The organism is Amycolatopsis sp. NPDC051372 (assembly GCF_040682095.1).
In the GTDB taxonomy this organism is placed as follows: Bacteria; Actinomycetota; Actinomycetes; order Mycobacteriales; family Pseudonocardiaceae; genus Amycolatopsis.
In genome coordinates, this window is record NZ_JBFBAF010000003.1 from 225,445 (window position 1) to 281,870 (window position 56,426).

At 69.3% G+C, this 56,426-nt stretch carries 53 protein-coding genes, 1 tRNA gene and 1 pseudogene (2 of these 55 only partly in view); 26 read left to right on the forward strand and 29 right to left on the reverse strand.

What is annotated here, in order from left to right:
* From AB0M56_RS06725 to AB0M56_RS06740, 4 genes are all read left to right on the forward strand, one after another.
* Positions 1–337 carry the end of a hydroxyacid-oxoacid transhydrogenase gene (locus tag AB0M56_RS06725; RefSeq protein WP_364172007.1) on the forward strand. 944 nt of this gene lie to the left of the window's left edge, so the window shows 337 of its 1,281 coding nt (coding positions 945–1,281); its start codon lies off the left edge, out of view; its stop codon occupies positions 335–337.
* The gene (locus tag AB0M56_RS06730) at positions 331–744 is read left to right on the forward strand and encodes a thioesterase family protein (RefSeq protein WP_364171761.1); all 414 of its coding nucleotides are present in this window, start codon (positions 331–333) and stop codon (positions 742–744) included. Before AB0M56_RS06725 ends, AB0M56_RS06730 begins: the two co-directional genes overlap by 7 nt.
* A gap of 88 nt (positions 745–832) precedes the next feature.
* Positions 833–1,456, forward strand: a complete 624-nt coding sequence (locus tag AB0M56_RS06735; protein WP_364171763.1) for an isochorismatase family cysteine hydrolase — start codon at positions 833–835, stop codon at positions 1,454–1,456.
* Between the two features lie 218 nt (positions 1,457–1,674).
* On the forward strand, positions 1,675–2,889 hold the full coding sequence (locus AB0M56_RS06740; RefSeq protein WP_364171765.1) for a cytochrome P450: 1,215 nt from the start codon (positions 1,675–1,677) through the stop codon (positions 2,887–2,889).
* Here the strand turns inward: AB0M56_RS06740 and AB0M56_RS06745 are convergent, their stop codons facing one another.
* From AB0M56_RS06745 to AB0M56_RS06775, 7 genes are all read right to left on the reverse strand, one after another.
* Positions 2,890–4,140 carry a cytochrome P450 gene (locus tag AB0M56_RS06745; RefSeq protein WP_364171768.1) on the reverse strand — a complete coding sequence of 417 codons (1,251 nt, stop codon included), beginning with the start codon at positions 4,138–4,140 and terminating at the stop codon, positions 2,890–2,892.
* On the reverse strand, positions 4,137–4,667 hold the full coding sequence (locus AB0M56_RS06750) for an ATP/GTP-binding protein (RefSeq protein ID WP_364172009.1): 531 nt from the start codon (positions 4,665–4,667) through the stop codon (positions 4,137–4,139). The genes AB0M56_RS06745 and AB0M56_RS06750 overlap by 4 nt, the downstream gene beginning before the upstream one ends.
* A gap of 52 nt (positions 4,668–4,719) precedes the next feature.
* Positions 4,720–5,079, reverse strand: a complete 360-nt coding sequence (locus AB0M56_RS06755) for a DUF742 domain-containing protein (RefSeq protein ID WP_220245825.1) — start codon at positions 5,077–5,079, stop codon at positions 4,720–4,722.
* Positions 5,076–5,489 (reverse strand): roadblock/LC7 domain-containing protein, encoded by a 414-nt coding sequence (locus AB0M56_RS06760; protein WP_364171770.1) that lies wholly within the window; start codon positions 5,487–5,489, stop codon positions 5,076–5,078. The genes AB0M56_RS06755 and AB0M56_RS06760 overlap by 4 nt, the downstream gene beginning before the upstream one ends.
* Before the next feature lie 67 nt (positions 5,490–5,556).
* A complete protein-coding gene (locus tag AB0M56_RS06765; protein ID WP_364171772.1) occupies positions 5,557–7,008 on the reverse strand; it encodes an ATP-binding protein in 1,452 nt (483 codons plus the stop codon).
* Between the two features lie 534 nt (positions 7,009–7,542).
* On the reverse strand, positions 7,543–8,721 hold the full coding sequence (locus AB0M56_RS06770) for a glycosyltransferase 87 family protein (RefSeq protein ID WP_364171774.1): 1,179 nt from the start codon (positions 8,719–8,721) through the stop codon (positions 7,543–7,545).
* A 149-nt stretch (positions 8,722–8,870) separates the two neighbouring features.
* Complete coding sequence (locus AB0M56_RS06775) at positions 8,871–9,581, reverse strand: LysR substrate-binding domain-containing protein (RefSeq protein ID WP_364171776.1); 711 nt, start codon at positions 9,579–9,581, stop codon at positions 8,871–8,873.
* Between the two features lie 37 nt (positions 9,582–9,618).
* On the opposite strand from AB0M56_RS06775, the gene AB0M56_RS06780 reads away from it, so the two are divergent.
* The 4 genes from AB0M56_RS06780 to AB0M56_RS06795 all read left to right on the forward strand — a co-directional run bounded on the left by AB0M56_RS06780 (position 9,619) and on the right by AB0M56_RS06795 (position 11,694).
* Positions 9,619–9,990, forward strand: a complete 372-nt coding sequence (locus AB0M56_RS06780) for a DUF5997 family protein (protein ID WP_364171778.1) — start codon at positions 9,619–9,621, stop codon at positions 9,988–9,990.
* Positions 9,991–10,116: 126 nt separating this feature from the next.
* Positions 10,117–10,923: a metalloregulator ArsR/SmtB family transcription factor gene (locus AB0M56_RS06785; protein ID WP_364171780.1), complete on the forward strand. Its 807-nt coding sequence runs from the start codon at positions 10,117–10,119 to the stop codon at positions 10,921–10,923.
* Entirely contained in the window at positions 10,920–11,507 is a 588-nt protein-coding gene (locus tag AB0M56_RS06790) for a dihydrofolate reductase family protein (RefSeq protein WP_364171782.1), read from the forward strand. The genes AB0M56_RS06785 and AB0M56_RS06790 overlap by 4 nt, the downstream gene beginning before the upstream one ends.
* Before the next feature lie 111 nt (positions 11,508–11,618).
* Positions 11,619–11,694 (forward strand) — tRNA-Lys (locus tag AB0M56_RS06795).
* A 99-nt stretch (positions 11,695–11,793) separates the two neighbouring features.
* Here AB0M56_RS06795 and AB0M56_RS06800 read toward each other — a convergent pair.
* Together AB0M56_RS06800 and AB0M56_RS06805 are read right to left on the reverse strand one after the other, a co-directional pair.
* The gene (locus tag AB0M56_RS06800) at positions 11,794–12,222 is read right to left on the reverse strand and encodes a contact-dependent growth inhibition system immunity protein (protein WP_364171784.1); all 429 of its coding nucleotides are present in this window, start codon (positions 12,220–12,222) and stop codon (positions 11,794–11,796) included.
* Between the two features lie 400 nt (positions 12,223–12,622).
* Positions 12,623–12,766, reverse strand: coding sequence for a hypothetical protein (locus tag AB0M56_RS06805; RefSeq protein WP_364171785.1), 144 nt, complete (start codon positions 12,764–12,766; stop codon positions 12,623–12,625).
* Here AB0M56_RS06805 and AB0M56_RS06810 point away from each other — a divergent pair.
* Positions 12,708–13,313: pseudogene (locus AB0M56_RS06810) on the forward strand (MFS transporter); the annotation flags it as partial. The gene AB0M56_RS06805 and the pseudogene AB0M56_RS06810 overlap by 59 nt on opposite strands.
* Before the next feature lie 64 nt (positions 13,314–13,377).
* On the forward strand, positions 13,378–13,887 hold the full coding sequence (locus tag AB0M56_RS06815; RefSeq protein WP_364171787.1) for an MFS transporter: 510 nt from the start codon (positions 13,378–13,380) through the stop codon (positions 13,885–13,887).
* A 47-nt stretch (positions 13,888–13,934) separates the two neighbouring features.
* Here AB0M56_RS06815 and AB0M56_RS06820 read toward each other — a convergent pair whose 3' ends face one another.
* From AB0M56_RS06820 to AB0M56_RS06850, 7 genes are all read right to left on the reverse strand, one after another.
* Positions 13,935–14,909 carry a GlxA family transcriptional regulator gene (locus AB0M56_RS06820; protein WP_364171789.1) on the reverse strand — a complete coding sequence of 325 codons (975 nt, stop codon included), beginning with the start codon at positions 14,907–14,909 and terminating at the stop codon, positions 13,935–13,937.
* A complete protein-coding gene (locus AB0M56_RS06825; protein ID WP_364171791.1) occupies positions 14,906–16,339 on the reverse strand; it encodes an MFS transporter in 1,434 nt (477 codons plus the stop codon). The genes AB0M56_RS06820 and AB0M56_RS06825 overlap by 4 nt, the downstream gene beginning before the upstream one ends.
* Positions 16,340–16,515: 176 nt before the next feature.
* Positions 16,516–16,956, reverse strand: a complete 441-nt coding sequence (locus AB0M56_RS06830; RefSeq protein ID WP_364171793.1) for a nitroreductase family deazaflavin-dependent oxidoreductase — start codon at positions 16,954–16,956, stop codon at positions 16,516–16,518.
* A 105-nt stretch (positions 16,957–17,061) separates the two neighbouring features.
* Positions 17,062–17,664 carry a helix-turn-helix domain-containing protein gene (locus AB0M56_RS06835; RefSeq protein WP_364171795.1) on the reverse strand — a complete coding sequence of 201 codons (603 nt, stop codon included), beginning with the start codon at positions 17,662–17,664 and terminating at the stop codon, positions 17,062–17,064.
* A 249-nt stretch (positions 17,665–17,913) separates the two neighbouring features.
* Positions 17,914–18,618: a GAF and ANTAR domain-containing protein gene (locus AB0M56_RS06840; protein WP_364171797.1), complete on the reverse strand. Its 705-nt coding sequence runs from the start codon at positions 18,616–18,618 to the stop codon at positions 17,914–17,916.
* Between the two features lie 115 nt (positions 18,619–18,733).
* Positions 18,734–18,868, reverse strand: coding sequence for a hypothetical protein (locus AB0M56_RS06845; protein ID WP_364171799.1), 135 nt, complete (start codon positions 18,866–18,868; stop codon positions 18,734–18,736).
* Positions 18,869–19,060: 192 nt separating this feature from the next.
* The gene (locus tag AB0M56_RS06850) at positions 19,061–19,729 is read right to left on the reverse strand and encodes a glutamine amidotransferase (protein WP_364172011.1); all 669 of its coding nucleotides are present in this window, start codon (positions 19,727–19,729) and stop codon (positions 19,061–19,063) included.
* A gap of 89 nt (positions 19,730–19,818) precedes the next feature.
* Between AB0M56_RS06850 and AB0M56_RS06855 the strand changes: the two genes are divergently transcribed.
* Positions 19,819–21,150: an amidase gene (locus AB0M56_RS06855; protein ID WP_364171801.1), complete on the forward strand. Its 1,332-nt coding sequence runs from the start codon at positions 19,819–19,821 to the stop codon at positions 21,148–21,150.
* Here the strand turns inward: AB0M56_RS06855 and AB0M56_RS06860 are convergent.
* The 3 genes from AB0M56_RS06860 to AB0M56_RS06870 all read right to left on the reverse strand — a co-directional run bounded on the left by AB0M56_RS06860 (position 21,147) and on the right by AB0M56_RS06870 (position 25,322).
* The gene (locus AB0M56_RS06860) at positions 21,147–22,286 is read right to left on the reverse strand and encodes a DUF916 domain-containing protein (RefSeq protein WP_364171802.1); all 1,140 of its coding nucleotides are present in this window, start codon (positions 22,284–22,286) and stop codon (positions 21,147–21,149) included. The genes AB0M56_RS06855 and AB0M56_RS06860 overlap by 4 nt on opposite strands.
* 89 nt (positions 22,287–22,375) lie before the next feature.
* Complete coding sequence (locus AB0M56_RS06865; protein WP_364171804.1) at positions 22,376–23,989, reverse strand: metallophosphoesterase family protein; 1,614 nt, start codon at positions 23,987–23,989, stop codon at positions 22,376–22,378.
* Between the two features lie 121 nt (positions 23,990–24,110).
* Complete coding sequence (locus AB0M56_RS06870; RefSeq protein ID WP_364171806.1) at positions 24,111–25,322, reverse strand: HupE/UreJ family protein; 1,212 nt, start codon at positions 25,320–25,322, stop codon at positions 24,111–24,113.
* A 181-nt stretch (positions 25,323–25,503) separates the two neighbouring features.
* Here AB0M56_RS06870 and AB0M56_RS06875 point away from each other — a divergent pair, with 181 nt between their 5' ends.
* On the forward strand, positions 25,504–26,157 hold the full coding sequence (locus AB0M56_RS06875) for a hypothetical protein (RefSeq protein WP_364171808.1): 654 nt from the start codon (positions 25,504–25,506) through the stop codon (positions 26,155–26,157).
* Positions 26,158–26,217: 60 nt separating this feature from the next.
* Here the strand turns inward: AB0M56_RS06875 and AB0M56_RS06880 are convergent, their stop codons facing one another.
* Positions 26,218–27,108, reverse strand: a complete 891-nt coding sequence (locus tag AB0M56_RS06880; RefSeq protein ID WP_364171810.1) for an SDR family oxidoreductase — start codon at positions 27,106–27,108, stop codon at positions 26,218–26,220.
* Between the two features lie 48 nt (positions 27,109–27,156).
* A complete protein-coding gene (locus AB0M56_RS06885) occupies positions 27,157–27,903 on the reverse strand; it encodes an SDR family oxidoreductase (RefSeq protein WP_364171812.1) in 747 nt (248 codons plus the stop codon).
* A gap of 320 nt (positions 27,904–28,223) precedes the next feature.
* Here AB0M56_RS06885 and AB0M56_RS06890 point away from each other — a divergent pair, with 320 nt between their 5' ends.
* Positions 28,224–31,571 carry a phosphodiester glycosidase family protein gene (locus tag AB0M56_RS06890; RefSeq protein ID WP_364171814.1) on the forward strand — a complete coding sequence of 1,116 codons (3,348 nt, stop codon included), beginning with the start codon at positions 28,224–28,226 and terminating at the stop codon, positions 31,569–31,571.
* Between the two features lie 53 nt (positions 31,572–31,624).
* Here AB0M56_RS06890 and AB0M56_RS06895 read toward each other — a convergent pair whose 3' ends face one another.
* Positions 31,625–32,005, reverse strand: coding sequence for a DUF427 domain-containing protein (locus tag AB0M56_RS06895; RefSeq protein ID WP_364171816.1), 381 nt, complete (start codon positions 32,003–32,005; stop codon positions 31,625–31,627).
* Positions 32,006–32,094: 89 nt separating this feature from the next.
* Between AB0M56_RS06895 and AB0M56_RS06900 the strand changes: the two genes are divergently transcribed.
* Entirely contained in the window at positions 32,095–32,487 is a 393-nt protein-coding gene (locus AB0M56_RS06900) for a hypothetical protein (RefSeq protein WP_364171818.1), read from the forward strand.
* A gap of 232 nt (positions 32,488–32,719) precedes the next feature.
* Here AB0M56_RS06900 and AB0M56_RS06905 read toward each other — a convergent pair whose 3' ends face one another.
* Entirely contained in the window at positions 32,720–33,091 is a 372-nt protein-coding gene (locus tag AB0M56_RS06905) for a hypothetical protein (RefSeq protein WP_354873318.1), read from the reverse strand.
* Positions 33,092–33,113: 22 nt separating this feature from the next.
* A complete protein-coding gene (locus tag AB0M56_RS06910) occupies positions 33,114–33,479 on the reverse strand; it encodes a hypothetical protein (RefSeq protein WP_364171820.1) in 366 nt (121 codons plus the stop codon).
* A gap of 433 nt (positions 33,480–33,912) precedes the next feature.
* Between AB0M56_RS06910 and lanKC the strand changes: the two genes are divergently transcribed.
* The 8 genes from lanKC (at position 33,913) to AB0M56_RS06950 (ending at position 45,565) form a co-directional block, all read left to right on the forward strand.
* Positions 33,913–36,456 carry a class III lanthionine synthetase LanKC gene (lanKC, locus tag AB0M56_RS06915; RefSeq protein WP_364171822.1) on the forward strand — a complete coding sequence of 848 codons (2,544 nt, stop codon included), beginning with the start codon at positions 33,913–33,915 and terminating at the stop codon, positions 36,454–36,456.
* 32 nt (positions 36,457–36,488) lie between these two features.
* Entirely contained in the window at positions 36,489–36,641 is a 153-nt protein-coding gene (locus tag AB0M56_RS06920; RefSeq protein WP_220245799.1) for a SapB/AmfS family lanthipeptide, read from the forward strand.
* Positions 36,642–37,605: 964 nt separating this feature from the next.
* Positions 37,606–39,237, forward strand: coding sequence for an ABC transporter ATP-binding protein (locus tag AB0M56_RS06925; RefSeq protein WP_364172014.1), 1,632 nt, complete (start codon positions 37,606–37,608; stop codon positions 39,235–39,237).
* A 307-nt stretch (positions 39,238–39,544) separates the two neighbouring features.
* Positions 39,545–41,260: an ABC transporter ATP-binding protein gene (locus AB0M56_RS06930; protein ID WP_364171824.1), complete on the forward strand. Its 1,716-nt coding sequence runs from the start codon at positions 39,545–39,547 to the stop codon at positions 41,258–41,260.
* 418 nt (positions 41,261–41,678) lie between these two features.
* Positions 41,679–44,114 (forward strand): nitrate- and nitrite sensing domain-containing protein, encoded by a 2,436-nt coding sequence (locus tag AB0M56_RS06935; protein ID WP_364171826.1) that lies wholly within the window; start codon positions 41,679–41,681, stop codon positions 44,112–44,114.
* Positions 44,115–44,165: 51 nt separating this feature from the next.
* On the forward strand, positions 44,166–44,591 hold the full coding sequence (locus AB0M56_RS06940; RefSeq protein ID WP_285970952.1) for a roadblock/LC7 domain-containing protein: 426 nt from the start codon (positions 44,166–44,168) through the stop codon (positions 44,589–44,591).
* A gap of 34 nt (positions 44,592–44,625) precedes the next feature.
* The gene (locus tag AB0M56_RS06945) at positions 44,626–44,994 is read left to right on the forward strand and encodes a DUF742 domain-containing protein (RefSeq protein WP_364171828.1); all 369 of its coding nucleotides are present in this window, start codon (positions 44,626–44,628) and stop codon (positions 44,992–44,994) included.
* Positions 44,975–45,565, forward strand: a complete 591-nt coding sequence (locus AB0M56_RS06950) for an ATP/GTP-binding protein (protein WP_364171830.1) — start codon at positions 44,975–44,977, stop codon at positions 45,563–45,565. Before AB0M56_RS06945 ends, AB0M56_RS06950 begins: the two co-directional genes overlap by 20 nt.
* An 85-nt stretch (positions 45,566–45,650) precedes the next feature.
* On the opposite strand, the gene AB0M56_RS06955 is transcribed toward AB0M56_RS06950, so the two are convergent.
* Together AB0M56_RS06955 and AB0M56_RS06960 are read right to left on the reverse strand one after the other, a co-directional pair.
* The gene (locus tag AB0M56_RS06955; protein ID WP_364171832.1) at positions 45,651–47,024 is read right to left on the reverse strand and encodes a tryptophanase; all 1,374 of its coding nucleotides are present in this window, start codon (positions 47,022–47,024) and stop codon (positions 45,651–45,653) included.
* 45 nt (positions 47,025–47,069) lie between these two features.
* Positions 47,070–48,146, reverse strand: coding sequence for a tryptophan dimethylallyltransferase family protein (locus AB0M56_RS06960; protein ID WP_364171834.1), 1,077 nt, complete (start codon positions 48,144–48,146; stop codon positions 47,070–47,072).
* Between the two features lie 354 nt (positions 48,147–48,500).
* Between AB0M56_RS06960 and AB0M56_RS06965 the strand changes: the two genes are divergently transcribed.
* The gene (locus AB0M56_RS06965; protein ID WP_364171836.1) at positions 48,501–49,361 is read left to right on the forward strand and encodes a methyltransferase domain-containing protein; all 861 of its coding nucleotides are present in this window, start codon (positions 48,501–48,503) and stop codon (positions 49,359–49,361) included.
* Between the two features lie 78 nt (positions 49,362–49,439).
* Here the strand turns inward: AB0M56_RS06965 and AB0M56_RS06970 are convergent, their stop codons facing one another.
* The 3 genes from AB0M56_RS06970 to AB0M56_RS06980 all read right to left on the reverse strand — a co-directional run bounded on the left by AB0M56_RS06970 (position 49,440) and on the right by AB0M56_RS06980 (position 53,050).
* Positions 49,440–50,750: an MFS transporter gene (locus tag AB0M56_RS06970; protein ID WP_364171838.1), complete on the reverse strand. Its 1,311-nt coding sequence runs from the start codon at positions 50,748–50,750 to the stop codon at positions 49,440–49,442.
* A 33-nt stretch (positions 50,751–50,783) separates the two neighbouring features.
* The gene (locus tag AB0M56_RS06975) at positions 50,784–52,109 is read right to left on the reverse strand and encodes an MFS transporter (RefSeq protein ID WP_364171840.1); all 1,326 of its coding nucleotides are present in this window, start codon (positions 52,107–52,109) and stop codon (positions 50,784–50,786) included.
* A 170-nt stretch (positions 52,110–52,279) separates the two neighbouring features.
* Positions 52,280–53,050, reverse strand: coding sequence for an IclR family transcriptional regulator (locus AB0M56_RS06980; protein ID WP_364171842.1), 771 nt, complete (start codon positions 53,048–53,050; stop codon positions 52,280–52,282).
* 116 nt (positions 53,051–53,166) lie between these two features.
* On the opposite strand from AB0M56_RS06980, the gene AB0M56_RS06985 reads away from it, so the two are divergent.
* The 3 genes in view from AB0M56_RS06985 to AB0M56_RS06995 are tightly spaced (each overlapping or abutting the next) and all read left to right on the forward strand, a layout consistent with a single transcriptional unit that may run on beyond the window.
* Positions 53,167–53,769 (forward strand): SRPBCC domain-containing protein, encoded by a 603-nt coding sequence (locus AB0M56_RS06985; RefSeq protein WP_364171844.1) that lies wholly within the window; start codon positions 53,167–53,169, stop codon positions 53,767–53,769.
* Positions 53,766–54,650: an FAD binding domain-containing protein gene (locus tag AB0M56_RS06990; protein ID WP_364171846.1), complete on the forward strand. Its 885-nt coding sequence runs from the start codon at positions 53,766–53,768 to the stop codon at positions 54,648–54,650. Before AB0M56_RS06985 ends, AB0M56_RS06990 begins: the two co-directional genes overlap by 4 nt.
* Positions 54,607–56,426, forward strand: the 5' portion of a protein-coding gene (locus AB0M56_RS06995; protein ID WP_364171848.1) for a xanthine dehydrogenase family protein molybdopterin-binding subunit. Its footprint extends 499 nt past the window's final position; 1,820 of the gene's 2,319 nt are visible here — the first part of the coding sequence; it begins with the start codon at positions 54,607–54,609; its stop codon lies beyond the right edge, outside the window. Before AB0M56_RS06990 ends, AB0M56_RS06995 begins: the two co-directional genes overlap by 44 nt.

Consider the following 56,426-nt stretch of genomic DNA (forward strand, 5'->3'; position numbering starts at 1 on the left):
GGTGCCGCACGGGATGGCGGTGTCGCTGACGGCGCCCGAGGCGTTCCGGTTCACGTTCTCCGCCGCGCCGGAGCGGCACCTGCGGGTGGCACGGCTGCTGGCGCCGGACTTCGAGTGGGCCGGGGACTTCGAGGACCACCTGCCGGCGGTGCTGGTGAACCTGATGCGGGAGATCGGGATTCCCGCGGGAATCGGCGCGGTGGGGTACGCGGAGTCCGATGTGGACTCGTTGGTCTCCGGCACGGTGAAGCAGCAGCGGTTGCTGGCGACGGCGCCGCGGGAGGCTTCCGAGGAAGACTTGGCCGGGATCCTGCGGGCTTCGGTGCACCTGTGGTGAGTTACCCGTTCTGGCAGACGGTTCCGTTGCGGTGGAAGGACAACGACATCTACGGCCACGTGAACAACGTGGTGCACTACTCGTTGATGGACACGGTGATCAACACGTGGCTGATCGATCGCGGCGGGCTGGACATCGAAGCCGGCGAGGTGATCGGGCTGTGCGTGGAATCGCGGTGCCAGTACCACGCTTCGGTGTCGTTCCCGGGGTCGTTGCGGGTGGGGCTGCGGGTGGCGCACCTCGGGCGGTCGAGCGTGCGGTACGAGATCGGGATGTACACCGCCGCCGAGGTGCTGGTGGCGGAGGGGCAGTTCGTGCACGTGTTCGTGGACCGGGAGTCGCGGCGGCCGGTCGAGGTGACCGGGAAGCTACGGGAAGCGCTGGCCGAACTGGTCACGGCCGATTGATTTCAGCCAGTGGAAACCCTCCTGGTGACCGCGTGGTCCAGCCGGTAGGTTTCCCGTCTCCCGAAGCGGCTCGACCAAGGTGGCGACTGTGCGATTCGACGAGGAAAAGCTGAACCCCGCCAAGGCGGCCGTCGTGGTGGTGGACGTGCAGAACGACTACTGCCATCCCGACGGCGCGTGCGCCCGGCGTGGCGAGGACGTGAGCGCGGCCAAGGAGATGGTCCCCCGACTGCAAGCGCTGCTGGCCGGCGCGCGAGCGCACGACGTGCCGGTCGTGTTCGTGCAGACGGCACACGAGAAAGCGACCGACTCGGCGGCGTTGACCGCGCGGTCCGGTGGCCGCTCCGGCGTGGTCTGCCGGGCGGGGTCGTGGGGCGCGGAGTCGTTCGAGGTGGCGCCGCTGCCAGGGGAACCCGTCGTGCTGAAGCACCGGTACAGCGGGTTCGTGAACACCCGGCTGGATTCGGTGCTGCGCACGCTGAGGGCCGAGACGCTGGTGATGGCCGGCGTGAGCACGAACGTGTGCGTGGAATCGACCGCGCGGCACGGTTACATGCTCGATTACCACATCGCGTTCATGGGCGACTGCTGCGCGGCTTTCACGCAGGCCGAGCACGACGCCGCACTGGTGAACATCGACGAGTACTTCGGTGCGGTGATGGACGTCGATCAGCTGCTCGGCACGTGGGATTCGATCGCGCCGAGGGGCTGAGCGCGGGCTGGATCGGCACTTCCCGAGGCGGTAATCCCGCTGACCGGAAAAACTCTAGAGAGTGACGCCGGCCCCCCGATCACTACGCGCAGACACCGAACGACGTTCGGCTGGTAATCCATCTGGATCAGTGGTCTGCTCCAATGGCCTTAATTTTCCCCGCACACGCAACGTCCGTCGATAACGTGGTTACTCCACCGCCCGAGCGAGGGAGCTCCATGACCACGGCACGTCACGCGCCGGACATCCTTTCCGCCGAATTCGCAGCCGACCCGTATTCCGCGTACGACATCATGTTGGAAGACGAGCCCATCGTCTGGCATGAAGGCATGCAGAGCTACATCGTTTCCCGCTACGACGACGTCGCCAGAGCGTTTCGGGAGCCGGTGTTCACCACGGACAACTACAGCTGGCAGCTGGAACCCGCGCACGGGCGCACGATCCTGCAGATGAGCGGGCGCGAGCACTCGATCCGGCGGGCGCTGGTGGTGCCGGCGTTCCGCGGCAACGAACTGGAGCAGAAGTTCCGGCCCGTGATCGAGCGTAACTCGCAGCAGCTGATCGACGGCTTCCGCGGCCGCGGCGAAGCCGACCTGGTGCAGGACTACGCGCGCCACTTCCCGATCAATGTGATCGTGGACATGCTTGGTCTGGACCAGAGCGACCACGAGCGGTTCCAGCGCTGGTACACCGCGATCATCGGCTTCCTCGGTAACCTCAGCCAGGACCCGGACGTGGCCGCGGCCGGCGTGCGCACGCGCGAGGAGCTGGCGGAGTACCTGATCCCGATCATCCGGGCCCGCCGCGAAAACCTCGGCGACGACCTGCTTTCCACGCTGTGCTCGGCCGAGGTCGACGGCACGCGGATGAGCGACGAGGACATCAAGGCGTTCTGCAGCCTCCTGCTCGCCGCCGGTGGGGAGACCACCGACAAGGCGATCGCCAGTGTGTTCAAGAACCTGCTGGAAAACCCGGCGCAGCTCGAAGCCGTGCAAGCCGACCACGGGCTGATCCCGAAGGCGTTCGCAGAGACGCTGCGCTACACGCCGCCGGTGCACATGATCATGCGCCAGCCCGCCGAGGACATCGAGATCGCGGGCGAGCGCGTGCCGGCCGGCAGCACCGTGACATGCCTGATCGGTGCGGCCAACCGCGACCCGCGTCGGTTCGAGAACCCGAACGAGTTCGACATCTTCCGCACGGACCTGCCGACGGAGACCGCGTTCTCGGCGGCCGCGAACCACCTGTCGTTCGCGCTGGGCCGCCACTTCTGCGTCGGCGCGCTGCTGGCGAAGACGGAGATCGAGGTCGGCGTGGCTCAGCTGCTCGACGCGATGCCGAACGTGCGGCTCGCCGACAACGCGGACACCCACGAAGCGGGGGTGTTCACGCGTGGGCCGTCGGCGTTGCCGGTGCGGTTCAGCGCCAACTGATCAGCCCCAGCTGGCGGCGTGGCTCGCGACGTAAGTCGGCGTGAACGTGACGGGCAGCGACTCCAGCCCGCGCATCCACATCGACCGCTGCCACTTCAAGGCCTCGTCCGGTACCGAAAGCGACAGGTCGGGCAGCCGGTCGAGCAGCACCTCGACGGTCGTGCGGGCGATGACCTCCGCGACCTCGGGCGCGGGGTGCGGGCAGCCGTGCTCGCCGTGGCCGAACGACATGTGCGCGTGGTTCCCGACGGCGCCGCCGGCGAGGTCGGGGCGCACGTGCGGGTCGGCGTTCGCGGCGGCGAGGCCGAGCACGAGCAGGTCGCCGGTGCGGATGCGGCGGCCGCCGAGCTGCGTGTCTCGCGTGGCGAAGCGGCCGATGAAGTTCTGGGTGGGCGTGTCGTGCCAGAGGACCTCGTTGAGGGCCTCGCCGACACTGCCGCGGCCGCCCGAGAGCGTCATCGCGAAGCGGTCGTCGGTGAGCATCAGCCGGATGGTGTTGCCGATCCAGTTGGCCGTCGGCTGCTGCGCGGCGGCCGTGACCACCAGCAGGTCCTGCACGATCTCGGCGTCGGTGAGCCCCGCGGGGTTGTGGGCCATGTGCGAAGGAACGTCGTGGCCGGGCTGGCGGTGCTTGAGCGCCAGCAGCCGGCCCATGGCCTCCTGCACGCGCCCGTACGCCGGGATCGCGTCGGGGCCGACGTCGAGAGAGATCGCGACGTCGCGCACCAGCGCCGGCGTCTCGGCCTCGGGCATGCCGTACATCTTCGCGATGGCCAGCAAGGGAATATGCATCGCGAACTGCGTGATGAGGTCGGCCTCGCCGGTGCCGGCGAACGTGTCGATCAGCCGATCGGCGATCTGCTCGCAGTGCGCACGCAGGTCGAACTGGTCCACTGCGGACAGTGCGTCGCCGATCGCGCCGGCGCGGCGGCGGTGTTCCAAAGCCTCGGTGAACATCACCGACGGGTTGTGCGCCACGTAGGGCAGCAGCGGCCAGTCGGCCGGCACGTTCTCCCACTGGTTCCAGCGGCGCGTGTCGCGGGCGAACAGCTGGGAATCGCTGGTGACCTGGTGCAGCTCGCGGTAGCCGCAGACCAGCCACGCGGGGACGTCGCCGTCGAGCAACACCGGGGCGACACCGCCGTACTCCTGGCGGATCCGGCCGTAGAGGGTGGCCGGATCCTCCTGGAACTGCGCGCCGTAGAGCTTGACGAAGTCCTCTGTGGACACTTCAGGCCGGTGTTCGGTCACGGCTGGTTCTCCCGGGCGGTGGACAACGAGTAGAGGTGGTCGACGAGCGAGATCAGCACCTGCTTCGACGAGTCGCGGCGGCGCGCGTCGCAGTCGATCAGGGGCACGTCGGGTGAGAGGTCGAGCGCGTCGCGGACCTGGCCGAGATCATGGGCCGGCGGCTCGAAGTTGTTGCGCGCCACGATGAACGGCGTGCCGTGATGCTCGAGCCGGTCGATCGCGTACCACGAGTCGGCCAGGCGCCGGGTGTCGACGAGGACCACCGCGCCGAGCGTGCCGGAGAACAGCCGGTCCCACAGGAACCAGAAACGCTCCTGGCCGGGCGCGCCGAACAAGTACAGCACCATGCGCTCGTCAAGGCTGATGCGGCCGAAGTCGAACGCGACCGTGGTCGTGGTTTTCCCTTGCAGGCCCTGGTCGATGCCGACGCCGGCCTGCGTCATCGTCTCCTCGGTGCTCAGCGGCCGGATCTCGCTGACCGACCGGACCATCGTGGTCTTGCCGACGCCGAAGCCCCCGACGATCACGATCTTCAGCCCGTCGGCTGCCGTGGCGGCCAGCGGAGCGCGATTGGTGCGTTCAGAGATTGCGGAGTCCAACGAGCACCTTCTTGAGGAATTCGGAGTCGGGGATGGACGCGCGCTGCAGCGCCGAAGAGGGGTGACGGGCCGAGACCTTGCCGCTGTCGAGCAGATCCGTGACCAGGATCTTCACGACGCTCACCGGCAGCGAGAGCTCCGAGGAGAGCTCGACGACCGACGTCGGGTGCAGGGCGATCCGCAGAATCCTCACGTGCTCGGACTGCATCCCGGCCGACGGCGCCGACTCGGCGACGATGATCGTGACGAGGTCGAGCTCGAGGTCTTCCGTGCGGCTGCGCCCGCCGGTGAGCGTGTAGAGGCGGTCGGGGTCCTCTTCCTCGACAGCGCGGCGGATCATGCCGTCGGACCGGCCTGCGCGTAGCGCGGAGCGGCGGTCAGGAACGAGCCGATCTGCTCGACCAGCTCGTCCATGTTGTGGCCGATCAGGCCGACGTCGGCGTCTTCGGCCGCGATCACCGCGAGGTGCGCGCCGATGCCGGCCTCGACGATGAACAGGATGCCGCCGTGGAACTCGGTCATCGAGTTGCGAATGCCGCCGCTGCCGTCACCGAACTCGGCCGACGCGCCGTGCGAGAGCGCCTGCACGCCGGCGGCGATCGCGGCCAGCTGGTCGGCCTTGTCGGCGGTGAGGCCGGCGGTGTGGCAGAGCTTGAGGCCGTCCTTCGACAGCACCAGCGCGTGGACGGCTCCCGGCGTGTTGCCGACGAGGTTCTCCAGGAGCCATTCGAGGTTCGAGTTCTGGGTCATCGAGGATCCGGGGGCGGAAAACGCGCGCCCCCTCACTCCAATCTGGGGGTTCCGGTGCGGCAGGGACTCAGTCGTTGTCATCGGCGTCCGCCTGCGACTCGGCCGGACTGGTGGCGACCCTGCGGGTGCGGCTCTGCTGGAAGGCCCCGAACCGGGCGCCGCTGTCGCCGTGGCTGCGGTTGGTGGGCCGCGGGCCGGGGCTCGGCGCCAGCTGGCGCGACGCGGCGAGCGTCTGCCCGCGCGGGCGCTTCGGCAGGCCGCCCGACTCGCTGAGCACCGGTTCCAGCGTGCCGCGTGTGGACTCGCGTTCTTCGGCGCGCACGGCGCTGACCACCGCTTCGCGGCGCGGCTGGGCGTCGGAGAGGGGGTCCGTGAACGGGTCGGTGCGCGGCTGCGTGATCAGGTGGTTGGGGATGCGCAGGACCACGCCGGTGCCGCCGCGCGAGGACGGGCGGAAGAACACGTGCAGCTGGTGCTTGCGGGCGAGCTGGCCGACGACGGCGAGGCCGAGGCGCGTGCCGGAGATCGTGGTGAGGTCGAGCTTTTCGTTCTGCGCCACGGCGATCTCGGCTCGCGTGAGCGCCTGCGGCTTCATGCCGAGGCCACCGTCTTCGATGGTGATCACGGCGCCGTTGTGGAGGTCTTCGACGTAGACGTGGACCTCTTCCGACGGCGCGGAGAACTTGGTGGCGTTGTCCATCAGCTCGGCCAGCGCGTGCATCACGTCTTCGGCGGCGTACCCGGCGATGGCGCTGCCGCTGGTGGAGTGGATGCGCACCCGCGTGTACGCGCCGATGCGGCCCATGGCGCCGCGCAAGATGCTCTCCATGCGGATCGGCTTCGCCCAGCGGCGGCCCGAGCGCGCGCCCGTGAGCACCGCGATGGAGTCGGCGAGGCGGCCGGCCTGGGCGGTGCTGTGGTCGACCTTGAGGACCTCGCCGAGCATGTCCTCGGGGCAGTGGTTCTCCATCTCGCGCAGGTCGGCGAGGATGCTGGTGGACAGCGCCTGCACGCGGCCGGCGGCGTTCGCGCACGCGGCCGTGGCGGCGGCGCGGCGGCGCTCACCCTGGGCGACCTCGTCGATGAACAGGCGCATGATCCGGTTCTGGAACGGGTCTTCCGGCAGCTGCGTGGAGTTGTAGATGTCGGCGGCGCTCGTGCCGTCGCGCAGACGGTTGACCACGGCCGGAAGGGTCTGGTCGACCATCATGGAGAGCTCGAGGTTGACGGCCGTCATCTGGCGGGCCTCGACCTGCGCCCGGTGCTCGGCGTGGCGGGCACGCTCCTCGGCGCCGGTGAGCGCCGACGACCCGCGCGTGGCGAGGTAGACGGCGACGACGAGGGCGACCCAGGTGACGGCCGCGACGACCGCGACGAGCACCCGGCTCTGCTCGGGCACCTCCAACGTCACCCACGCCCACAGCGCACCGGCGACGACCGCCGTCACCGGGACCGCGACCGCGGCCGGGACGGCGCGCCCGCGCTGCTGCGCGTGGCGGGCGGGCAGTTGTTCCGACATGGCTTCAAGTCCTCGCGTCCGGTTGGTGGCAGGCCGTGCGCCGGGTTGGTGGTCTCGCTCGTTGATCTGGCTCGTTGTTCGGGCTCTTCGCTGGTTCACGGCTTTCGGCGAAGCGCGGTTTTCGCTTCCCGCCGGTGGCGCCGCTCCCCCATGTCTGGATGGCGGGACCCGGATATTAGCGCCATCACATCCGGGCTGCGAGCACCAGTGCCCTGGCGGGGTGCTAATAGGGCTCCGCGCCAGGGGTTTGACGAGGGATTTCCGGCGGATCGCCACTCTTCGCGTTTCCCGATGTGACGCTGCGTGTGATCACGGCGCGCCGCGGGGACCTTTCGCGCGGGCGGGCGTTGCGCGCGGCAATTCCCCCGAACAGAGCAGTGCGTTCAGCAACTCAGCCCTAGGGGGCTCGCGGCGGGGTGACCGATTGTTTGGCGTAGTCACTCGACGGGGAGGGAAATTGTTTGGTTTTGCGGTCGCGATTATGAATTCTGTTCGAGGAGTGGGGAAATGCGTCCGGTGGCGCGCGGATGGGCCTCAGCGGGCGGCGAGTACCGGTTCTTCGAGGCGCACCGAGGCCGGTTGCGTGACGACCAGCAGCCAGGTGAGGAAGCCGAGGGCGAGCAGGAGGTAGGAGTCGCCGACGACGTGCTGCCAGGGCGTCCACGCGAGTTCGCGCATGTCGCTGTTCGGCAGGAAGGTGTGAGGCGCGGCGATGAACACGAGCGCGCCGGCGGCGAGGGCCGCGCCTTGGCGGGTGGTACGGACACGGGTGGCCAGGATGACCAGCGCGGGGGCGAGCCAAACCCAGTGGTGCGACCAGGAAATCGGTGACAAGACGAGGACGGCCGTCACGTTGACCACGAAGGCGAGCGGCGGGTCCACTCGGCGCATCACGACCACGGCGGCCGCGATGACGAAGGCGGAGATGCCCAGCCACAGCACGTGGTACGGCAGCGGCGGCAGGTTGAGGCGGTGGAGCGTGCCTTCGATGGTCTGGTTGGTGGCGTAGGGCGAGCCGCTGAGGCCGGCCGCGCCGGTGAGGCCGCCGCCGAAGAAGTACTTCGCGGAGGCGGCAGGGGCGACGAGGAAACCGAGGCCGGTGGCCGCGGCGCCGGCGATCAGGGCGTTGCGGGCGGAGCGGAAGTCCTTGGTGAGCAAGAAAAACAGCAGGAAGCCCGCCGGGGTGACCTTGATGGCGGCCGCGATGCCGACGCCGATGCCGCGGGGCCAGCGCGGGTGGAGCATGAGGATGTCGACGGCGACGAGGGCCATGACCACGAGGTTGATCTGTCCGAAGGAGAGCGTGGAGCGCACGGGCTCGAAGGCCAGCGCGGCGACGGTGAGCGCGGTGGAGGGGAGCGCGGCCCGCCAGGTCGGCTTCAGGCGGCGGACGGTCGCGTAGAGGGTGACCCAGAGGGCGGCGAGGGAGACGAGGTCCATCAGCACGGCCGAGACGGCGAGCGGTGGGAGCGTCATGACCGCGAAGACGACGGCCGCGAACGGTGGGTAGATGAAGGGCAAGGGGAAACCGGAGGTGGTGGCGGGCAACTGGCCGTAGAGGTCGCCGCCGTTTAGGACGGCGTCGGCGCCGAAGCGGTAGACCTGCAGGTCGACGGGTCCGAAGCTGCCGACGATGGCGAGCACTCCTCCGACGATCACCGTCGCGGCCGCGGCGAAGAGCAGTTTTCGCTTGGTCGGTTGTTCTTGCAGCATGTCCCCAGCCACCTCGTGCTCCGGTGTGCTTGATCCGGAGTCCGAGCCTGCTGGGAACGGCGTTTTTGTTGATCACCTGAACGGCCGGGGCGGGCTGGCCGTTCGGCTGGGGTTCGGGGGCGAGGTTCGGCCGAATGGCCGAGGTGGGGTCAGCCGCGGCGGCGGGGTTTGCCGCGTTTGGCGGGATGTTGGGGTTTCTTGGGGCTCTTGGTTTTAGGTTGGGCCTTGGCTTTCGGCTTCGGTTCCGGCGCCTTGCCGCGGGTGCTGTTGACCGTGCGGCCGCGGACGATGCCGATGAACTGTTCCATCAGGTCGGTGGTCTCGTCTTCGAGCCAGGACAGCGCGACCTGGGATTCCGGAACGTCCGCGAGAGGCCGGTAGGTGAGGTCGCGGCGGTGGTGCAACCGAGCGAGCGACTGCGGCACCACGAGCAGCCCGACGCCGGCGGCGACGAGCTCGATCGCGTCGGCGGTCGTGTCCGGCCGGTGTTCGGCGAGTTTGCCGGGCGGGTGGGGCCAGCCGAGGGTGTCGTCGTGGGGGTGGAGGAAGAGCTCGTCGGCGAGGTCCGGGAGCGTGACCTCGTCGGCGGCCGCGACGACGTGGTCCTTCGGCACGACGACCACGGTGGTCTCGATGTAGAGCGGGATCGCGTGCAGCCCGGTGCGGTCGATGGGCAGGCGGAGCAGCGCGGCGTCGACTTCGCGCTCGTGGATCTTCGCGGTGGCTTCGCGCGGGTCGATCGTGCTGAGGACCAGCGGCACTCGCGGCAGGCGCTCTTGCCAGGTGCGGACCCACTTGCCGGGCGTCACGCCCGGGACGTAGCCGAGCGTGAACGAGGGCGGTGCGTCCGGGCCGGTCACGCAGGCCAGGTTACCGACGGTGGTTACCCTGGGCCCCATGACCTCGCGCAAGACCCCTCAGACGATGAAGCCCGCCACCGCCGCGAAGAAGCTCGGCGTGTACCTGGAGGCGACCCCCTCGTCGTTCCAGGAGGGCGCCGTGTCGCGCGACGAGCTCAACACCCTGCAGACCGACCCGCCCGAATGGCTCCGCGACCTGCGGCGCAACGGCCCCCACCCGCGTCCGGTGGTGGCGGCGAAGCTGGGGATCTCCATCGGCGGCCTGTCGCGGGCGGGCTTGACCGAGCCGCTGACGACGGCGGAGATCGAGGAGATCAAGGCCGCGGGGCCGGAGTGGCTGGAGCGAGAGCGGGCCACGCAGGCCGAGGTGCGCCGGGAGGCTGCGAAGGTGAAGGGGTCGGAAGGCTGATCCTGGGCCTGATCGATCTCGGGGCTTCTGCCGGCTGATCCAATTTTCTTGGTTGACTCGCAGGTCAGAGGATTGTTCCCTTATATTCCTTGACAAGAATATTCTGGTCGGGGAATACTTCTCCTCATGAACGAGATCGCAGCGGCGCTGGGTGACGGGGCGCGGTGGCGCATCGTCGAGTTGCTGGCGGGGCGGCCGAGGTCCGTGGGGGAGCTTGCGGAGCTCGCGGGGCTGCGCCAGCCGCAGACGACGAAGCACCTGCAGGCGCTCGCGAAGGTCGGGGTGGTGTCCGTGACGCCGCTCGGGCAGAGGCGGGTGTACGCGATCGACGCCGTGCCGTTGAGAGCGTTCGCGGATCGGCTGGAGATCATCCTCGACAAGGTCGAGGCGCACGCCGGCGACCGGGACGTGCTGGAGCGGTACCAGGCGGCCGTCGAGACCGAGACGGCAGCCGCGGATCGGGAAGGATGGGCGGACGGGCGGGAGTTCTCGTTCGAGCGCCTGGTGCCCGCGCCGCCGGACGTGGTGTGGCGGTACTGGGTGGAGCCGGAGAAGCTGGCCGACTGGTGGGCGCCGCCGGCGTTCTCGGTGGTGGAGGTCGTGCTCGACCCGCACCCGCACGGCGAGGCGGTGGTCGAGTTCCGCGACGCCGAGGCCAGCTACCGGTCCGAGGGCCACGTGCAGGCAGCCACCGAGAACGAGCGGCTCGTGTTCGACCTGGCCGTGCTGGGCGAAGCGTCGTTCACGACCGAGTACGACCTGGAACTCGACGAAGTCGCCGAAGGCACCCACCTGAGGCTCGGGCTGCGCATCACCGACACGACCGTCGAGGCGGCGCCGCACATCGCCGGCATCGCGACCGGCTGGGGCCAGGTCCTCGACAACCTCATGGACACCATCAAGATCGACACCACCAAGGGGGCACAGAAATGACCCGCACGGTTTCCGCCAACATCAGCATCACCCTCGACGGCCGCTACCGCGGCCCGGGCGGCCCCGGCGACCTCGCCGCGATCGTCCCGTACGCCATGACGGAGGTCGCCCGCAACCACCTCGCCCGACTCCACGACGGTGCCACCACGGCCGTCCTCGGCCGCGTCAACGCCGAAGGCTTCCTGGGCTTCTGGCCGACCGTCATCGACAACGAGGACGCCGACCCCCGCGACCGCGGCTACGCGAAGTGGCTGGTGGACACGGAAAAGGTCGTCCTGTCGACCACGCTCACCGAGGCGCCGTGGACCCACGCGCGCATCGCCAACGCCCCCGCGGCCGACGTGATCACCGACCTGAAGGCCAGCGGCGAGGGCGACATTCTGGTCAACAACAGCACCACCGTGATCAAGGCGCTGCTGCAAGCCGACCTCCTGGACCGCCTCTACCTCATGATCACCCCCGAAATCGCGGGCGGCGGCGAGCGCCTCTTCGACGACGGCCTGCCCGCCACGAAGTGGCAGCTGTCCCTGCACGAAACCGGCGACCTCGGCGAGATGGCGATGGTCTACGACCGGGCCCGGTGAGCCCTTGTCCATTGTGGAATCCCCGGCCGGGTCCGGCCCCATCGGCGAGGTGACGAGGATCAAGGCCCACCCTGCTGGTGACACGGCGGGCGCCCGCTAAACTGAGCCCGCGGGCCGCTAGCTCAGTTGGTAGAGCAGGAGACTTTTAATCTTCGGGTCCAGGGTTCGAGCCCCTGGCGGCCCACCACTTTCCGCAGGTCAGAGCCCTGAAACAGGGGACTGGTGATCACCGGGCAAGCCCGCGCAGCCCGGGCGACCGGCTCAGTGCCGCCGCGAGTCGGCAGTGTCACCTGGAGCGGAAGGCGTTGATCTGCTGCCAGACGGTGTCGTGTGGCGCGTCCTGATCGCCGAGGTCGCCAAGTGCCTCGACCGCCTCGATCGCCGCTGCCGCGCGGCGACGTTGGTCGGGGTGCTGCTGCCAGTAAGCCTGCGGGACTTTCAGCACAGCGGTGAGCAGGTCGCCGGGATAGAAGTCACCTTCGGCCAGTGGGTTCTGCTCGAGGTGGGTCAGCGCAACAGGCACCAGTACATCGATGCTCTCCCGCTGGAGCAGCAGCACGCGGAGGTCTTCGGCGTCCATGGCACCCACCGGCTTGGTGCGCAACTCGTAGACCGTCTTGATCAATCGCGTCGCGTCGGCTGGCGGGCTGCCCCAGCGGAGGCCTTCGATCTGCTCGAGGGTGAGCGATTCGTCAACATCAGAACTGGAGCCCATAGCTCCTCGTGTCGGCTGCGACTCGTTGCGGTTGTACTTGAGGCGGCTATCCGCGTAATACCGGCTGCTCACGATAGTCGAGCAAACGGCTTGTCTCACGACAGCATTCGTCGGCTCGTCGCCGGCAAAGGCGAGTGGATACGCTCCGACGCCTCGACCGCCGAGATCGAGGGTGGAACGCCGCGAGTTCTGCCGACGACGGCTCCCAGTGTTTCGGATGGATCGTCGCTGTTGACCGGTGATGTTTGGGCGCGGAGGCTGGATCTTCCGTATTTTGCAGAAACGCAACACCTTGCACCCGACCGCGATTTCGTGGAACAAGAGCCCGTGAACCGGCAAGTCGACCGGGGATAGTCGCTGATTGTCAAGCCTGGCAGCGCCAATGGCCGGCGCGGTAAGATCATTCGGTGCCGAGCGTCGCGAAACAGAAAATGGGTGGGCTGTTCCGGCATCGCGATTTCCGGCATTTTTGGCTGGCCGACGCGATCAGCCAAGTCGGCACCAGGGTGAGTGGCACGGCGATCTCGCTGCTGGTCGTGATCACGCTGCACGCCTCGACGTTCGAGGTTTCGGTGTTGCGGACGCTTCAGACGTTGGCGTACTTGCTCATCGGGCTGCAGGCGGGGGCGTGGTGTGACCGGGTGCGGAACCGGCCGGTGCTGGTGGGTGCTGATCTCGGGCGGGCGGTGACGCTGGGGTCGATTCCGGTGGCCGCGGTGTTCGGGGCGCTGACGATCTGGCAGGTGTACGCGGCGGTTTTCGTGGCGGGCGTGTTGACGGTGTTCTTCGATGTGGCGCACCAGTCGTTTCTGCCGAGGCTGGTGCCGAAAGCGGATCTGATCGAGGGAAACGCGAAGCTGAAGTTCAGCACGTCCGCGGCCGCGTTGGTGGGGCCCGGGTTGGGTGGGCTGCTCGTGCAGTGGCTGGCGGCACCGGTCGCCGTGTTGGTCGACGCAGTCAGTTACCTGTGGTCGGCGGCGTGGTTGAGGACCGTGCGGGTGCGGGAGGTCATCGCCCCTGAGCATCGGGAGGCGACGCTGCGGGCGCAGATCCGGGAGGGGCTGCGGCTGGTGCTGCGCCATCCGGTGTTGCGGGCGATCGCGCTGAACAACATGGTGTCGGCGTTGTTTTCGAGCGCGTACTTGGCTGTTCCTGGTGCGGGTGATCGGGTTGTCCGCGGGGGCGGTGGGGCTGTTGGGGAGCCTCGGTCTGGTGGGGGCGTTGCTGGGGTCAGTGCTGGCCAGGCGGCTGAGCAGCAAGGTTGGCGCGGCTCGGCTTCTCGTGACGGTCGCGGTGGTGGAGGGACTGGCGTACCTGCTGGTGCCCCTGACCGGGCCCGGGTGGCAGCTGGCGTGGTACGTGGTGGCGGGCCTGTTCACGAGCACGTGCGTGATCATCGTGATCGTCTTGCAGGTCAGCTTCCAGCAGACGCTCTGCCCGGATCACCTGCTCGGCCGGATGAACGCCACGATGAACTTCCTCTACTGGGGCGCCACGCCCGTCGGCAGCCTGCTCGCCGGCGTGCTCGCGACCGGCATCGGGTTGCGACCGATGCTGTGGGTGGCGGGCGCAGGGATGCTGCTCGCTGCGGTGCCGCTCCTCGCGTCGCCGCTGCGGAGGATGGTCGACCTGCCCGCGGGTGAGGACCAGCCCGTGAGCCGGTGAGTGATGGCCTCCACGCGATCAGGCAGGGCCGCCTCCAACGATCCAGCTCAGACGCCGGTGCTGTTGAAGCGCTCGCGGAAGGCCGTGGGGGTCACGCCGAACTCGCGGGCGAAGGCGCGGCGCAGCGACGCCGGCGAGCCGAAGCCGACCTGGCGCGCGATGGTGGCGATGGCGTCGTCGCAGGATTCGAGGCGGGATTTGGCGGCTTCGACGCGGACCTGTTCGACGTAGTGGGCCGGGGTGGTGTCGAGCTCGTCGCGAAAGAGACGGTTGAGGTGGCGGACGCTGAGGCCGGCCGTGCGGGCCATGCCGGCCAGCGAGTGGGGCGCCGCGGGGTTGGCGGTGATGGTGTCGAGGAGTTTGCGCAACGGCTCGTGCCGCGGGTGGGTGGTGCTCGTGCGGACGCTGAACTGCGACTGCCCACCAGGGCGCTGCATGAACACGACCATGTCCTTCGCCGCGGCGCGCGCGACGTCGGCGCCGAACTGGCACTCCACCAAGGCGAGCGTCAGGTCGATGCCGGCGCTGACGCCCGCCGACGTCACCACCTTGCCGTCCCAGACGAAAAGCGCGTCGGGCTCGACCGTCGTCGTCGGGAAGCGCGTGGCGAGCTCGCCGGTGAAGCGCCAGTGCGTGGTGGCGCGGCGGCCGTCGAGCAGGCCCGCGGCGCCCAGGAGGAAGGCGCCGGCGCAGATGGACGCGACGCAGCCCGCCCGGGCCGCGAGGTCGCGCACCGCGTCGACCATGGGCGGCTCGAGGACGGTCGACGCCCAGTCCGCGCCACCGGCGACGAGGAGGACGTCGCAGGAGCCGGTGACGTCGGCGATGCGGCCGTCGACCGCGAGGGCGGTGCCGTTGGAAGTCGCCGCGGGGCGGCCGTCGGGTGAGACGACGGTGATGTCGTAGCGCGCGCCGAAGTCGTTGGCGGTGGTGAGAACTTCCAGCGGCCCGGTGAGGTCGAGCAGCCGGACGCCGTCGTAGGCCAGCACCACGACCCGACGCGCACCGTTCGACGGGCTCACCCGCCACCTCCGTTCAGGGTCGGTTTCGATGCTAGCCGCGGCTTCGGCAGGAAGACGGCCGCGACCAGCGTCGTGAAGGCCATCACGCCGGCGGTGACGGCGAAGCTCAGCGCGTAGCCACCGGCGGCGGCGTGGGCGCTGTCGGCCCCGGCCGAAAGCAGCGACCGGGTGTGCGCGTCACCGACGGCGACAAGCGTGGCCAGGCCCAGTGCCATGCCGATCTGCTGCGAGGTGTTGTTGATGCCGCTGGCCGTACCCGCGTCGGCGCCCGTGGTGCCGTCGACGCTGGCGATCATCCCCGAGATCACCGCGAAGCCGGCGCCGAGCGGGAAGAGCAGCATGCCGATGAGGACGTCACGCACGCTGGAACCGCCGACGTCCACGCCCGCGAACATCACGAACGCGGCGGTGAGCAGGAGCAAGCCGAGCACCATGACGGCGCGCTGCCCGATGCGCGGGATGAGGCGGGCCGTGAGCCAGCCGGTGAGCATGAACAGCGGGCCGATCGGCAGGAACGACAACCCGGAGTACAGGGCGTTCAGGCCGGCGACCTGTTGCACGTACAGCGCCATCGTGAAGAACAGCACCCCCATGGCCGCGCTGAACGTCAGCAGCACGAGGTTGCCGATCGCGCGGCGGCGCGACAGCAGGAAACCCAGTGGCACCAACGGGTTGCTCGCCTTGGACTGCCACCAGCCGAACGCCAGGACCAGCACGACACCCACCACCGCGGCCCACCGGCCGGCCGCGGCGAGGAGGCCGTAGACGATCAGTGTCAGACCCACGGTCGCGAGGACGGCGCCCGCGATGTCGGGGCGGCCGCGACGCGGGCTCCGGCTTTCGGACACCAACGCGGGCGCGCACACGAACGCGACCACCGCGATCGGCAGGTTCACGAAAAACACCCAGCGCCACGACAAGTACGTGACCAGCACGCCGCCCAGCACCGCGCCGAGCGCGGCGCCCAAACCGCGCAACACGCCCCACGTCGACAGGGCGCGGGCGCGTTCGGCGGGTTCGGTGAACAGCACCGTGACCAGCGACAACGCGGCGGGCGCCACCAGCGCGCCGCCCACGCCCTGCAGCACGCGGCTGATGACGAGCATCGCGGGCGTCACCGCCACGCCGCCGATCGCCGACGCCACCGCGAACAACGCGAGCCCGGCCAGGAACACGCGGCGCCGCCCGAGCGCGTCGGCGATCCGCCCGCCCAGTAGAATGAGGCCGCCGAACGGGAGCGTGTAGCCGTTGACCACCCAGGAAAGCCCGACGTGGGAGAAGGCGAGGTCGTGCTGGATCGGGGCGAGCGCGACGTTGACGACGGTGGTGTCCAGCAACAACATCAGTTGCGCCACGGCGAGGACGATCAGCCCCCACCACCGCCTCCGGGCGGCAGTGGCGGACGCCGTGCTGGGCAACGCTGAGGACATCGAAGGCACTCCCAAGACACTCCACGGGCCGGCGCTGATCGCCGGCCCGTGAGTTCCAACCGCCGCCGCTGCCCGGGCGATGGTCCAGAACGTGCCGTGCGACGGGCAGTTCCGGCCACCAACGCAAGACGCCGCGGCGAGCCCGGGACGAGGGCTCACCGCGGCGTCGAGGGAGCTCAGGCCTCGATCGGGCTGAGGACGAAGATCGGCATCTTGCGGGTGGTCTTGGTCTGGTAGTCGGCGTAGTCGGGCCACACCTCGACGGCGCGGTCGAACCAGCTGGCGTACTCGGCGTCGTGGACTTCGCGGGCCTCGTAGTCCTTCTTGACGGGGCCGTCCTGGAGCTCGACGTGGGAGTTCGCGACGACGTTGTAGTACCAGACCGGGTTCTTCGGCGCGCCGCCGAGCGAGGCGACCACGGCGTACTCGCCGTCGTGCTCGACGCGCATCAGCGGGGTCTTGCGGAGCTTCCCGGTCTTGGCGCCCACCGAGGTCAGCACGATGACGGGCTTGCCCTGGTTGTCCGTGCCGTCCTGGCCACCGGACTTCTCGATCAGCTCCGCCTGGTCACGGCTGAAGTCGAAGGGGCTCGGCTCGTATTCGCCGGTCAGCGGCATGTCCGCACCTTTCGTGTCGGCAACGGGCCTCGACCTGAGGCCCATAATCGGACTATACCCCGCTTCGACGAGCAGACGTGACGGCGGCAACACCCAAGGCGAAGATCAGCCGCAGACGCGTTCGACCAGGGTTTTCCAGCCGGCCGCGAGTTCCCGCGGCATCGTGGCGGGGGCGGCGCCGTCCGGAGCGCGCAAGTAGAGGAGAAGCGGGCCTTCGAGCGCGGCCGTCAGCTGCAGGGCCAGCGCGCGGATCCCCGGGACGTCGGGGCAGGCCTCGCGCAGCAGCACCTGCACGTGGAACAGCGACGGGCTCGCGGAAACCGGGATCGGCTGCGCCGGGTCGAGCGCCGCGCGGGCCAGCGCCGTGCGTTCGATGAGGAACTCCATGCGCGCGTGGCCGAAGGCAACGAGGCGTTCGACGGCCGGCGCGCCCGGGCCGAGCGGGGGCGGGCCGTTGAGGATCCGCTCCTGAAACGCCGTCTCCTCCACGTCGAGCAGCGCGAGGAAGATGCCCGCGCGCGTGCCGAAGCGGCGGAAGACGGTGCCCTTGCCCAGGCCGGCGCGCTCAGCGAGGCCGTCCATCGTGACCTTGTCGGCGCCGAGCTCGTCGACCATCGCGCGCGCGACCTCGATCAGGTGCGCACGGTTGCGGGCCGCGTCGGCGCGCTCCTCGCGCGGGCCGCCCAGGGGGATCGCAATGGGTTCCACGAGCGGCACGCTACCCGTCGCAGGCCACCGCAGGATGGCCGTCGCGAGATCCCACAGCGCATGCCCGGGCCGCGGCGCGAGAAGATCGCGTTACTGACCGGGGGCAGTTCCGACTACTTCGTGCGCTGCGAGCAGGACCCCAGACAGCAACCCCAAGTGACTCCGAGGAGCGGTTGCGCCTTCTGGCTACTTTGGACAGTCCGGTCGACCGCGTGGCGCCGCTTTCGCCGGCCGCCGCGGCGGAGTGACTCAGCGGTCGGACACCGTCGTCACGAAGCGCGTCGCGATGTCGCGGAGTTTGGTGTTGGTCGTCTGAGATTCGACGACGAGGCGCTGCATCGCTTCGTCCGCGTCGATGCGGTGGATGGCCATGAGCATGCCCTTGGCCTGCTCGATCACGGCGCGGGTCTGCATGGCGTGTTCGAGCTGCTCGGCGCGGGCGCGCGCGTCGCGGTAGCGGTGGTGCGTGCGCAGGCCGAAGGCGACCATCGTGACGTAGACCTTGAGCAGCTGGCCGTCCAGCTCGCGGAAGCCGTGGTCGCCGAAGCCGAAGAGGTTCAGCGCGCCGGAGAGCTCGTCGTCGACGCGCAGGGGGGCCGCGAGGTAGCTGCCGATGCCGAGCTCGGCGGCGACGTCGGTGAACTCTGGCCAGCGACGGTCCGCGGCGGGCAGCGAGAGACGCACGATCTCGCCGGTTTCGGCGGCCTGCAGGCAGGGGCCTTCGCCTGCGGCGTACTGCGCGGCGTCGACCTGTTCGGCGCGGGGATCGGTGGTCGCGGCCGTTTCGCCCTTTCCCGAGCGGATCACGGTCACGCTCGCCATGTCGGCGCCGGGAACAGCGCTCACGGCTTCGGCGCAAATCACCTCGAAGAGAACGGGTTCGAGCCGGTCGTCCTCGAGGGCCCGGGTGAGCCCGCGCATGGCCTCGGCGAGCTCGTCGAGCTCTTCCGACATTTTCGTCTCCTCATCCACTCCGCCTGTCTCCTGTCGTATGCGTGCGGGCGAGCTGGGTGGCGGATTGGGTTGCGTCGAACGCCTCAGGGGGAGAGGGCTGACAATCTCGGCCGGGTCAGTCCCAGCCCGGATCGCAGCGGCCGCGCGCTTCGGCGTCGACCGCTTCGCGCAGAGCCGACCGCAACTGCACGCGCGCGAGGACCCCTCGTACGGCGGTGTCGCACGGCGCCGTGCCGTCCTGGGCGGTCATGCCTCCAACCGTCCTCCTGAAACCGGCCGAGCGCCACCTCGGCAACGCGGTGAACTCGGCGGCGGTCTGCGGGTTGCGCCAAGACTGGGACCGAATCGCTCGAACATCCGCAGTACAGCCCCGTCGCGAACTGGGCGCGCGCGGTGTTCAACCGGGAGCTTCGCCTCTTCACCGACTGACGGGTGTCGGTCATCAGGGCGAACCTCCCGCGGACGCGGAGAGCACTTCCTCGGCTTCGTCGAGCCACGTCGTGAAGACCGTCTGCGCCGCGCGGGTCAGCGTTGGGCCGTGAGTGGCGGCGTCGGCGCGGAGAGTGCGGGGGTCGACGCCGGCGGTGGTGAGTTCGAAGGTGTGGCCGATGAGCCAAGGTTCGAGGCGCGTGTGGTCGGCTTCGAGGTGGAACTGGAGGGCGAGGGTGCCCGGAGCGGGGCTGAAAGCCTGGTGGGGAAACCCCGGGGTTTCGGCCAGGGTCGTCGAACCGGCGGGGATGGCGAACTGGTCGCCGTGCCAGTGGAGGACGGGGACACCGTCCAAAGGGGACAGCACCGAGTCGCGGCCCGCGGGTGTCAAGCCCAGCGGGGAGTAGCCGATTTCCTTCTTGCCGGTCGGCGTGACGTCGGCGCCGAGGGCGGCGGCGATGAGCTGGGCACCGAGGCAGATGCCCAGAGTGGGGCGGCCAGTCGAGAGCCGCGTGGCGAGCGAGGCGAGTTCGTCCGGCAGGAACGGGTACAACGCGGTGTCGTCGACGCCGATGGGGCCGCCGAGCACGACCACGACCTCCGGGGCGGACAGCACGTCCGGCGTGATCGGGTCGACGCCGGCTTCGAGGTAGTCGACGGTGTAGCCGCGGGCGAGCAGCAGCGGCGACTGTTGACGAGTCCCTCTGTTACCTGCCCGCCGAAGAAGCCCTCCGCCGGTTCAAGGATCGCACCCTCGCGCCCAGCGAGCTCATGGCCGCCGTGATCGACCGCTGCGAAGAGGTCAACCCGCACGTCAACGCCATCACCAACCGCTTCTACGACCAAGCCCGGCAGCAGGCGGCCGACGCCGACCAGCGCTACCGCGACGGAAGCGCGCGCCCGCTCGAAGGAATTCCCTTCGCCGTCAAGGAACTGCACCCCGTGAAGGGCGTGACGACTTCGTGGGGCTCCAAGATCTTCGAAGGCGTCGAGGCCGACCACACACTGCCGGCCATGCAGCGCATGTTCGACGCCGGCGCCATCATGCACATCCGCACCACCACGCCGGAGTTCGCCCACTGCGGCCACTGCCACAGCCCGCTCTACGGCATCACCCGCAACCCATGGAACCTCGACTTCAGCAGTGGCGGTTCGTCGGGCGGGTCGTCCGTCGCCGTCGCAACCGGCATGGCCGTGCTGGCCGGGGGTGACGACGGTGGTGGCTCGCTGCGCATGCCCGCGTCGTCGTGCGGGATCGTCGGGTACAAGGCGCCGTTCGGGCGCAACCCCTCGGCGCTGCTGGACACGATGTTCGAGGCCATCGTGCACGTCGGCGTGCTCGGCCGGACGGTCGGCGACGTGGCGCTCGCGCAGAACGTGGTCTCCGGCCAGCACCCGGACGACATCACGACGCTGCGCGAGCGCGTGACGATTCCCGCTGGTCCCGGCTCCGTGGACGGCCTGCGGATCGCGTACTCGCCGGACCTGGGTTACGTCGAGGTCGACACCGAGGTGGCGCGGCTGACCGAGGTCGCCGTCGCGAAGCTGGCCGACGCCGGCGCGATCGTCGAAGAGGTGGACCTCGGCTGGAACGAGAGCACCTACGACGCCTGGGTCACGCACTGGCAGGGACTGTTCGCGACCATCGCCGGGGAGCACATCTCGCAGTGGCAGTACAAAATGGACCCGTTCGTGCGCCACCTCATCCTGCAGGGCCGGCAGCTCGACCACGTGCGGGTGAAGAAGACCGAGCTCGTCCGCACGGAAATGTGGACGAAGCTGTCGGCCGTCTTCGCGAACTATGACCTGATGGCCTGCCCGACGCAGGCCGTGCCCGCGCTGGCGGCGAACCACCAGAACGACGACGAGTCCTTCACCGTCAACGGAAAACCGGTCGACGCGTACCTCGCGTGGGCGCTGACCTACCCGTTCAACCTGCTGGGCCAGCTCCCGGTGCTCACCGTGCCGTCGGGCATCAGCGAATCGGGCGTGCCGACGGGGCTGCAGATCGTCGGCAAGCCGTATCACGACGAGGCGGTGTTCTCTGCGGCCAAGGCGTTCGAGGCCGTCGCGCCGTGGGCGCAGCGGCACCCGAACCTTTAGGACACAGCGGTTTCGGGCACAGTGGTTTCGGACTGAGCGGTTTCGGACTGAGTGGTCTCGGACTCGGCTTTCTCGGATTCCGTGCTGTCAGGCGTCACAGTTTCGGGTGTTTCAGAGGGGAGCTCAACCGGGCTCCCCTCTTCGCCCGCCCGGCGCTTGCGCAGCCGCCGAACCACGAAAACAACAACGAGCACCAGCAAAACCAGCACGACCAGCAACGTCCACGGAACCGCCCAGCCACCGGCCGAGCCCGTCACCACGTCGCGCGGAGCGACGGAGCCGGACGCATCCGTGAGCAGCGGCGTGATCGACACGTCGGCGGCCACGCGCACCCCCGGAACCACACCGTGGACCGGTACCGAAACGTGCCACGTCTCCCCCGGCAGCAGCTGCGGCGAGTCCGGGATCGCGGCGGCCGGGATGGTCCAGGCGCCGAACAAGCTGGAAACCGAAGCGCTCTGCCGAGCGGCGGTGATCGCGTTACCCGTGTTGTGCAAGGTGTAGGACAGCGTGGCGTCACCCGTGCCGAACGGGTTCGCCGTGCCCGAGTAGTCGACATGCGCGTCCTCGACGGACAGCGCGGGCGTCAGGTCACCGCCCACCCGCAGGCGGATGCGGATGCCGAGCCGACGCTCGACGGTGCCCTGCTGCACCGACGTGACGATGCCGCCCAGGAAGTCGCCGGCTTTGGTGCCGGCGGGAACGGCGACGGTGAAGGGCACGTCGGCCGATTCGCCGGGCCCCAGCTTCAGGTGGTCGCTCGCCGCGCGCGCCCACGCGCCGACGCCGACCGACTTCTTGTCGCGAGCGAGGAGGTCGACCTGCCCGTCGGGCCGGGTGAACGCGTCCGCCGTGTACACGGCCAGCTCCAGCGGCGCCGTGCCGTTGTTGACGACCTTGAGGCCGTCGTGCACCTGCTCTCCCGCCTCGGCGGTGTAGCTGTAGTTGACGCGGTCGGCACCGAACTCGTTGTCCGCGGTGCTGACCGCCCAGGGCACAGTGCCCTGAGAAGCAGTGCCCTGAGAACCAGTGTCCTGGGCAGCAGTGTCCTGAGCAGCGGCGGGCATCGCCGTGGTGGCGGCGAACCCGGCGGCGAGCAGCACGGCGGCGAGCGCGCGGGTGAGCGTGGAACGCATGTGCAGTCCTCGGGCAGGTGGGCAGAACGGAAGGGGCGGCAGGGGCGGGTGCCGGCGAGCACCCGCCCCTGCCTGGTGGATCAGGCGAGTCAGCTCAACGCGGTGAGCGTGGAGCCGAGCTTGCCGAGGGTCTGGCTCAGCCAGCACGGACCGTCGTGGTCGTCGTGACCGTGACCGTCGTCGCCGTGGCCGCCGTTGCCGCTGCCACCGCCGTTGTGGCCGTCGTTGCCGTGGCCGTTGTCAGCCTTGGTGTGGATGACGACCTGGTCGACAAAGGAACCGACCTTGCCCGCGGGCGAAGCGCCCTCGTCCGGGCCGCACCACTTGACGTTGCCGCGCTCGACGGCCGCGTTCGGAGCGGCACAGGTACCGCTGCGGACTTGCTGAACCTCGAGCTTGTCGTCCCGCACCTGGACCTTCACGTACGTGCGCACGTGCTCCTGGTTCTCGACCGAGTTGGCCCAGTGGTTGTCCGGGTTCAGCGGGTCGGCGCCGTAGTTCGGGTCCTTCGTGGTGTCCGGGTCGGTGAGGTCGTAGTACTTCGACCCCGACGCGGAGTTCGCCGTCACGTAGACGACGCCGCCCGGGCCCTGCTGGACCTGCGTGGCGCCCGGCTGCTCGGCCGGGTTGGCCTTCTTGCCGTTCTTGATCACGTAGCTGCGCGAGTAGCTGTGGTCGTGACCCTGCAGAACCAGGTCGACACCCAGGTTGGAGAACGCCGTCGGGAAGTCCTGGCGGCGCAGCTGGTTGTCACCGTCGTTGGCGTGATCCGCCGGCGAGTAGATCGCGTGGTGGTACACGAGCACCGTGTACTTGGCCTCGCCGCCGTGCTTCTTGATCACGTCGGTGACGTAGGCGATGTGCGCCTCGTCCGCGTTGTTGGCGTAGGCGTTGCTGTTCAGGTCGATGAACAGCACACCCTTGTAGGTGTACCAGTAGTCGCCACCGGAGTTCGTGTTCTGCGAGCCGTTGTAGAACGGCGTCGAACGGTCGGTGTTCGGCGTCCAGAAGTGCTGCTCGTAGGCCTTGCCGCCGACGTCGTGGTTGCCGATGGTGGCGGCCCACGGGTACTGGCGCAGCTTGTCCGAGCCGAGGAACGCGTCCCAGTCCGCCTCGACGTTGGCGGACTCGACCTGGTCACCACCCGACACGAGGAGCTCGGCCTTCGGGTTGGCGGCCAGCGACACGTTCAGGGTGTCGGCCCAGCCGGCGCCGTCCTTCGCGACGTCACCCGACGAACCGATCTGCGGGTCACCGTAGAACAGGAAGTCGAAGTCACCCTTGAAGGACTGCGTCTTGAAGGAGTACGTCGGCGACCAGCCGTCACCGTTGCCGATGCGGTAGGAGTACGCCGTGTTCTGCTGCAGGCCGTCGAGCGTGGCGTGCGCGTTGAACCCGCCGTTGACCGCGTTGCTGCCGACGACCGCCGCGAACTCCTTGGCGTTGGTGGGGAACTTGCCGTGGTTGAGCCAGTTGGTCGGCACCAGTTCGACCGTCTGGTCGGCATTGGTCGCGGTATACCACGACAGCACGCGCTGCGATTCCTTGGCGCCGACACCGAGGACGATGGTGTTCGCCTTGGCCGGCGGGGTCGGCGTCCACGTCGCGGCAGTCGCCGAACCGTTGCCGAACGCCAGCATGAGGCTCACGCCCACCGTCGCGATGCCGAAGGCGAGGTTCCGCCCGGATCTGGAAGGTTTCATCGGATGTACTTTCCCTTTCGGGTAAATGGGTCGGGAAGACCGATTGATAGCGTTTCCGCCCATGGTGTGCGTTAGGTGAACTTCGCCGGAAGGGCGGGTGGCCCGCCCAGGAATTACGTGGTCAGCCCGCCGCGATGCGCTCGACGAACCACGTGAGACCCATCACGGAGACGCCCGCCGCGATGACCCCGGTCATCCATTGTGGAGCGAAGTTCGCGCGGCGGCGGATCAGCACGAGGAGCGGGAAAACGATCGCGATGATCGCCAGCTGCACCGTCTCGATGCCGACGTTGAACACGAGCAGCGACCACAGAAGTGTCCAAGACCACGCGGTGTCGATGCCCAGGGCCGAAGCGAACCCGAGGCCGTGGCAGAGGCCGAAGCAGAACACCACGGCGAGCCTGATCCACCCGGTGCGGTCGAGGCTGAAGTGGCCTTCGCCGGTGAGGTCGTCCTCGATGCCGTTGACCTTGCGCCGCCACAGCCGCCACAGCGGCCAGGCCGCGACCACCGCGATCGACAGGGCGATGAGGGGCTCGATGATCGCGGCCGGCACCGTCACCAGCCCCAGCGCGGCCAGCACGAACGTGACGGAGTGGGCCAGCGTGAACGTGGTCGCCGCCAGCACGATCTCGCGCAGGCGCCGGGAGCCGGCGATGAGCGCGAGCAGGAAGAGGATGTGGTCGAGACCAGTGAGCAGGTGTTCCGCGCCGAGCCGGAAGAACTCCCAGAACCGCTCGCCGAACGACTGCTGCGTGGAGAACGACGGCTGGTGCGCGTCGAGCGCGGCGCTGCCCGAGGTCAGGTCGAGGTCATAGGTGACGACCGTCTTGGTGTCGCGGACGTAACCCTCGGCATCAGGGAACAGCGCGCTGCGCACCTCGTGGGCATCGGCGCTGCCGCAGCGGTAGTCGAGGTCCAGCAGCGCGTAGGGGACGCCTTCCCGCTGCTCCATGCGGAAACCGCCGTCTTTCGTTGGCGCGCAGGGACTTTCCGTGGTCACGTGGAAGCGTTCCGTCACGTACTTGATCACGGCGGCCGAATGGTCTTCGAGCGCTTTCGCCTGCGCGGCGGAATCGTGTGCGTCGAACGCAGCAGTGCCCTGCTTGAACAGCGGGTCGTCGTGCTCCGCGTCAGCGACGGAGACGACCAGTAGGTCGTACTCGAGGCCGAGCTCCGCACGCACTTGTCCTGACCCAGGCGACGTGACGTCGGCGTAGACGACCGACGAGAACCCGTGCGCGGACGCGGTCGAGGTGCCGAGAATAACCGCCAGCGCGGCGAACGCGAAAACTGTTGCCAGGCGGGTGAAACGTCTGAGGGGGCGGGGCATGGACTTCCTCTTTCCGGTTGCTCGCCCGCACTTTGCTGGGCGCAAGCGAACAACCGGAGGAGCGCGGGCGAACAAGCAGCGACCGGATTCCGACGGAAGAATGCGACGCACCGGAAACCGGTGGCGATCAGGTAGGAAGGAGACCGATCCACGCACCACTGCCCTGAAAGGACGATCCGGCTTGCGTTCACGATTCGTGGTCGTCGGTGCACTCACGGCAGTGCTCCTGAGCGGGTGCGGCGCCACCGACGATTGGTCGGGACCACACCCCGCGCCCACCGCCGTCGGCGTGCTCGGCCAGGGGTTCACCAGCACGCCACCGACTCCGGAAGCGACGATCACCCCGCGGCCGGGTTCGTGGGACGCCGTGCACCCGGCGCCGGGCTACCGCGTGGTGCTCCTGACCGCCGGCGACGGCCCGCAGACGAAAACCCTGGTCGGCGCGGTCAAGGACTGGGCTGAGCAAGAGCAGGTGAGCCTCAAGGTCGTCACGGCCGACGATCCCGTCCGCCACACCGACAGCATCGTCGAGGCGATGGACCTCGCGCCGGACCTCGTCATCACGGCCGGCAGCGAACTCGTCGACGCGATCACCGTGGTCACCGCCAGCCACCTCGACCGGCAGTTCCTCGTGCTCGGCGCGGAAATCGCGGAACCGACCGCCAACGTCACCGCCGCCAACTGGCCGGGCGCCACCTTCCGCGGCGCCGGTCTCACCACCGCCACGGGCGACGACCCGGGGTCGTTCACCCCGGCCCGGGCGGCGGCGGCTGTGCGGGCGGGTGTGGCCAGCGTCCTGAGCGGACTGACGGGAATCGTCATCCGGCTGAAGTAGGTACAGCAAAGGGAGGGAAGCCGGGGCTTCCCTCCCTTGTGCACGGTCCCCTCCGGACGGTCACTTCCGGATCGTGAGCAGATCCGCCAGGTCGATGCGCTCGTAGAACTCGCGGTGGATGCGGTCGGCGACCGCCGAGACCTCGGCCGAACCGTCGTCGGACGGGTCGATGATCACGCGGTAGGGCCGTTCGCCGCGGGGCAGGGCGACGATGCGGGCGATCTCGGCGGCTACCGAGGAGACGTCGGCGTCGGCCGGTTCCAGGGCGGCGAGCTTGCCCGAGACCTGCTCCATCAAGCCGGCGTACTTGGTCTCGTAGTCGGCGACCACGACGTCGTCGGCCGGGCGGCCCGAGTGCGCGAAGTGGTTGGTGCCCGAGGTGAACGCGCCGGGGACCACGATCGACGTCTCGATGCCCCACCGGGTCAGCTCGGTCGAGTAGCTGACGGCGAGGGCATCCATCCCGGCCTTGGCGGCGAAGTACGGCGCGAGGTACGGCGGGGTGCCGCCCTTGACGCTGGAGCTGGAGACCCACACGACCAGGCCCTCGCCGCGGCGGCGCATGCCGGGCAGCACGGCGCGGTTCACGCGCTGGGTGCTGAGCACGTTCACGTCGTAGAGCTGGGCGAGCTGTTCCGGCGTGAATGCCTCGGCCGGGCCGGTGACCATGTGGCCGGCGTTGTGGATCAGCACGTCGATCGTGCCCCTGTCGGCCTCGATCTGCGCGACAGCCGCGTCGATGGAGTCCTGCGAGTTCACGTCCAGCTCGATGGCACGCAGGTCGACATCGTGCTCCTTCGAGTAGTCAGCGACGGCCTGGACCTGCGGGGCGTTGCGACCGGTCGTCTCGCGCATGCCGGCGTAGACGGTGTGGCCCTGGTCGGACAGCGCGCGGGCGGTGAGGGCGCCGAAGCCGCTGGAAGCACCGGTGATGACGATGGTCTGGGACATGGGAGTTCTCCTTCGAAGCAGCAGGCGGGGACGGAGGGAGAGGCCGGCTCAGATGGCTCCGCCGTTGGTGTAGATGACCTGGCCGTTGACCCAGCGGGCCGGACCGGCGAGGAAGGCGACGGCTTCGGCCACGTCCTCGGGCACGGCGAGGCGCTCGAGCGGCGGAACCTTGGCGAGCCGGTCGATGACCTCCTGCGGCTTGCCTTCGAGGAACAGCGCGGTGGCGGTGGGACCGGGGGCCACGGCGTTCACGGTGATGTCGCGGCCGCGCAGCTCACGGGCCAGGATCAGGGTGATCGCGTCGACCGCACCCTTGGAAGCGGCGTAGGCGGTGTAGTCGGTGAGCGCCAGCTTGGTGACCGAGGTCGAGAAGTTGACCAGCGCGCCACCGGGGCGCAGGCGGCGGGCGGCCTGCTGGTCGACCACGAAGGTGCCGCGGATGTTGATGCGGTGCATGCGGTCGAGGTCGGCGAGCTTGAGCTCGGTGAGCGGCGACAGGAGCATGATGCCCGCGGTGTGCACGACCACGTCGACGCCGCCGTAACGCTGCTCCGCGGTGTCGAACAGGGCCGCGACCTGGAACTCGTCAGCCACGTCGGCCTGCGCCGTGCTGGCCACCCCGCCCGCGGCGGTGATCGCGGCGACGACCTCTTCGGCGCGCTCCGGGTTGCCCGAGTAGTGCACCAGTACCTTCATGCCGTCCTTGGCCAGGCGCTCGGCCACGACCCGGCCGATCCCGCCCGAACCGCCGGTGACGATGGCGACGCGGTCCTGGGTGTTCTTCGTGCTGGTCATCTCTGCCTCCGTATCGGTGTTCCGCTCTGTCGATATCGACGCTACAGCCTAACTCGTATCCGCGCTAGAGTATTCCCGTATCAACGATATGACCTGGGTAACACGGGTACGGATCGTCGTTACTTGCGCTATCCGGCCCGATGTGGCACAACGCACGCGGCGTTTCGTCCGGATCGGACCCGCCCGTTCCCTGCCGCACTCCTGCGCGCCGACGACGGGACATCTTGTTTTCACGGGGCGGTGCTGGGGTGACGTGCGCACATCCCCGTGCACCGGAACGAGGAGCTGTCTTGAAACGCAGTCGAAGAAGCAGCGCGGTGGTGGCCGCTCTGCTCGCGGGAAGCGTGGTCACCTTCGGGGCCACCGGAACAGCGGAGGCCTCGGCACCCAAGCCGTGGCTGCCGGCCACTCCCGCGAACTGGAGCCTCGTCGTCGACCGGACGAAGACGACGCCGGTGACCGTCACGCGCGGCGTGACCCAGTACTCCGAGACCTATGACACCGTCGGCGGCCGCCAGCACACCCAGGTGCTCGACGTGAACCTCGGTGACCCGAACGTACGCCTCGGCGTGGTCGAAGCCGGTGACGTGATCACCAACCCGGCCGACGAGACCGTCAGCTCGATGGCCGCCCGCACCCACGCGGTGGCCGGCGTCAACGGCGACTTCTTCGAGATCAACGCCAGCGGCCGCCCACTCGGCGGCGTGATCACGAACGGCAAGCTGCTCAAGAGCCCGCGCCCGAACTTCAACGCGCAGCTCGGTGTGCGCGCCGACGGCACGATGGTGCTCGGTCCGCAGACGTTCTCCGGTTCGGTCAAGGACGGTGCCGCGAGCACTCCCCTGACCTCTGTCAACGTTGTCAACGACGTCGCGTCCGGCGGCATCACCGAGATCACCCCCGACCTCGGCGGCGCGACAGCCCTCCCGGCAAGCACGCTCGTGCTCGGGCACGAGACGCAGGCGGGCACGTTCGTCGCCGACTCCGTGCAGACGGGCGTGACCGCGGCGCCGGCCCTGACGAAGGGCCAGCTCGGCCTCCTCGGCGGCGGCGCGGGCGGCACGTGGCTGGCGAGCACCGTCCACAGTGGAGACTCGGTCTCGGTGACGGCCGACACCGGCGGCCTCAAGCAGCTGCTGTCCGGCTCCACCATGCTGGTCAAGGACGGCGCGGTCTACAACGACCCCACCGGCAACCCGCCGGGCGGCGTCAACCCCGAGACCGTCGTCGGCGTGAGCAAGGACGGCAAGCACACGATCATCGCCACGCTCGACGGGCGCCTCGGCGCCAGCGCGGCGCTGGGCGTCACGCCCGCGCAGGTCGCGGGCTACATGGTGGCCCACGGCGCGTACAACGCCGTGCTCTTCGACGGCGGCGGCTCCACCGAGATGGCCGCCCGCAAGCCGGGTGACCCCGCTGTTTCGGTGATGAACAGCCCGTCGGACGGCCACGAGCGGCCCGTCGCCAACGGCCTGTTCCTCTACTCGACCGAGCAGGCCCCCGGCTTCGCGCGCACGATGGTCGTGAACGGCGGTAAGGGCGTCGACACGGTGCCCGGCGCGACCGTGCCGGTTCCCGCGTTCGGCCTCGACTCGCTCGGCAACCCCGCGCGCGAGAAGGCTTCCGTGCAGGTTGTGCCCTCGACGCTCGGTTCGTGGAAGGACGGCCAGTTCACCGCGGGCCACGCGGGCACCGGCGTGCTGATCGCCCGCGCGGGCATCGCGGTCTCCGTGCAGCCGCTGCGGGTCGTCGACCGGCTCGGGTCGCTGCAGATCTCCCCGACCGACCCGGACCTGAACAACGGTGGCACACAGACGTTCACCCTGTCCGGCTCGACGTCGACGGGCACCGCGGTCGCCATCCCCGCCGCCGCGGCTTCGTGGTCGGTGAGCGACGCGTCGCTCGGCAGCGTCGACAAGTCCGGTGTGTTCACAGCGGACGCGGTGAACTCGGGCCTGGAGAAGGTGACGGCGAAGGTCGGCGGCACCACGGCGACCGCGACCGTGGCCATCGGCAGCGTGTCGCAGGAGCTCAACGACTTCAGCGATCCGGCCGCGTGGAGCCTGCGCAACACCACAGGCCAGCCGGCCACGATGGTCGCCGCGCCGGGCGTGGTCCCGCCGGGATCGACGGCTTCGGCCTCGACACAGCTGACGTACACGATGCCCGCGGGCTCCGGCGTGAAGCAGCTCGTGCTGTCGCCGAAGTCCACGATCACGGCCGGCGCCAACACCAGCGGTCAGAACCCGACCGGCATCGGCGTGTGGGTGAAGGGCGACGGCACCGGCATCCAGCTGGCCGAGTCGTACATCGGCATCGACGGCGCCACCACCACGCTGTACCCGACCACGGTGACGTGGCAGGACTGGCGCCTGGCCATCGCGACGCTGCCGCCGGGCCTGAACTTCCCGCTGCGGATCAGCTTCGTCGACTTCCTCACGATCAACCCGAGCCAGACGACGTCGGGCACGCTGAACGTGAGCGGTCTGCAGGCGCTGTACTCGCCGCGCCCGCTGGTCACGCCGCCGTACCAGGCGATTCCGCAGAACCCGTCGTGGCTGAAGTTCTCGGAGAACGCCGCGGACTTCTCGCGTTCGGGCTCGACGATGCTGCTCGGCGACGACGCGCACATGGTGGCGAGCGACCCGGGTTCGGCGTCTTCGAACGTCATGGACACCATCAAGGGCCGGCTGCCGACGTTGCCTTCGCAGGCACGGCCGTCTTCGGTGCAGGCGCTGGGTGACATGTCGGACGACGGCGCGGTCGCCGACCTGCAGTACGCGCAGCAGAAGATCGCCGCGCTGGGCGTGCCGTACCACGACGTGGTGGGCAACCACGAGATCAGCCAGGGCGTGCTGCCGGAGAACGGCAACTTCGCCCAGGTTTTCGGCGCCACGCACTACCAGTACAAGGCCGGCGACGCGCAGGTGATCGTCACCGACAACGCGCACGGCAGCCTGCAGTCGTCGGACGCGTTCCAGTCACCCGCCGAGGCGCAGTACCCGTGGCTGGTCAAGCAGCTCACGGACGCCTCGTCGCAGACCGTGCTGGTGACCACGCACATGCCGGCGTACGACCCGCACCCGGTGGCCAACAGCCAGTTCAGCGACCGGTGGGAAGCCCGCATGTACGTGCGGCTGGTGCAGCGCTACCAGCAGACGCACCCGGACAAGCACGTGGTGATGCTCTACGGCCACGCCCGCGGGTTCGCCGACCAGGTCATCGACCCGCTGGGCAACCCGACGTCGCCGGCCGCCGGGGGCATCCCGCAGCTGACGATCGCGGACCTCGGCATGCCCGCGTACGCGCCTTCGGACGAGGGCGGCATCTACCACTTCGTGCTGCTGCACACCGCTCGTGGTGACGTGCAGTTCTCGGTGGAGCCGGTGCTGTCGTCGATCGCGGTGACGGTGCCCGCCGCTTCGCTACGGGTGGGTGTGTCCGCGGTGGCTACGGCCACGGGCGCCGAGGTCGGCGGGGACAACCTCCCCGCGGCCACGATGCCGATCGCCGATCCGGCTTCGCACGTGTGGTCGTCGAGCGACTCTCGTGTTGCTTCGGTGGACGCTGTGACTGGGAAGGTCACGGCGCGTCGACCGGGCACCATGACGATCTCGGTGACCAGCGGTGGCGTGACGGGTTCGGCGCAGCTGACCGTCACCCGCTGATTCCTCTTGCCGGGCGCGCTCCGTTTCCGGGGCGCGCCCGGCTTTTTCGTCGGTCAGGCGGCCAGTTCCTCGATCGAGACGCGGTCTGCGTAGAACGCGAGGTGGCCCTTGATCGGGGACACCGCGTCGTAGGGCTCCTCGTACGTCCAGACGGCGTTGTCGCCCACGGAGCCGGCCGGGGTCAGGGAGTAGTACGACGCGTTGCCCTTGTACGGGCAGTACGTGTGGTGCTCGGTGCGCGCGAGGGCGGCGAAGTCCACGTCCTCACGCGGGATGTACTGCACCGCCGGGTAGGTGGACTCGCGCAGCACCTGCGCCCGGGTCGTGTCGGCGATGACCGTGTCGCCCAGCTTCACGAGCACGCGGGCCGGGTTGACCTCGACCGTGATCGGGTGGTCGGGGCCGGGGATCTTCTGCTGCGTTGCCTGGGACATGGGTCTCCTCGTTCCGCTGCGGGTTCTCTTCGGTGACAACCACGAAGCGGCGCGGACCCTTCCCGGTCGCCTGGTCGAGCTTCGATTCCGTGGCCGGATCCAGCCTCGCTGAACTGGGCAGACGGCCGATCCTGCTGGCCTTCGCACAGGAGAGCGGCCTGATCCGCACGACGCCCGGTGGCACGCACCTGGTCGTCGAAGACCTGCAGCCGATCGACTTCGGCACCAGCGGCACCCTGCGCGACGAGGTCTTGACGCCCGGCTACCTATGGAAGTTCCAGCGGCGCGAGTGGGGCTACTGCGAAATGACGCTGACGGTCAACGCCGGCCGCGAAGCCGAACTCACCCTCACCAAGGCCGCCGCCGTGCGCGCCCTGTTCGCCGAGAACTCCAGCCGCCACCCGGCCACGCGCGAGGGCTGGCGGGAGATGCTCCACGAGCTGAAGACCCGCGTTCCGAAGACCCGCCACATCGGCGAGTGAGGTCACGGAAGCCGACGGGCGTCGCGGCCGACGCGAGCGGCATCGAACACGTGCGCAGACGCATGTTCGCTCGTTTCTGCGGCGGATCTCACCGCGGGTTCCGGTGGGGACGGAGACCCTGATCATCAGGGGATTTGTCCGGATGCCGGAACCGACGAAAGCAGCCGAGGGGATACCTGTTTTCCGCGGGATCGACGGCTACGTGCAGTTCTGCGTGGTGTTTCGAGGCAGCTCAGGCCGAGACGCGTTTGGGGGCCGTCCGCCACAGCCAGTACAGGCCGACCAGCGGCAGCACGAGCGGGATGAAGACGTAACCCTGGCCGTAGACCGACCACACCGTGGCGTCGGGGAAGGCCTGGCGGTCGAAGATGCTGAGGGTGCCGATCGTCAGCACCCCGAGGAACTCGACGCTGCACGCCACGAGCGCGACCCGCCACCAGCGTTCGCCGCCTTTGGCGAGGGCGAAGGTCGCGAGGAGGTAGACGACGGCGGCGAAGGCCGAGAGTACGTAGGCCAGCGGCGCTTCGTGGAACTTCGTGCCGATCTGGACGCCGGCGCGCGAGGTCGCGGCCAGCGCGAAGATCGCGTACACCGCGACCAGCACCCGGCCCGGGCCCGTGGCCGTCTTACGCGCTTGCTCCACTCCACACCTCGTTCAGTCGCAGCACCATCACCGGGATGGCCAGGCAGGCGATGCCGAGCACGACCGTGCTCGACCGGCTCCGCTCGGCCAGCGCCCACGCCGCGCCGACCGGCAGCACGACCAGGCAGCCGATCAGGTAGGCCAGGAACGTGGCGAGACTGCCGGGCTTCTCACCACTCGCGAGCAGCACGATGCCGACCACGAGCTGGGCGACGAGCAGCACCTCGACCACGCCGAGCGCGACGAGCAGCGGGGTGTCCGGCAGGCGCTTGCGCGCGGCCTGCGCGAAGCTCCACAGCGCGACCAGCAGTGCGCACACCGCCACCGCCACCGCGAAACCGAGAATCACCCGTTCCTCCTTCTGCCGCGCTCGCCACAACGTACCCGCTGGCGTTTCCGGGGCTGTTCGCCGAGGGCCGCCGACGTGGCCGGCGCCACGACCGTCGGTCTCCTGTGGACTGAGCCGTCCCGCAGCTCCACGCGACCGTCGATATCGGCCGCCGGAATCCGTTGATGGCATTCTGCCAATTTCGCGGTACAGTTTATGCCGCACTTCGCCGGACCTGCATGAACAATGCGAGCCGCCGGGTGTTACACCACGACCGAGTGGTGGAGTAATCCGTGAAATCACACAGGGTCCCCGGTATCGGACTCCGGCGGCACTTCTGTCTACCCTGATCAGCCCAGCCGAACCCCCGGGTTGGCGGATTGGCCTGTGCACCTCCGGCGTGCGGGAATATTCCTCGTCAGGGAGTGCGGAAGTACGCGGAGGGTGCGGTTTCATGGACATGCGGTATGAAGCGTTCTGCTTCGCGGATCCGCTGTTCTTCGACGAACAACGCGAAACCGGAGCGGCCGCCGACGACTTCGCCGCCGGGCTGCCGGCGCCGGGACCGATGTGGACGGTGGGCACCCGCGGCATCTGGCGCGTGCTGCATCCGCAGAGCGTTGACCTGCCAGAACAGGGCTGGAAGGTCCACGTTTCGGCCGGAATGGACAATGCGGACCGCGTGCTGGCGACGGTGCACGAGTACTGCGTGGACCGTCGTGTGGCGTTCAAGCACCTGCGGTCCCGGACCATCCTGCTGGCGCGGAATTCCAAATACGCACCTCGCGACGGAAGCGGCAAGTTGATCACGATTTATCCGCTCGACGAGTGCGAACTGGCACGGGTTCTTCAAGATCTTTCCGAGCGGCTGAGTGGCGAACACGGTGCTTATGTGCTCAGCGACCTTCGGTACGAATCCGGACCGTTATACGTACGTTATGGCGGATTCGCCGAACAATGGGCGGAACACGACGGCACACGAGTGCTCGCGATCCGCAAACCCGACGGTACACCTGTGCCCGACCGGCGTGAGCCCGTTTTCTCGGTACCCGATTGGGTGAAGATTCCGGCGTGTCTGGACGCGAGCCTCGCGGCGCGCAAAGGCAGCGATCCGGGGCAGTTCCCCTACCGCGTGACGAGCTCCCTGCACTTCTCCAACGGCGGCGGCGTGTACGTCGCCGAGCGCAAGGCGGACGGGGCGGAGGTCGTGCTCAAGGAGGCCCGGCCCCACGCCGGGCTGGACCGCGAGCTGGTCGACGCCGTCGAACGGTTGGAGCGCGAACACGAGATGCTGCAGCGGCTGGCGGACGTTCCCGGCGTTCCGGACGTGTACGAGCGCTTCACCGTGTGGGAGCACCACTACCTGGCGATGCAGCGGATGCCGGGGACGTCGCTGGGCAGCTGGCTCGCGCTGCACTACCCGCTCACGCGCCGCGACAGCACCGAGGCCGACCTGCTGGCGTACCGCGACCGGGCGCTTCGGGTGCTCGCACAGGTGGAGCGGATCGTCGCCGACCTGCACGAACGCGGGGTGGTGTTCGGCGACCTGCACGCGCTGAACGTGCTGGTGGCCGACGACGACACGGTGTCGCTGATCGACTTCGAGATGGCGTTCGACGTCGCTTCGGGCTCGCGGCCGGCATTGGGGGCGCCCGGATTCCGCGCGCCGGCCGACCGGCACGGGTTCGACATCGACCGGTACGCGCTGGCGATGCTGCGGCTGTGGCTGTTCCTGCCGTTGGCGACGCTGCTGGAGCTGGCGCCGGCGAAGCTGCGGGGTGCGGCGGAGTTCGCGCAGCGGCGGTTCGGGCTGGCCGACGGGTACGCGGACGAGCTGGTGCGGGTGCTGGGCGACGACCGGGCCGGGGGTCTTACCGAGCTCGACGAGCAGCGGCCCGACTGGACGCTGGTGCGCAAGCAGATCGTGGAGGGTGTGCTGGCTTCGGCCACCCCGTCGCGACTGGACCGGTTGTTCCCGGGCGACATCGAGCAGTTCCGGGTGGGCGGCGCGTGTTTCGGCTTCGGCGCGGCGGGCGTGCTGTGGGCGCTCGACGTGGCCGGAGCCGGGCGGTTCCCGGAGCACGAGCAGTGGCTGCTCGACGCCGTGCGCCGCGAACCGCCCGCGCGGCCTGGGTTCTTCGACGGCAGCCACGGGATCGCGTACGTGCTCGAGCACTTCGGCCACCGCGACGCGGCTTCTGCGGTGCTGGCCGCGTCACGCACGCTGGTGGACCAGACCACTGACCACGCCTTCGAGGGCGGGCTCGCCGGGATTGCCTTGACCCAGCTGCACTTCGCGACTTCGCGCGGCGACAACGAGTACGGGCGGCAGGCGCTGGCCACCGCCGTGCGGCTCGCCGAGACGTTGGAGACAGCCGCGCCGCCGGGGAAGTTCGCGCGGGCGGGGCTGTTGAGCGGGTGGTCGGGGCCGGCGTTGCTGTTCATCCGGCTGTACGAGCGGACCGGTGAGCCCGCGTGGCTGTCGTTCGCGGACCAAGCGCTGCGCCGCGACCTCGAAGAATGCGCCACGGCGGACGACGGCTCCCTGCAGGTCCGCGACGGCGAGCGTCGGACGCTGCCGTATGCGGGGATCGGCAGCGCCGGGATCTTGATGGTGCTGGAGCAGCTGGCGCGGGTTTCACCTTCCGCTTTGGCGTGTTCGAGCCTGCCCGCGCTGCGCGAGGCGTGCCGCGGCGAGTTCGTGATCCAGCCCGGCCTGCTGCACGGGCGCGCGGGTCTCATGGCGGCGCTGTCGTTCACCGCTTCGCCTTCTGACCGCATTCGCTCGGCCATCGACCTGCACCTGGCACGCCTCGCCTGGCACGCCGTCCCGTTTCGCGGCGGCCTGGCCTTCCCAGGCAACCAGCTGCTGCGGCTGTCGACCGATGTCACCACCGGGAGCGCGGGCGTGCTGCTCGCGCTGTCGGCCCTGCTGGACGGCTCGGAGGTGCTGCCTTTCCTGGGCGCCACGCCGTCCCCCCACACCTCCGGCCACTGATGGCCGGCGGAAGAACACGAGAAGGGATCACCATGGAACTGGTTCTCGACCTGCAGGCCCTGGAAGCCCCCGAAGCCCTCGAAGGCCACGGCGGCGGCCACGGCCATGGCCACGGGGCGCCGAGCAACCTGAGCCTGCTGGCGTCGTGCGCGCACAGCACGCTCAGCCTGCTGACCTGCCACTGAGTTAGCTGACCTACTGACCCTTCGATCCTTTCGACCTTCTGACGGTCTTTCGGCGGTTGGGTGCTCTCGGGTGCTTCGGTGTTCTGGCGTGCTTTGGTGCTCTCGGGTGCATTGGTGATCGCGGGCGTTGGTGCTCCCGGGTGCCTCTCGGTGCTCTCGGGTGCCTCTCGGTGCTCCCGGGTGCCTTGGTGCTCCCGAGTGCCTCGGTGCTCCCGAGTGCCTCGGTGCTCTCGGGTGCCTTGCGTCGGGCGTCACGGAATGGGTGCGGGAGCGGCGCAGGCCAAGTGCGCCGCTCCCGCCTCACCATTCTGCCCCGGTGCCGCGGGTTGGTCACCGGGTTCGCTGGGTTCTGCCGCGCGACGGGCGGCAGGTTGGGCTGGTTGGTCGGACTCGTTGGACTCGTTGGACGAGGAGTGAGATGCCCGGGTACGGAGCACCTTCCGACGGCCCCGTCGACGCGGTGCCCACCACCGGCCCCGTCGGCGCACCCCGCCCCGATTCGGCAAGCGCGGGTCCCGAGTGGCAAGTTGCCACAACACCCGCCGCCTTGCCACAACCCACGGCACATCGCCGCCCGACGCCCACCCCATCACCGGCAAGCGCCCCCTCGAAACGGCAACTTGCCACACCGCACGACGACCTGCCACAACCGACGGCAAGCCGCGGCCGAGCGGCACGGATGCGGCCGGCATCCGCCGGGGCCGAGCGGCAAGTTGCCGAACCATCGGCAAGCGAGGCGCCGGCGGCATCCCCGCAAGCGGCAAGCAGCCGCGCACAACGGCAGGCTTCCAAACCGAACGGCGACTTGCCACAACCGACCGCACGACATAACCGAAAGGCACGAACGCAGCCAGCATCCGCCGGAGCCGTACGACAAGCTGCCAACCCGCCCTCCGACCTGCCACAGCCAGCGGCAAGCAGCGGGCGAAAGGCAAGGAAAACGGCAGCGCCCGGGGATCGGCTCCTGAGGGAAGTCGCAAGGAGAGACCCCTGGCGGGTAGGGGTCCTCGCCGTGGTCGGGCTCGTCGCGGTGGGGGCGAGTTTGTTGTTGCCCGGGGCGTTGGCGGCAGCCACCGATGCCGTGATCAGCGGCAGAGGCGCGGCGAAACAGGTCGCCTGGCTGGTCGTCGTCGGTGGGGCCGAGATCGTGGCCGACGTGGTCGGCGGGGTGGTCGTCGTCAGGGTCACCAGTGGTGCCGGCGCGTGGCTGCGGCGCAGGATGATCGACCGGCTGCTGGCCCAGAAGACGAAAACCCCCTTCGCCGAAGGGGATGCGGTGAGCCGGATGGCCGGGGACGCCGTGGGGGCGGGCAGCATCGTGCCGGTCGTGGTGCAGCTGGTGTCCGCGGCGGTGATCTCCGTCGGGGCCATCGTGCTGCTCGCGGTCCTCGACTGGCGGCTCGCGCTCGTGTTCCTCGGCAGCATCCCCGTTGCGCTCCTCCTCGCCAGGTCGCACCTCCAGAACACCGCCGACGACGTGCTCACCTACCAGCGCGTCTCCGGCGAGCTCGCGGCGCGGCTGCTCGACGCCAACACCGGCCTGGCCACGATCGCCGCGTCCGGCACCGCGGATCGGGAAGCCGAGCGTGTGCTGAAACCGTTGCCGCGCCTGAGTCTTGCCGGGCGCGGGATGTGGCGAACGCAGGCGAAGATGGTGTGGCGCGCCGCGTTGCTGTTGCCGGCCGTGGAGCTGGCGGCGCTCACCGCGGCGGGGTTCGGGGTGCTCGGACACCGGCTGACGGTCGGCGACGTGCTCGCCGCCCTCGGTTACGTCGCGCTCGGCATGGGGCTCGTGACGCAAATCCCGTTGCTCACCACCGTTTCGCGGGCCCGCGGCTGCGCCCAGCGCGTCGCCGAGGTGCTCGACGTCCCCATCCCCGAACGCGGCAAGCTCGGCCTCCTGCCCGGCAACGGGACGCTCACCCTCCACAACGCCACCGTCCAAGGCGCCCTGCACCCCACGACGCTCGCTTTCCCAGGCGGCACATTCACCGCCATAGTGGGGAAATCCGGCTCCGGAAAGTCCACTGTGGTCAGTCTTCTCGGCGGCCTCACCTCCCCCGACGCCGGCCAAGCTCACCTCGACGGCCGCGACCTCACCACCCTGCGCCCCGAGGAACTCCGCGCCGTGGCCGGCTACGGCTTCGCCCGGCCGCACCTGCTCGGCACCACCGTCGCCGACGCCGTGGGCTACGGCAGCTGGGCCGGCGACACCGCCGTCCGCGCGGCCTGCCGCACCGCCCGCATCCACGACGTCATCACCCGCCTCCCCCGCGGCTACCACACGCCGCTCGCCGAAACCCCGCTGTCGGGCGGCGAGGCCGCGCGCGTGGGCCTCGCGCGGGCCATCGTGCACAACCCGCGCGTGCTCCTCCTCGACGACGCCACCGCGAGCCTCGACACCGTCACCGAACAGTCCGTCCTCGCCGACGTCGGCGCGAGAACCCTGGTGGTCGTCACGCACCGCGCCGCCCTCGCCTCCCGCGCCGACGCCGTCGTCTGGCTCGAGGACGGCCACGTCAGAGCCGTCGCCCCGCACGCCGCCCTGTGGCAGGACCCGCGGTACCGCGCCGTGTTCACGGAGGAGGCGGGATGACCAGCAACCTGCACCGCACGACGGCCGCTCGCCAACTCCACGCCGTTTCGTCGCTCGAGGCTGAACCCGCGGGGCCGGCGCAGCCTCATGAACCGAGTCAACCGGCAACGCGAAGGTGCATCCGAGCACTGCGCGAAGGCGGCGGGACGAGCGGCAACGATCTCCACCGCACAACACTCCCTCACCAACTCCGCACCACCCCACCACCGGCGGCGGAACCGCCAACCCCAAGCACGCACCCCCACCGCACGAATCCAGCCGACCGCCGACACGACGACGCCTCCGCGTACTTCACGGAGGACGCGGGATGAGCGTCAGTCACCTCTACCGCGCGACCCTCCTGCGGCAATGGCGCGGCGGGCTGGTCCTCCTGGCGTGCTCCGCGCTGGAAGGGGCACCGGCGTTCTTCTCCGGGCGGTTGGTCGAGCTGGCCATCGACCGGGGGTTCGCGGTGGGGGCACCGAAGGCCGGGATCGGCTACCTCGCGTTGTTCGGGGTGGCGGCGCTGGCCGGGGCGTTCGGGTCGCGGTTGGTGTGGCGGCAGCTCGGGCAGGTGGTGGAGCCGCTGCGGGACGCGCTGGTGACGGCCGTGGTGCGCGGCGTGCTGCACGATCCCAACCCACCGCGGAACGCGGCCGACGCGAGTGGCGTCGCGAGGATCACGCAGCACGTGGAGGTGGTGCGGGACGCCACGGCGGGACTGCTCGTGCAGGCGCGCGCGATGGTCGTGACGACGGCGGCGGCCATCGCGGGGCTGGTGACTGTCGCGGGGCAGCTCGTCCTCCCGGTGGCGGTGCCCGTGGCGATCGCGATCGCGGCGTTCGCGGCGCTGTTGCCGTCGCTCGCACGCAGGCAGCGGGCGCTCGTGCTGGCCGACGAGCGGGCCGCCGAGACCACCGGCGCCGTGCTCGGCGGGATGCGGGACGTCGTGGCGTGCGGGGCCGAGCCCGGGGCGGCGTTGGCGGTGTACGACGCCGTCGAGAAGCAGGCCGAAGCCGCCGTGAGAGTCGCACATTCCGGGGCGGCGAGGTCGTTGGTGATCTCGCTCGGAGCCTTTGTTCCGTTGATCGCGAGCTTGGCGGTCGCGCCCGGGTTGGTGACGACGGGCGAGCTCACGGCGGGAGCGGCACTGGGCGCATTGGTCTACCTGGCGACCACGATGCAGCCGGCGCTGCGAGGGCTGGCCGCCACGGCGGGCACCGTCGTACTCAGGCTGATCGTTGCGCTCAAGCGGCTGGCCGAGACCGCCGAGGTGCCGCCGGCGAAACGGAAAACCGAAGAAGCCCACAGCACCGACCTGAGAGTCCGCGGCCTCACCTTCCGCTGGGGCGCCGCACCCGAACCCGTCGTGCGTGGACTGGACCTCGACCTGCGCGCGGGCGACCACCTCGCCGTCGTCGGCCCGAGCGGGATCGGCAAGTCGACACTCGCGGGCCTGATCACGGGACTGCTCACGCCCCAGGCCGGCCAGGTGCTGCTCGGCGGGGTGCCCGTGGCCGAAGCGGCCAACCGGCACGAGCTGATCGCGCTCATCCCCCAGCAGGCCTACGTCTTCGCGGGCACATTGCGTGACAACCTCGGCCTGTTCGCTCCCACCGCGTCGGACGAGCACCTCCGCGCCGCCGCCCAAGCCGTCGGCGCCGAAGAACTGCTCGCCCGCCTCGGCGGCCTCGACGCCGAGCTCGGCCACGAAGCCGAAGGCCTCTCCGGCGGAGAGGCCCAGCTCATCGCCCTCGCCCGCGTCCACGCGAGCGCGGCACGCATCGTCATCCTCGACGAAGCGACGTCCACTTTGGACCCCGCCGCCGAGGCCCGCGCCGAGCGTGCCTTCACCGACCGCGGCGGCACGCTGGTCGTGATCGCGCACCGCCTGTCGGCCGCCGTGCGAGCGCGCCACGTGCTCGTGCTCGACGGGCGCGAGACTCTGCTCGGCAGCCACGCCGAGCTGCTGGTCCACTCAAGGCGATACGCAGCGCTGATGCAGGCGTGGCTTCCGGCCGAACCAATCCGGACAGGACACTGACCGGCCTGGCCCGCCGAACATTCGGACACAACCCCCTCGCCTGTCGACAAATCAATTCGGCGACTACCCGGCCAGTGGGATTCCCCACCTTCCCCCGGATTTCGCATTCACCCATTCAGCTCAGCACACGTCCAAGAGGCCGCCTGCCGGGGTCATCACCACGAGAAATGCCGGTAATCGGCTCCTCACGCGCCGTGATGGGTCACGTTGGGCCACTCATCGGCAGGTCGAGCGCCCGATCAGTGGCACCACGATGGCCCGGTTCATGGTAAAAAACGGACCCTGATCTGTTCCGTGGTGAAACGAAGGGTGAGTCGAGGACTCGTGACGACGGCCGCCCCGGTCCTACCGTCGGGTCCGCTTCCCCTGCCGGCTTCCGGCTTTTCGCCGACTGTGACTCAGGAGTTCGTGAATCGTCGTGGAGAACAAAGATGAGTCCGACAAGGCGTACGACAAGTCGATCCGGAAAAGGCTGACCAGGACCGTTCTCATCCCGAGCATCACGCTGCTGGTGCTGGTGGCCGCGGTCTCGTCGTACTTTTTCATCAACGGCCTGTACGTGCGCCTCGTTGCTGTCTCGGTGCGTGAGGTGTCGATCCCTGCGATCCAGGCGCTGTCGTCACTGCAGCAGGAGCGCCAGGTCGCGCTGCAGTTCCTCGACACCCCCAACGCGGGGAACGGCGCGCTGCAGCAGCTGCAGAAGAGCAACGACGAGAAGCTCAAGGGCATGCAGGACGCCTTCGCGTCCACCATCTCGAGCGCGCCCGCCGAGATCGCCGACAAGGTCACCGCGCTGAAGACCCAGCTCGACCAGCTGCCGGTGCTGCGTTCGCAGATCAACTTCCGCACCATCGGCCGGGCGCAGGTGAACACCTACTTCAACGGCGTGCTCGACACGGCGTCGACGCTGTTCGACACCCAGGCCCGCATCGTGCCCGACGCGACGGCCGTGCAGGGCGCGATCTCCGCGACCTCGCTGTTCCGCGCGACCGACCTGATGTCGCGCGAGACGTCGCTGGTGACCAGCGCGCTCGCGAGCGGCACCTTCGCACCCGACGACTTCGTGCAGTTCACGCAGCTGACGGGCTTCTACCGCACACAGGTCGGCCAGATCGCGCCGTTCCTCGAACCCGCGGTGCGCAACGACTACCAGGCCCTCGTGACGAGCCCGGGCTGGAAACAGCTCACGGACGCGGAGAGCGCGCTGGTGAAGCACGGCCCGTGGACGCCGGAGGACCGGGGCACGGTGCCCGTCTCGGCGGCGGACTGGCAGACCCTCACCGGCCAGGTCTCGAACAGCCTCACCCAGCTGACGATCGCCCAGGGCGACGAGGTGTCCGCCGCCGCCATCGAGTCCGGCGACTCGCAGCTGCGCAACGCGATCATCGGCAGTATCGCGGCCCTGATCGCCTCGCTGGTCGCGATCATCATCGCCGTGCGCGTGTCCCGCTCGCTGGTCGACCGCACCCTGGTGACGCGCCTCGAGCGCCTGCGCACCGACTCGCTCGACCTCGCCCGCAACCGTCTCCCCGGCATCGTCGATCGGCTCAAGAACGGTGAGGCCGTGGACGTCGGAGCCGAGCTGCCGCAGCTCGACCACGGCCGGGACGAGATCGGCCAGGTGGCCGAGGCCTTCAACGCCGCCCAGCTGACCGCCGTCAACGCGGCCGCGAGCGAGGCGAAAGCCCGAAGCGGTGTGCACAACGTGTTCCTCGGCATCGCGCACCGCAACCAGGTGCTCGTGCACCGGCAGCTGCAGATCCTCGACGAGATGGAAAGCCGCGAAGAGAACTCGACGCAGCTGGCGTCTCTGTTCCAGCTCGACCACCTCGCCGCCCGCGCGCGCCGCACCACCGAGAACCTGATCATCCTCGGCGGCAAGCAGCCGGGCCGGCGCTGGCGCAAGCCGGTGTCGCTCATGGAAGTGCTGCGCGCGGCGGTCTCCGAGACCGAGCAGTACTCGCGGGTGCAGGTGGAGCAGGTGCCCGACGTGTCGATCGTCGGCTCGGCCGTGGCCGACGCCATCCACCTGATCGCCGAGCTCGTGGACAACGCCACGTCGTTCTCCCCGCCCGGCTCGCCGGTCGAGGTGACCAGCCGCATGGTCGCGCGCGGCGTCGTCGTCGACGTGTCCGACCAGGGCCTCGGCATGAAGGAAGCGGTGCGCGACTGGGCCAACGCGATGATGGCCGACGCCCCCGAGTTCGACGCGATGGCACTGCGGGCCGACTCCAGCCTCGGCCTGTTCGTGGTCGCGCGCCTCGCTTCGCGGCTCGACATCACCGTCACGTTCGACCCGTCCCGGTACGGCGGCACGCGCGCCACCGTGCTGATCCCGTCCCAACACCTGGCCGGCAACGAGTCGGCCGACGCCGTCGGCAACGCCGAGTTCCGGCCCGAAGCCCCGCGCGATCAAGCCGGGGTGCTGGAGCCGGTGGGCGGTGCCGCACGTCCGGCACTGGAGAGCTCACCGCGTGTCATGGAATCCACCCACTCGTTCACCGGCCAGATCCCGATGAGGCGAGACGCCAAGCCGAGGCCGTACCCGGCTCGCGCGTACACCCCGAGCGAGCAACCGGAGCCCCTGCAGTCACAACCGCCGGCTCCGGTCCACGTACCGGTGGCCGCGGCTGCGGAACCGGCCCGCAAGCCCGATCAGAGCCTGCTGGTCGGCGACGACCGACCCCGGCTGCCCCGGCGGCAGCCGCAGCAGAACCTCGTCGAACAGCTGCAGCAGGACGACCCGGGTGACCAGGACGTCGACGTCGCGGGCACCGGCGAAGCCACAGCCCGCACGCTGCTGGCGTTCCACAAGGGCACCCGCCGCGCCCGTGGCGGCACCGACGATGCCTAGTCCGCGACAGCACACAGGAAAGTCCACACAGGAAAGTCAAGGTCTCTCCGCATGAACGAGTACGGGAACTCCAAACCCGACCTCAACTGGCTCCTCGACGATGTCGTCCACCGCGTCGTCGGCGCGCAGAACGCCATCGTGCTGTCCGCCGATGGGTTGCTGCTCGGCAAGTCGAGCGGCATGAGCAAGGACGACTCCGACCAGTTGTCGGCGATCGCGTCCAGCCTGCAGAGCCTCGCCAAGGGGGTGAGCCGGCAGTTCAACCGGGGTCCCGTGCTGCAGAACATGATCGAGATGGAGGGCGGGTACCTCTTCGTGTCGGCGGCCGGCCAGGGCGCGTGCCTCGCGGTGCTGGCCGGCGCCGATGTGGACGTGGAGATGATCGCCTACGAGATGAACCGGCTGGTCAAGCGCGTCGGCGACTACCTCGCCTCGGCGCCGCGGGAAGCCGCCACCATGCTCAGGGAGGCCACGTGACCGCCGCCGACGTACTTCTTCCCGCGGAGGCGGAATGATCGACGACAACTGGTACGACGAGGCCGCCGGCCCGCTGGTGCGGCCCTACACGATCACCAGCGGCCGCACTCCGTCCGAAGGCGCGCAGCTCGACGTGTCCACGCAGGTGATGACCCTGCAGTCGGAACAGGAGCCGGCCGGTCTCGGTCCGGAGCACCTGGCGATCATCCGGCTGTGCCGGCGGCCGCTGTCGGTCGCGGAGATCGCCGTGTACGTGAAGCTGCCCCTCGGTGTCGTCCGGGTGCTGTGCGGCGACCTGATCGAACGCGGCCTCGTCATCACGCGGTCCCCGTCCCACCAGCCGGCCCAGGCGCCGGACCACGAAACTCTCCAGGCGGTTCTCGATGGCCTCATCAAGCTCTGACGGCAAGGGCGTCGACTCTGTCCCGACGCCGGTCAAGATCATCATCGCCGGCGGGTTCGGCGCCGGGAAGACCACCATGGTCGGCTCGGTCAGCGAAATCCCGCCGCTGTCCACCGAGGAGGTGCTGACCGAGGCGAGCCACGGCGTCGACGACCTGTCCGGCGTGGAGCGCAAGAAGACCACCACGGTCGCACTCGACTTCGGCCGGATCACGATCTCGCCGCGCCACGTGCTGTACCTCTTCGGCACGCCCGGCCAGGAACGCTTCTGGTTCATGTGGGACGACCTCGCGCGCGGCGCGATCGGGACCATCGTGCTCGCGGACACGCGCCGCCTGGAGACGAGCTTCGCGGCCGTCGATTTCTTCGAGCGCCGGCGGATCCCGTTCATCGTGGCGGTGAACTGCTTCGACAACGCCCCGCGCTACACCGCCGACGAGATCCGCGAAGCGCTGGTCGTGCCCGATCGCGTGCCGATCGTCATGTGTGACGCGCGGCAGCGGGACTCGAGCAAGATCGCGTTGATCCGCCTCGTGAAGCACGCGATGACGGTGGTTCCGCAACCTGCGTGAACACCGGCTTCGTGAAACAACGGCTTGTGTGAAACCCAGTGGAGGGTCGCTCCCGACCGGAACCGACCCTCCACTGTGGACGGATTCAGACGACGGGTGCCATCGTCAGGTTGAAGTGCCGCAGGATCTTCGGCGCCTCGACGATCCGGTAGCCCGGCACGCTTTCCGGGTTCTTCGCGATGTCGCCCAGGATCTCGGCGACGTAGTCGTAGTGGCCCCGGGAATAGGTCCGGCGCGGCAGCGCCAAGCGGACGAGCTCGAACGGCGCCGGCGTCACCAGCTCGTTGTTCTCGTCGAGCTCGCCGATGTAGAGCGAACCCAGTTCCGCACAACGGATCCCGCCCGCCAGGTACAGCTCGCACGCCAGCGAGTGGCCGGGGAACCGGCTCGCCGGCAGGTGCGGCAGCAGGCGGCCGGCGTTGAGGTACAGCGCGTGGATGCCCGGCGGCTGCACGATGTCCACGCCCGACTCGTTCGCGAGCTGCGCCAGCCGCGCGGCCTCGGCCGCCCGGGCCTCCAGGTAGTGCGGGTCGAGCACCTCCCGCAGGCCCTGGGCGAGGCGGTCGAGATCGTGGGCGCCGAGGCCGCCGTAGGTGCGGAACCCTTCGGTCGCGATGAGGAGCGCCTCGCAGCGCTGCGCGAGCTCGGGATCGCGCAGACCGATGAACGCGCCCATCGGCGAGATGCCGTCCTTCTTGAGGCTGGCCACGCAGCCGTCGACGAGGCCGAACGCCTCCTCGGCCACCTCGCGCGGCGTCTTGCCCGCGTAGCCCTCCTCGCGCTGCACCACGAGCCAGGCGTTCTCCGCGAACCGCGCGGCGTCGAGGAAGATCGGCACGCCGTGCGCGCGGGCCAGGCGGCTCGCGGCGGTCAGGTTCGCCATCGACACGGGCTGGCCACCACCGCCGTTGTTGGTGATCGTGACGAGCACCATGCCGACGCGACCGGCGTCGGGGCCAGTCAGCAGCTGTTCCAGGACGTCGAGGTTGATGTTGCCCTTGAACGGTTCCAGGCTGTCGAGGTCGCCGAACTCCGCGCACGGCAGATCACGGGCCTCGGCGCCGAGCAGCTCGACGTTGGCGCGCGTGGTGTCGAAGTGGGTGTTGCTCACCGAGATCTTGCCCGGCCCCAGCACGTTCGTGAACAGCACGCGCTCGGCCGCGCGACCCTGGTGCACCGGCAGGAGGTGGGGGTAGTGCGTGAGCTCGCTCAACGCCTCGCGGAAGCGGAAGAACGACTCGGAGCCTGCGTAGGAGCGATCCGCGGCCGCGGCCGCGGCCTCCTGCCTCGCGGAGACCGCGCCGGTTCCCGAGTCCGTGAGCAGGTCGATCGAGACCATGTTGGCCGGCAGGTTGAACGCGTTGTAGCCGGCCGCGGCGAGCGCGCGCTCACGCTCGGCGCGGGTGGTGACCGGGATTTCCGCGACAACCTGGGCGCGGTAGGGCGGGAAGGTCCGCATCAGGTATTTCCTCCACTGTCTGGTGTCGGTGAAAAACTACCGCAGTCACGAGACCGGTCCGAGGACCGGTCTCTTTCGCGCAGGCAGAACCTGATAAGCCTCAGACGACAGGTACACGGTGATTCCCGAGCCGAATTCCCCCATTCTCAGAGAGACGTGTGCGATCAGCCCGACCCCGTCCCGCAGTGGGCGCTGCGAAACCGCTGCCAGGGCTTTGTCCAGTTTTGTCCCGTCGAAGCCGTACTGCGCGAGAACGGCGTGCGCACGGGCGCGGGCCACTTCATCGTCGGGCACATAGCTGCGAATGGGAAGATAGACGCTGTAGTTGGCCGGCCGGGCCCCCGATCCCTCCACGAAAGAATAGCTGGAGACCAACGGCCGGGCTTCGAACGGACCTTTCCCGCCGCCCAGCACGGCGAGGAACTCGCGGATCAGCAGCGGGTCGGTACCGGCCACCAGTTCCGACGCGAACTCGGCGTCGGCCGAATCCGCGGCCTCGTGCGACACGTACACCTTCACCCGCGCGAGAGGATCGTCGTCGAGGTCGAGCGCGAAGAAGGAGAAGTTGTCCCGCTCGCCGCGGCGCAGCGCGTGCTCGATCATGGGATCGAACGCCTCGTCGATGTTCAGCCGGCGCAACCCCTCGCTGACCAGCGAATCGGCCATCGCCGGACCGCTGATCTGCGGGTTCAGGTAGACCTTGATCTTCGGCGCGCGGCCCGGCCGGAAGATCAGCGAGTACCACAGCGTGAACGGCCCCTGCCGCTCCTCGTGCGGCAGGAACAGGTCGGCCACGGCGTCGAGCCGGTCGGTGACCAGGCCGTACTCGCCGGCCACCTCGTCGAGGAACTCGCGGGGGCTCCTCGACCCGACGGTCTCGCCGAGCACCCGCACCACGCATTCACCCGTGGTGTCGAAGGCGAGCGAGAATTCGATGGGAGTTGTGTCGTCCGCCACGTTCGAGGGGAATTCAGGTGGGGTCGCCAGGCTTTTTTCTCCCTGCGGGCCCAGCAGTCCACGCAATAAGCCCAGGTGACGGCCGTCCGCGCCGTCGAATCCGACTACTTCGCAAAGCCGCTCGAGTTGTCCGCTGAGGTGGGTGTACATCGACAAATCAGCCATCGACACACTCGCTCCGACCATGACGCCGTATTCACCATTCATTCGTGCGTTCGGCTCAACGCTGCCACCCCCGTTTGGTGGACAGACAAGTGAACCGTCGAACAGATTAGACGGAGGAATACTGCACCCGCTACCTCTGACGGGGCGATCCGGACACGAAAAGCAGTGTCTGAGTGTGCCCGTGGGATCAAGGAGTTCACCTGAACAACGCCTCGACACGAAGCCGTACTGCGGGTACGCGGGCGCGCACACGCGAGTCGGCGTCCGGCGCGCAGCCCGGTTGGCGGCTGGACGCGTTCCGGGGCCGATGCCATCATCATCCGCGCCATCAGGCAGGTCCGAAGGGGTGCAGAAGTGACTTCAGTGACAAACACTGGCGGAGTCGAAGAAACCGTGCGGGGCTATTACAACGCAGCCATCGACGCCTATGCCGTGATGATGCCCCAGGACGCCTGGCATCACGGAGACGAGCGCGCTCACAACGCGGGACTGTCCTCGGAAGAAGCCGCGCTGGACATGCAGCGCCAGCTGGTCGCCGCGACCGGGATCACCGCCGGCGATCTCGTGCTCGACTTCGGCTCCGGGGTCGGCGGCGCCGTGGTCAACATGGCGGAGATGTCGGGCGCTCGGTTCGTCGGCATCTCGAACAACGACGCGCTGACGGCGAAAGCCCAGCGGCTGGCCGCGGCACGCGGCTTGGCGGACCAGGCTTTCTTCCACTCGGTCGGAGACACCGAGTACCAGACGCTCGGGGCGTGGCCGGACGCCGCGTTCGCGGCCATCACCTACCAGGAGTCGGTGGTCCACCTGCCGGACAAACAGGCCTTCTTCAACGCCGCGTTCCGGGTGCTGCGCCCGGGCGGCACCTTGGCCGCCGTGGACTGGATCCAGCGCCCGTGGGGCGAACACCGCAGCCCCGAGCAGATCGAGGCGGTCATGGCCGAGGTCAACCGCGGGTTCTGCATCCCGTACCACGCCACCGTCGAGCAGTACCGCGACATGCTGGTCTCCGCCGGGTTCGACGTGCGCGAAGCGGTCGATCTCTTCCCGTCCGGCCCTTGCTGGGGCTCGACGCCCGAGGAGGAGCGGGACAAGTGGCTCACCTACGAAGGTGACCGCAACGATCTCTTCCACGACTCGAAAATCGCGCTCGACGCGGCCCGGGCCGCCGGTGTGTTCTCCGTGGCCAAGCTGGTCGCGACCAAGCCGGTCTAGCGTCCATCCCTTGCAGGACAGCGTTTTGCCCGGTCCGCCGAGTGACGACGGACCGGGCAAGGCACCACAGCTGAAGACCTATTCGACGGCTTCGATCCGCCGCCCGGTCGAGTCGGGCGCGGCCAGCGCGAGCGCCGCCGCCGCGACCGGGCCGACGATGCCGAACGCCAGCGCGAGCGGCACCGTGCCGGCGATCGACAGCGCGATGAGCGGGAACAGCCCCGCGCCCAGTCCGCGGCCGGCGTAGTAGCTGAGGTTCGAGCCGGTGGAGCGCACGCGCGTGGGGAAGAACTCGGCCATCCACACGCCGAGCACGCCGAAGCCGCTGGCGCCCGCGGCGCACAACATCAGCGCCCAGAACGTCGGCGCGCCCCAGAAGTTCGCCCCGATCTTCGCGTTGTGGCCCACCACGAGGATGAGGAACCAGGCGAAGCCGATGACGCCGAACGCGCCGGCGACGGACATGGCCCACTTGCGCTTGATCTTGTCGGACAGCGCGCCGGCCATCGGATAGGTGACCGCCGTGACGATGAGGTTGAGCAGCACGATCAGGCTGGCCGTGCCGAGCGGCACCTTCTCCACCTTGATCAGGAACGTCGACAGGTACGAGATCATCGAGTTCGTGGTGAGGAACAGAGCCGTCGCGATGCCCATGAACAGGATGGTGCCGCCGGCGTAGCCATTGCGGAACAGGTCCAGGATCGGCACCTTGGTGCGCCGCTTGTCCTCGGGCACGCGGCCCTCGCGCAGCTCCCGCTGGTAGGTCCGCCACTGCTCCGACTCCGGCAGCATGATCGCCGACAGCACACCGATCAGCAGCGTCACGGCACCGATGATGATGTAGCCCGCGCGCCAGCCCGACGCGGTGCCGAACTGGACGATGCAGAAGTAGATGACGCCTTCGGTCACGATCTGCCCGACGATGTACATCGACTGGATCGAGCCGCCCATCAGGCCGCGCTTGCTGGTCTTCCACGCCTCGGCGAACATCGAGTACGACAGGCCGAAGAGCCCGCCCATGCCGATGCCGGCGAGCAGCCGCGTGAGCAGGAACAGCGCGTAGTTGGGCGCGAGCCCGCCGAGCAGCGCGGCGATGCCGAACACGACGACCGAACCGGTGTAGGTCCAGCGGCGGCCGTAGAGGTCGCCGAGCCAGCCGACGAGGATGCCGCCGGCGATCGAGGCGAAGCCCTGCAGCGTCGCCACCTGCACGATTTGGATGGTGCTCACGTGCAGGCTTTCCGACAGGTACGCGAGCGGATAGCCGACGAGGTTCAGCTCCGCGCCGTCGAACAGGGTGCCCAGGAAGGCGAAGATCAGGATGCGTGCGGTGGCCGGGCGTAAGCCGGTGCCACCGCCGGTCGGCGCGTTGATGCGAACGGTCGACATTCGGGGGCCTTTCACGGGGGAGGGGTCAGGCGATCAGTCAGGAAGCTGCTGGCCGCGGGTTTCGGGGCAGAACGGGGCAACGACGAGGCCGAGGATGTAGATGAGCCCGACGACGGTGGCGGCCACGCCGTAACCGCCGAGCTGGGAGATGATCGCTCCCGCGGTGAGCGGGCCGAGGAAGGCGATGAAGCGCGCGGCGTTGAAGACGAACGCGGCGCCGGTCGCGCGCAGGTGCGTCGGGTAGAACTCCGGCAGCCACACCGGCATCCAGGTGTACTGGCCGAGAGTGAAGAAGCCGTTGATCACCAGCACGACCACGATCAGGCCGAGGCTGTGCGTCCACAGGAACAGCACGGGTGTGAGGACCAGTGACGCACCGAAGAACAGCAGTACCGCGGGTTTTCGGCCGAAGCGGTCGGCGATGAAGCCGAACGAGATGTACCCGGCGATGGCGCCCGCGTTGTAGATCATCCCGGCCGCACTGGCCCACGACTGCCCCGAAGCTCCGTTCTGGGCAGCGACTGAAGCGACGTACGCGGGCACCCAGGTGGAGATGCCCCACCAGCCGAGCGTGGTGACCAGTGACATGAGCGACCCGAGGATGGTCAGCTTGCGCAGCTTGGGGTCGATCATGATCTGGCGCAACGTGAGCCGCGTGAACGACTGCTCGTGTTCGGTGAGCTGCTGGCCCTTGCGTTCCTTGAGCTCCTTGCGCCGCTTGTGCGCGCTCTTCCAGTTCTCGGACTCCGGCACGGACTTGCGCAGCCACAGCGCGAACAGGGCCGGCAGAACCCCGATGAGGAACATGTAGCGCCACGAGTCCGCACCCAGCGGCGAGATGAAGAGCCAGCAGGCCGACGCGATGAAGAAGCCCAGCCCGAGACCGCACTGCATGAGCCCGGCGGCCTTGGCCCGGGCGTGGGCCGGCCAGGTCTCCGCGACCAGCGACGTACCCGTGCCCCACTCCGAACCGAGCGCGAAGCCGGTGATGAAGCGCAGGACCAGGAACGACGTCCACGACCACGACACCGCGGTGAGGCCCGTGAACGCGGCGTACAGGACCATCGACGTCAGCAGCGCCCGGCGCCGGCCGAAGTAGTCGGCGAAGACGCCGCCGAGGATGCCGCCGAAGCCCCAGCCCAGGAGCGTCACGGCGATCGTGGCACCGGTCAGGAAGGCGACCTGGCTCGCGGGCGCGCCGGGGTCGAGCCGCTTGAGCACCACCGCCGCGGTGAGGATCAGGGCGTAGGTCTCGAAGCCGTCGAACAGCCAACCGAGGTTGGCTGCGATCAGTGACCGCCACTGGGTGCGGGTCAGAGTCTTGGTCCACGAGGTGGGTTTGACGGCGACGTCGCTCATGGCCATCTCCTTTCCGGGCCGCCATGGGCCGGATCGAGATTCGAAGGGCGGGACAGGTTGTCCTCTATCGAGGACATTGAGTCCCGCATGCGGCACATTAAGCGAGCCAGTCGACGGCGGTCAAGAAACGCGTGACCAGGCAAGATCGGACTAGATCCGCAAATGCGGAACTATTCGGCGATTTTCACCGCACCTCCGGTTCGATCGGTGATCCTGAGCCCGCATTCGCGGATCAGTGCACCATGTTGATCCACAGTGGACTCGTTCAGCTCCGAGGAGAACGCGAGCGTGCAGACGACCATCGACACGCGCCGCTGAGCGTCGAACACCGGCGCCGCCAACCCGGACTGACCGAGGTCGAACTCCCTGATGCTGACGCTGTAGCCCCGCTCACGCGTGGCCGCCAGCTCCTCACGCAGCGCCGCACGCGTGGTGATGGTTTCGGCCGTGAAGCCCTCCAGCCCGTAACGCTCCGCGAGCCGCTCGACGTTCGCCGGGTCCTCCCACGCGTAGAACGCGCGCATGATCGCGGGCGCGGAGAACGGGAAGGTGTCGCCGATGCCGACAGTGATCCGCACCCCCTTGCCGCGGTCACCCTTCGCCAGCACCGAGTAGTCGGCAGCACCGTGGCGCTGCACCGCGAAGACGATGAACCCCGTGCGCTGGCTCAGCGAATCGAGCTCCTGCTGCACGATGTCGGTCATCCAGTCCTCGGACACGCGAGCCATCGACAGCAGCCGCGGCCCCAGCGACCAGCCACCGCGGTCGCCGCGCGACGTGGTCCAGCCGGCCCGCTGCAGCGTGCCGAGGATGTTGTACGCCGTGCTGCGGTTGAGCCCGAGCTCCTCGATGAGCGCTCCGGAAGACACCGGCTCCGGCCAATCGCGGGCAATCCGCTCCAGGAGCCGCACCGCGTTCAGCACCGCCGGAACGTCGCTCATGATCCGTCACCCCTCGCCATTCTGCCTCAGCGCACGGTAGCCGAGCCCTTTCCGGACTCGCCAGGACCGTGTTAACGTCCTGTGGAGCAGACACTTAGTCCTCTATGGTGGTCATTATGAAGCTTGGATCCTCCTTTGTCGTCCCCGCGGACCACAAACGCGTTTTCGCCCATTTCCTCGACCCGGACACGATGCGGGTCGCCATCCCCGGCGCCGCGGAGCTCGTCCGTTCGGACAGCACGCACTACCGCGGCAAGCTGGTCAACGAGATCGCGCACGTGAAGTTCAGCGCCGGGTTCTCCGCCGAGATCACGGAGCTGACCGAGCCCGAGGAGGTCAAGGCCCTCCTGAAGGGCGAGGACCACAAGCTCGGCAGCTCGATCAAGATCGACGCGCGGCTCGGCGTCCAGCCCGACGGTGAGTCTTCATCCAAAGTGGAATACAGCCTCGACGTCGCGATCTGGGGCAAGATCGGGCGCATGGGCGAGTCGATCGTCCGGCGCCGCTCGCAGGAGGTGGAGCGGGAGTTCGTGTCCGCGTTCGCCGAGATCTGCGCCGCGGGCCCGCCCGGGCCGGACAACCCCGGGCTTGCGACCGTGATCGCCAAACGGGAAGGCCCGAAGAAGCGGGTCTCCGAGACGCCCGCCGGTGACGCCGCGCCCGCCAAGGAATCCTGGTGGCGCCGCCTGCTCGCGAAGCTGTTCGGCGGGAAGAAATGACCGCCTACCACTACCCCACCACGCTCGACGAGACCTGCGCGCTCCTCGACGACGGTGAGGACACGATGGTCTACGGCGGCGGCACAGCCGTGCAGATCCTGCTCAAGCAGGGTGTGCTGTTCGCCACTGACCTGGTCGACATCGGCGGCGTGACGGGCCTGGACGAGATCTCCGAGACGTCGAAGGGGCTGCGGGTCGGCCCGCTGGTCACGTTGCGGCGCATGGAAACCAGCCCGATCGTCCGCCGCGTCGCCCCGCTCGCGGCCGAGGTCTACAGCCGCGTGGCCAACCCGCGCGTGCGCAACACGGCGAGCGTCGGCGGCAACATCGCCCACGGCGATTACCGGCTCGACCCGCCGACGGCGTTGATGGTGCTCGACGCCACAGTGGAGCTCACCTCGCGGCGCGGTTCGCGCAAGGTGCCGGCGCGCGAGTTCTTCGTCGACTTCCAGCAGACCGCGCTGGAGCACGGCGAGCTCGTGTCGGCGATCGAGATCCCCAGCCAGCCCGAGTCCGCGGGCGCGCACTTCGCGAAGCTCTCCAGCCTCGCGGCCAACGACTGGCCCGCGGCTTCGGCCGCCGCGCTCGTCGTGGAGCGCTCGCGCGGCAAGCGCGACGTCCGGCTCGGCCTCGGCGCATTGAGCCACGTGCCGGTGTTCCTGCAGTTCGAAGCGTCGGCCGACACGTCCGTGGACGACGTCGTCGGCGCCGCGAAGGAAGCCGCGACACCCCTGCTCGACCCGATTCCCGACGTGCGCGGTAGTTCCGACTACAAGCGGCGCCTCGGCCTCGTGGCCGTCGAAGAAGCTATCCGCAACTCCTGGAAGGAGGGCAACGATGACCACCGTCGAGTCTCGATCTTCGGTCGCCGCCGTCGGTGAGCGCTGGGCGCGCGTCGACGGCCGGGCCAAGGTCCGCGGTGAGCTGCGATACGCGGCTGACCAGCCGGTGCGGCCGTGCCTCGATGTCGCCGTGCACCGCAGCACCCGCCCGCACGCGAAGATCACCGCCATCGACACGAGCCGCGCGCTCGCGGCCGAAGGCGTGGTCGCCGTGGTGACCGGCGCCGACCTGTATGCGGAGTTCGGCGACCGGCTCATGACCGGCCCGGCGTTCTCCGACCAGCCGTGCCTCGCCTACGGCAAGGTGCGCTACGTCGGCGAGCCGATCGCCGCGGTGATCGCCCACGGCGTCAAGCAGGCGCGCGAGGCGGCCGAGCTGATCGAGGTCTCCTACGACGAGCTCGAGCCGGTGCACGACGTCGACAAGGCCGTGCTGGGCGCGCCGTTCGTGCACGACGAGCTGCGGCCTTCGATCGTCTTCGGCGACCTGAAGCACCTGCGCGGCAAGCGCGACACGAACGTGAACTACGAGTACAACCTGCGCAAGGGCGACCCGTCGAGCGTCAGCGGCACCACGGTGTCCTACGACTTCTGGTGCCCGCCGACGCACCACGTGCCGATCGAGCTGCCGTATGCGGCCGCCTGGTGTGAGGGCGAGCGGCTGGAGCTGCTGGCCACCACTCAGACGCCGTCGTACGTGCGACAGTCGCTGGCCGACCTGCTGGACCTGCCGCTGAACCGCGTCCGCGTGCGCACCGCGCCGCTGGGCGGGAGCTTCGGCGCGAAGATGTACGACCGGCTGGAACCGCTGGTAGCGGCGCTGGCGTGGACGCAGAAGATGGCCGTGAAGATCACGGCCACCCGCGAAGAGGCGTTCCTGCTCACCACGCGCCATGGCTGCGCGGTGGCGGGCAGCATGACCGCGGACGAGAACGGCATGATCGTGGCGTCCACTTCGGACGTCCGCTACGACACCGGCGCCTACGCCGACGTCGGCCCGCGCATCACGGCCAAGTCGGGTCTGGTGGCGCCGGGGCCGTACAAGATCGAAAACGTGCGCGTGCAGTCGCGGTGCGTGTACACGAACAAGCCGTCGGCCGGCCCGTTCCGCGGGTTCGGCGTGCCGCAGGTCACGTGGGCGCACGAGTCGCTGGCCGACGAGCTCGCGCGGCAGCTCGGCGAGGACCCGGTGGAGTTCCGCCGCCGCAACATGCTGCGCGAAGGCGACATCGCGCCGGTCGGCACGCCGATGCACAGCGCCGACTTCCTCGGCAGCCTCGACGCCGTGACCGAGGCGATCGAATGGGGCACGCCGTTCGTGAAGCAGGAGGGCACGCTGGTGCGCGGCCGCGGCGTCGCGGTCGGTGTGAAGGCCGTGCTCACGCCGACGATCTCCAACGCCGTGGTGCAGCTCAACCAGGACGGTTCGGCGTCGCTGCTGATCAGCACCATCGACATGGGTCAGGGCAGCGACACGATCATGGCGCAGATCGCCGCCGAGGTGCTGTGCCTCGGCGAGGGCGACGTACGCGTGATCCAGGCAGACACCGACGTGACGCCCTACGACACGATCACCGCCGGCAGCCGCTCGACCTACCACACCGGCAACGCCGTGCGCCTGGCCGCGGAGAACATGCGCGACAAGCTCGTGGAGCTGGCGGCGGAGCGCTTCGGCGTGGCGGCGACGGACATCAAGCTCACGTCCGACGGTCTCGTCAGCGCGCAGACGCAGGAGACCGTGTCCGTGTCGGAGCTGCTGCACGGGCACTTCGGGGCGCGCGGCACGACGCTGACGGCGGAGGCCAGCTTCACCAC

What these genes read in the sequence shown, in the direction of transcription:
- AB0M56_RS06740 (WP_364171765.1), top strand. Translation starts at nt 1,675, where the DNA reads ATGACCACGGCACGTCACGCGCCGGACATCCTTTCCGCCGAATTCGCA.
- AB0M56_RS06755 (WP_220245825.1), bottom strand. Translation starts at nt 5,079, where the DNA reads ATGATCCGCCGCGCTGTCGAGGAAGAGGACCCCGACCGCCTCTACACG.
- AB0M56_RS06760 (WP_364171770.1), bottom strand. Translation starts at nt 5,489, where the DNA reads ATGACCCAGAACTCGAACCTCGAATGGCTCCTGGAGAACCTCGTCGGC.
- AB0M56_RS06765 (WP_364171772.1), bottom strand. Translation starts at nt 7,008, where the DNA reads ATGTCGGAACAACTGCCCGCCCGCCACGCGCAGCAGCGCGGGCGCGCC.
- AB0M56_RS06770 (WP_364171774.1), bottom strand. Translation starts at nt 8,721, where the DNA reads ATGCTGCAAGAACAACCGACCAAGCGAAAACTGCTCTTCGCCGCGGCC.
- AB0M56_RS06780 (WP_364171778.1), top strand. Translation starts at nt 9,619, where the DNA reads ATGACCTCGCGCAAGACCCCTCAGACGATGAAGCCCGCCACCGCCGCG.
- AB0M56_RS06785 (WP_364171780.1), top strand. Translation starts at nt 10,117, where the DNA reads ATGAACGAGATCGCAGCGGCGCTGGGTGACGGGGCGCGGTGGCGCATC.
- AB0M56_RS06790 (WP_364171782.1), top strand. Translation starts at nt 10,920, where the DNA reads ATGACCCGCACGGTTTCCGCCAACATCAGCATCACCCTCGACGGCCGC.
- AB0M56_RS06800 (WP_364171784.1), bottom strand. Translation starts at nt 12,222, where the DNA reads ATGGGCTCCAGTTCTGATGTTGACGAATCGCTCACCCTCGAGCAGATC.
- AB0M56_RS06825 (WP_364171791.1), bottom strand. Translation starts at nt 16,339, where the DNA reads ATGTCCTCAGCGTTGCCCAGCACGGCGTCCGCCACTGCCGCCCGGAGG.
- AB0M56_RS06830 (WP_364171793.1), bottom strand. Translation starts at nt 16,956, where the DNA reads ATGCCGCTGACCGGCGAATACGAGCCGAGCCCCTTCGACTTCAGCCGT.
- AB0M56_RS06840 (WP_364171797.1), bottom strand. Translation starts at nt 18,618, where the DNA reads ATGTCGGAAGAGCTCGACGAGCTCGCCGAGGCCATGCGCGGGCTCACC.
- AB0M56_RS06845 (WP_364171799.1), bottom strand. Translation starts at nt 18,868, where the DNA reads ATGACCGCCCAGGACGGCACGGCGCCGTGCGACACCGCCGTACGAGGG.
- AB0M56_RS06855 (WP_364171801.1), top strand. Translation starts at nt 19,819, where the DNA reads ATGGCCGCCGTGATCGACCGCTGCGAAGAGGTCAACCCGCACGTCAAC.
- AB0M56_RS06860 (WP_364171802.1), bottom strand. Translation starts at nt 22,286, where the DNA reads ATGCGTTCCACGCTCACCCGCGCGCTCGCCGCCGTGCTGCTCGCCGCC.
- AB0M56_RS06865 (WP_364171804.1), bottom strand. Translation starts at nt 23,989, where the DNA reads ATGAAACCTTCCAGATCCGGGCGGAACCTCGCCTTCGGCATCGCGACG.
- AB0M56_RS06870 (WP_364171806.1), bottom strand. Translation starts at nt 25,322, where the DNA reads ATGCCCCGCCCCCTCAGACGTTTCACCCGCCTGGCAACAGTTTTCGCG.
- AB0M56_RS06880 (WP_364171810.1), bottom strand. Translation starts at nt 27,108, where the DNA reads ATGTCCCAGACCATCGTCATCACCGGTGCTTCCAGCGGCTTCGGCGCC.
- AB0M56_RS06885 (WP_364171812.1), bottom strand. Translation starts at nt 27,903, where the DNA reads ATGACCAGCACGAAGAACACCCAGGACCGCGTCGCCATCGTCACCGGC.
- AB0M56_RS06895 (WP_364171816.1), bottom strand. Translation starts at nt 32,005, where the DNA reads ATGTCCCAGGCAACGCAGCAGAAGATCCCCGGCCCCGACCACCCGATC.
- lanKC (WP_364171822.1), top strand. Translation starts at nt 33,913, where the DNA reads ATGGACATGCGGTATGAAGCGTTCTGCTTCGCGGATCCGCTGTTCTTC.
- AB0M56_RS06920 (WP_220245799.1), top strand. Translation starts at nt 36,489, where the DNA reads ATGGAACTGGTTCTCGACCTGCAGGCCCTGGAAGCCCCCGAAGCCCTC.
- AB0M56_RS06930 (WP_364171824.1), top strand. Translation starts at nt 39,545, where the DNA reads ATGAGCGTCAGTCACCTCTACCGCGCGACCCTCCTGCGGCAATGGCGC.
- AB0M56_RS06940 (WP_285970952.1), top strand. Translation starts at nt 44,166, where the DNA reads ATGAACGAGTACGGGAACTCCAAACCCGACCTCAACTGGCTCCTCGAC.
- AB0M56_RS06945 (WP_364171828.1), top strand. Translation starts at nt 44,626, where the DNA reads ATGATCGACGACAACTGGTACGACGAGGCCGCCGGCCCGCTGGTGCGG.
- AB0M56_RS06950 (WP_364171830.1), top strand. Translation starts at nt 44,975, where the DNA reads ATGGCCTCATCAAGCTCTGACGGCAAGGGCGTCGACTCTGTCCCGACG.
- AB0M56_RS06955 (WP_364171832.1), bottom strand. Translation starts at nt 47,024, where the DNA reads ATGCGGACCTTCCCGCCCTACCGCGCCCAGGTTGTCGCGGAAATCCCG.
- AB0M56_RS06960 (WP_364171834.1), bottom strand. Translation starts at nt 48,146, where the DNA reads ATGGCTGATTTGTCGATGTACACCCACCTCAGCGGACAACTCGAGCGG.
- AB0M56_RS06970 (WP_364171838.1), bottom strand. Translation starts at nt 50,750, where the DNA reads ATGTCGACCGTTCGCATCAACGCGCCGACCGGCGGTGGCACCGGCTTA.
- AB0M56_RS06975 (WP_364171840.1), bottom strand. Translation starts at nt 52,109, where the DNA reads ATGAGCGACGTCGCCGTCAAACCCACCTCGTGGACCAAGACTCTGACC.
- AB0M56_RS06980 (WP_364171842.1), bottom strand. Translation starts at nt 53,050, where the DNA reads ATGAGCGACGTTCCGGCGGTGCTGAACGCGGTGCGGCTCCTGGAGCGG.
- AB0M56_RS06985 (WP_364171844.1), top strand. Translation starts at nt 53,167, where the DNA reads ATGAAGCTTGGATCCTCCTTTGTCGTCCCCGCGGACCACAAACGCGTT.
- AB0M56_RS06990 (WP_364171846.1), top strand. Translation starts at nt 53,766, where the DNA reads ATGACCGCCTACCACTACCCCACCACGCTCGACGAGACCTGCGCGCTC.